The sequence below is a fragment of the Pedobacter sp. JY14-1 genome, assembly GCF_029269825.1.
Classification (GTDB): Bacteria; Bacteroidota; Bacteroidia; order Sphingobacteriales; family Sphingobacteriaceae; genus Pedobacter.
In genome coordinates, this window is sequence record NZ_JARJHU010000005.1 from 173,015 (window position 1) to 230,685 (window position 57,671).

42 protein-coding genes and 1 tRNA gene (2 of these 43 running past the window's edge) are annotated in these 57,671 nt (G+C 46.8%); 22 read left to right on the plus strand and 21 right to left on the minus strand.

Annotated elements, in window-relative coordinates; translation table 11 throughout:
- A protein-coding gene (locus tag P2W84_RS11220; protein WP_276090229.1) for a thioredoxin domain-containing protein crosses the window boundary here: on the minus strand, positions 1 to 1,838 show its 5' portion. It extends 175 nt beyond the left edge of the window; only the first 1,838 of its 2,013 coding nucleotides appear in the window; it begins with the start codon at positions 1,836 to 1,838; the stop codon falls past the left edge of the window.
- 40 nt (positions 1,839 to 1,878) lie between these two features.
- Here P2W84_RS11220 and P2W84_RS11225 point away from each other — a divergent pair, with 40 nt between their 5' ends.
- Positions 1,879 to 2,976, plus strand: coding sequence for a dipeptide epimerase (locus P2W84_RS11225; protein WP_276090230.1), 1,098 nt, complete (start codon positions 1,879 to 1,881; stop codon positions 2,974 to 2,976).
- Between the two features lie 105 nt (positions 2,977 to 3,081).
- Here P2W84_RS11225 and P2W84_RS11230 read toward each other — a convergent pair whose 3' ends face one another.
- From P2W84_RS11230 to P2W84_RS11245, 4 genes are all read right to left on the minus strand, one after another.
- The gene (locus P2W84_RS11230) at positions 3,082 to 5,505 is read right to left on the minus strand and encodes a TonB-dependent receptor (protein ID WP_276090231.1); all 2,424 of its coding nucleotides are present in this window, start codon (positions 5,503 to 5,505) and stop codon (positions 3,082 to 3,084) included.
- Entirely contained in the window at positions 5,495 to 6,871 is a 1,377-nt protein-coding gene (locus P2W84_RS11235; protein WP_276090232.1) for an HTTM domain-containing protein, read from the minus strand. The genes P2W84_RS11230 and P2W84_RS11235 overlap by 11 nt, the downstream gene beginning before the upstream one ends.
- The gene (locus tag P2W84_RS11240; protein WP_276090233.1) at positions 6,834 to 7,922 is read right to left on the minus strand and encodes an imelysin family protein; all 1,089 of its coding nucleotides are present in this window, start codon (positions 7,920 to 7,922) and stop codon (positions 6,834 to 6,836) included. Before P2W84_RS11240 ends, P2W84_RS11235 begins: the two co-directional genes overlap by 38 nt.
- 101 nt (positions 7,923 to 8,023) lie before the next feature.
- Positions 8,024 to 9,121, minus strand: coding sequence for a DUF4856 domain-containing protein (locus P2W84_RS11245; protein WP_276090234.1), 1,098 nt, complete (start codon positions 9,119 to 9,121; stop codon positions 8,024 to 8,026).
- A gap of 131 nt (positions 9,122 to 9,252) precedes the next feature.
- On the opposite strand from P2W84_RS11245, the gene P2W84_RS11250 reads away from it, so the two are divergent.
- From P2W84_RS11250 to P2W84_RS11270, 5 genes are all read left to right on the plus strand, one after another.
- Positions 9,253 to 9,927 (plus strand): response regulator transcription factor, encoded by a 675-nt coding sequence (locus tag P2W84_RS11250; RefSeq protein WP_276090235.1) that lies wholly within the window; start codon positions 9,253 to 9,255, stop codon positions 9,925 to 9,927.
- Positions 9,927 to 11,171: a HAMP domain-containing sensor histidine kinase gene (locus P2W84_RS11255; protein WP_276090236.1), complete on the plus strand. Its 1,245-nt coding sequence runs from the start codon at positions 9,927 to 9,929 to the stop codon at positions 11,169 to 11,171. The genes P2W84_RS11250 and P2W84_RS11255 overlap by 1 nt, the downstream gene beginning before the upstream one ends.
- Positions 11,172 to 11,338: 167 nt before the next feature.
- Positions 11,339 to 12,526 carry a metallophosphoesterase gene (locus P2W84_RS11260; RefSeq protein WP_276090237.1) on the plus strand — a complete coding sequence of 396 codons (1,188 nt, stop codon included), beginning with the start codon at positions 11,339 to 11,341 and terminating at the stop codon, positions 12,524 to 12,526.
- A gap of 55 nt (positions 12,527 to 12,581) precedes the next feature.
- Positions 12,582 to 13,286 carry a CDP-alcohol phosphatidyltransferase family protein gene (locus P2W84_RS11265; protein WP_276090238.1) on the plus strand — a complete coding sequence of 235 codons (705 nt, stop codon included), beginning with the start codon at positions 12,582 to 12,584 and terminating at the stop codon, positions 13,284 to 13,286.
- A 1-nt stretch (position 13,287) separates the two neighbouring features.
- Positions 13,288 to 13,716: a GtrA family protein gene (locus P2W84_RS11270; RefSeq protein WP_276090239.1), complete on the plus strand. Its 429-nt coding sequence runs from the start codon at positions 13,288 to 13,290 to the stop codon at positions 13,714 to 13,716.
- Between the two features lie 27 nt (positions 13,717 to 13,743).
- On the opposite strand, the gene P2W84_RS11275 is transcribed toward P2W84_RS11270, so the two are convergent.
- The 6 genes from P2W84_RS11275 to P2W84_RS11300 form a co-directional block, all read right to left on the minus strand.
- Complete coding sequence (locus P2W84_RS11275) at positions 13,744 to 14,490, minus strand: phosphatase PAP2 family protein (RefSeq protein ID WP_276090240.1); 747 nt, start codon at positions 14,488 to 14,490, stop codon at positions 13,744 to 13,746.
- A gap of 181 nt (positions 14,491 to 14,671) precedes the next feature.
- Complete coding sequence (locus P2W84_RS11280; RefSeq protein ID WP_276090241.1) at positions 14,672 to 16,144, minus strand: sialate O-acetylesterase; 1,473 nt, start codon at positions 16,142 to 16,144, stop codon at positions 14,672 to 14,674.
- Positions 16,145 to 16,170: 26 nt separating this feature from the next.
- Entirely contained in the window at positions 16,171 to 18,354 is a 2,184-nt protein-coding gene (locus tag P2W84_RS11285) for an alpha-galactosidase (protein ID WP_276090242.1), read from the minus strand.
- A gap of 53 nt (positions 18,355 to 18,407) precedes the next feature.
- Positions 18,408 to 21,743 carry a DUF5107 domain-containing protein gene (locus P2W84_RS11290; protein ID WP_276090243.1) on the minus strand — a complete coding sequence of 1,112 codons (3,336 nt, stop codon included), beginning with the start codon at positions 21,741 to 21,743 and terminating at the stop codon, positions 18,408 to 18,410.
- A gap of 35 nt (positions 21,744 to 21,778) precedes the next feature.
- Positions 21,779 to 23,125, minus strand: a complete 1,347-nt coding sequence (locus tag P2W84_RS11295; protein WP_276090244.1) for a sugar porter family MFS transporter — start codon at positions 23,123 to 23,125, stop codon at positions 21,779 to 21,781.
- Positions 23,126 to 23,221: 96 nt separating this feature from the next.
- Positions 23,222 to 24,217 (minus strand): aldose epimerase family protein, encoded by a 996-nt coding sequence (locus P2W84_RS11300; RefSeq protein ID WP_276090245.1) that lies wholly within the window; start codon positions 24,215 to 24,217, stop codon positions 23,222 to 23,224.
- 169 nt (positions 24,218 to 24,386) lie between these two features.
- Between P2W84_RS11300 and P2W84_RS11305 the strand changes: the two genes are divergently transcribed.
- Entirely contained in the window at positions 24,387 to 25,304 is a 918-nt protein-coding gene (locus P2W84_RS11305; RefSeq protein WP_276090246.1) for an AraC family transcriptional regulator, read from the plus strand.
- Between the two features lie 4 nt (positions 25,305 to 25,308).
- Here P2W84_RS11305 and P2W84_RS11310 read toward each other — a convergent pair whose 3' ends face one another.
- The 3 genes from P2W84_RS11310 to P2W84_RS11320 form a co-directional block, all read right to left on the minus strand.
- A complete protein-coding gene (locus P2W84_RS11310) occupies positions 25,309 to 26,343 on the minus strand; it encodes a glycoside hydrolase family 43 protein (RefSeq protein WP_276090247.1) in 1,035 nt (344 codons plus the stop codon).
- Positions 26,344 to 26,417: 74 nt separating this feature from the next.
- The gene (locus P2W84_RS11315; protein ID WP_276090248.1) at positions 26,418 to 27,962 is read right to left on the minus strand and encodes a CotH kinase family protein; all 1,545 of its coding nucleotides are present in this window, start codon (positions 27,960 to 27,962) and stop codon (positions 26,418 to 26,420) included.
- Between the two features lie 120 nt (positions 27,963 to 28,082).
- Complete coding sequence (locus P2W84_RS11320) at positions 28,083 to 29,921, minus strand: sugar-binding domain-containing protein (protein ID WP_276090249.1); 1,839 nt, start codon at positions 29,919 to 29,921, stop codon at positions 28,083 to 28,085.
- Between the two features lie 152 nt (positions 29,922 to 30,073).
- Here P2W84_RS11320 and P2W84_RS11325 point away from each other — a divergent pair, with 152 nt between their 5' ends.
- Both P2W84_RS11325 and P2W84_RS11330 read left to right on the plus strand, forming a co-directional pair.
- Entirely contained in the window at positions 30,074 to 33,265 is a 3,192-nt protein-coding gene (locus tag P2W84_RS11325) for a sensor histidine kinase (protein WP_276090250.1), read from the plus strand.
- Positions 33,250 to 34,023 (plus strand): response regulator, encoded by a 774-nt coding sequence (locus tag P2W84_RS11330; protein WP_276090251.1) that lies wholly within the window; start codon positions 33,250 to 33,252, stop codon positions 34,021 to 34,023. The genes P2W84_RS11325 and P2W84_RS11330 overlap by 16 nt, the downstream gene beginning before the upstream one ends.
- Before the next feature lie 7 nt (positions 34,024 to 34,030).
- Here P2W84_RS11330 and P2W84_RS11335 read toward each other — a convergent pair whose 3' ends face one another.
- Both P2W84_RS11335 and P2W84_RS11340 read right to left on the minus strand, forming a co-directional pair.
- Positions 34,031 to 36,112, minus strand: a complete 2,082-nt coding sequence (locus tag P2W84_RS11335) for a hypothetical protein (RefSeq protein WP_276090252.1) — start codon at positions 36,110 to 36,112, stop codon at positions 34,031 to 34,033.
- Between the two features lie 19 nt (positions 36,113 to 36,131).
- Positions 36,132 to 38,162, minus strand: a complete 2,031-nt coding sequence (locus P2W84_RS11340; RefSeq protein WP_276090253.1) for a beta-L-arabinofuranosidase domain-containing protein — start codon at positions 38,160 to 38,162, stop codon at positions 36,132 to 36,134.
- 235 nt (positions 38,163 to 38,397) lie between these two features.
- On the opposite strand from P2W84_RS11340, the gene P2W84_RS11345 reads away from it, so the two are divergent.
- Both P2W84_RS11345 and P2W84_RS11350 read left to right on the plus strand, forming a co-directional pair.
- On the plus strand, positions 38,398 to 40,521 hold the full coding sequence (locus P2W84_RS11345; RefSeq protein WP_276090254.1) for a PQQ-binding-like beta-propeller repeat protein: 2,124 nt from the start codon (positions 38,398 to 38,400) through the stop codon (positions 40,519 to 40,521).
- Positions 40,522 to 40,557: 36 nt separating this feature from the next.
- Positions 40,558 to 41,991 (plus strand): S41 family peptidase, encoded by a 1,434-nt coding sequence (locus P2W84_RS11350; protein ID WP_276090255.1) that lies wholly within the window; start codon positions 40,558 to 40,560, stop codon positions 41,989 to 41,991.
- Here the strand turns inward: P2W84_RS11350 and P2W84_RS11355 are convergent.
- Positions 41,958 to 42,851, minus strand: a complete 894-nt coding sequence (locus P2W84_RS11355) for a LysR family transcriptional regulator (protein WP_276090256.1) — start codon at positions 42,849 to 42,851, stop codon at positions 41,958 to 41,960. The genes P2W84_RS11350 and P2W84_RS11355 overlap by 34 nt on opposite strands.
- A 132-nt stretch (positions 42,852 to 42,983) precedes the next feature.
- Here P2W84_RS11355 and P2W84_RS11360 point away from each other — a divergent pair, with 132 nt between their 5' ends.
- On the plus strand, positions 42,984 to 43,709 hold the full coding sequence (locus P2W84_RS11360; RefSeq protein WP_276090257.1) for a class I SAM-dependent methyltransferase: 726 nt from the start codon (positions 42,984 to 42,986) through the stop codon (positions 43,707 to 43,709).
- Positions 43,710 to 43,724: 15 nt separating this feature from the next.
- Here the strand turns inward: P2W84_RS11360 and P2W84_RS11365 are convergent, their stop codons facing one another.
- The gene (locus tag P2W84_RS11365) at positions 43,725 to 44,066 is read right to left on the minus strand and encodes a hypothetical protein (protein WP_276090258.1); all 342 of its coding nucleotides are present in this window, start codon (positions 44,064 to 44,066) and stop codon (positions 43,725 to 43,727) included.
- A 126-nt stretch (positions 44,067 to 44,192) separates the two neighbouring features.
- Here P2W84_RS11365 and P2W84_RS11370 point away from each other — a divergent pair, with 126 nt between their 5' ends.
- From P2W84_RS11370 to P2W84_RS11415, 10 genes are all read left to right on the plus strand, one after another.
- Positions 44,193 to 44,879, plus strand: coding sequence for a response regulator transcription factor (locus P2W84_RS11370; protein ID WP_276090259.1), 687 nt, complete (start codon positions 44,193 to 44,195; stop codon positions 44,877 to 44,879).
- 4 nt (positions 44,880 to 44,883) lie between these two features.
- A complete protein-coding gene (locus tag P2W84_RS11375; protein WP_276090260.1) occupies positions 44,884 to 46,215 on the plus strand; it encodes a HAMP domain-containing sensor histidine kinase in 1,332 nt (443 codons plus the stop codon).
- 57 nt (positions 46,216 to 46,272) lie between these two features.
- The gene (locus P2W84_RS11380; protein WP_276090261.1) at positions 46,273 to 46,461 is read left to right on the plus strand and encodes a hypothetical protein; all 189 of its coding nucleotides are present in this window, start codon (positions 46,273 to 46,275) and stop codon (positions 46,459 to 46,461) included.
- Positions 46,462 to 46,726: 265 nt separating this feature from the next.
- On the plus strand, positions 46,727 to 48,733 hold the full coding sequence (locus P2W84_RS11385; protein WP_276090695.1) for an HDIG domain-containing metalloprotein: 2,007 nt from the start codon (positions 46,727 to 46,729) through the stop codon (positions 48,731 to 48,733).
- Between the two features lie 80 nt (positions 48,734 to 48,813).
- A tRNA-Ser gene (locus P2W84_RS11390) sits at positions 48,814 to 48,900 on the plus strand.
- A 195-nt stretch (positions 48,901 to 49,095) separates the two neighbouring features.
- Complete coding sequence (locus P2W84_RS11395) at positions 49,096 to 50,271, plus strand: acetyl-CoA C-acyltransferase (protein WP_276090262.1); 1,176 nt, start codon at positions 49,096 to 49,098, stop codon at positions 50,269 to 50,271.
- A 3-nt stretch (positions 50,272 to 50,274) separates the two neighbouring features.
- Complete coding sequence (locus P2W84_RS11400) at positions 50,275 to 51,201, plus strand: hypothetical protein (protein ID WP_276090263.1); 927 nt, start codon at positions 50,275 to 50,277, stop codon at positions 51,199 to 51,201.
- Between the two features lie 142 nt (positions 51,202 to 51,343).
- Entirely contained in the window at positions 51,344 to 53,113 is a 1,770-nt protein-coding gene (locus P2W84_RS11405) for a peptide MFS transporter (RefSeq protein WP_276090264.1), read from the plus strand.
- Between the two features lie 13 nt (positions 53,114 to 53,126).
- Entirely contained in the window at positions 53,127 to 54,623 is a 1,497-nt protein-coding gene (locus P2W84_RS11410) for a peptide MFS transporter (protein WP_276090265.1), read from the plus strand.
- Between the two features lie 41 nt (positions 54,624 to 54,664).
- Complete coding sequence (locus P2W84_RS11415) at positions 54,665 to 55,390, plus strand: polyprenol monophosphomannose synthase (RefSeq protein WP_276090266.1); 726 nt, start codon at positions 54,665 to 54,667, stop codon at positions 55,388 to 55,390.
- A gap of 29 nt (positions 55,391 to 55,419) precedes the next feature.
- On the opposite strand, the gene P2W84_RS11420 is transcribed toward P2W84_RS11415, so the two are convergent.
- The 3 genes from P2W84_RS11420 to P2W84_RS11430 all read right to left on the minus strand — a co-directional run.
- A complete protein-coding gene (locus tag P2W84_RS11420; protein ID WP_276090267.1) occupies positions 55,420 to 55,932 on the minus strand; it encodes a YdeI/OmpD-associated family protein in 513 nt (170 codons plus the stop codon).
- 73 nt (positions 55,933 to 56,005) lie between these two features.
- A complete protein-coding gene (locus P2W84_RS11425; protein ID WP_276090268.1) occupies positions 56,006 to 56,899 on the minus strand; it encodes a TIGR02757 family protein in 894 nt (297 codons plus the stop codon).
- 6 nt (positions 56,900 to 56,905) lie between these two features.
- Positions 56,906 to 57,671, minus strand: the 3' portion of a protein-coding gene (locus P2W84_RS11430; RefSeq protein WP_276090269.1) for a cystathionine gamma-synthase. 374 nt of this gene lie beyond the right edge of the window; 766 of the gene's 1,140 nt are visible here — the last part of the coding sequence; its start codon lies beyond the right edge, outside the window; it ends in the stop codon at positions 56,906 to 56,908.

Here is a 57,671-nt window from a genome sequence, read left to right on the forward strand (position 1 = left end):
TTAAGCCGCAATACATCCTCGCCCGTTATCGCTATTTCATTAATTCCAAATACTTCATCCAGCAATTGTACCGCCCAGTTGGAATAAGCAGAACCATAAGTCTTGATCTGCGGCTCAACCGCGGCCAGCATTGCCGAGGCCTTTTCTGTGTAATGGGGCTCATCAAATAACAACCCCAGCTTTTGCAGGTTCTGGGACATTACCGAATTCGAAGAAGGAATCACATTATCCATTACCTCATGCTTTCTGGCAATAAGTGCTTCACCATTTACAGCTGTATAAAACAACATGGGGCTGTCTGTATCTTCAAAATGATCAAGCACATAATCGGTTAGTCTTTTTGCCTCCTGCAACCATACTTCCTCAAAATCGGCCTGATAAAGTGCGATCAAAGCGTCAATAAAAAAGGCATAATCATCCAGAAAGCCAGGTATAGTCGCCTTTCCGTTTTTAAAGTTTCTGTAAAGACCACCATCAGGCATGCTCAGTCTTTCAAATATCGCTTTGGCGGCCCCGCGGGCAAGTTCATAATAAGAACGCTCATTAAACACCTGTGAGCTATCTGCCAGTCCCCTGATTGTCATTGCATTCCAGGCAGTAAGGCATTTATCGTCTAAAGCAGGCCTAATCCTTTTTGACCTGTGGGCCAACATTTTATACTTAGCTAACTTAACTTTTTCCTGAAATTCAAATGTGTCCAACCCCTTTACCTCAGCATATTCTATCGGATCAAACTTTCTGAGCAGAATATTCACCTGCTCTTCCTCCCAGTTACCTTCAGAGGTAATATGAAAATAATCACGCAGCAGATCAGCATCTGTTCCCAAAACTGCATCAAATTCATCTTTGTCCCAAACATAGAATTTGCCTTCTATACCTTCACTATCAGCATCTAATGCCGAATAAAACAAACCTTCGGGTGAGGTCATCTCCCTCTTTAGCCAATCCACAGTTTCCATTACAATTTCTCTGAAAAGAGGTAAATAACTATACTGATAAGCTTCTGCATAGAGACTGATCAGTTGTCCGTTGTCATAAAGCATCTTTTCGAAATGCGGTACATGCCATTGTCCATCTACAGAATACCGTGCAAAGCCCCCGCCCACATGGTCATAGATTCCTCCCATCGCCATTTTTTCAAGCGTAAACAAGGATGCAACGTGTGTAGCATCATCTTTCATTAAATAGCTATACCTCAACATAAACTGCCAGTTATTTGGCAGTGGAAACTTGGGTGCCCGGTTATATCCCCCTGCCGAAATATCAAAATATCTTTTCCAGGGTCCCACTATATCCTCAAGATGCCTGCGCGAATATTCCGTCCTCCCGGCGGCAGGTATGATCGTCTCTGCGGCACGTATACCCTCAGTAAGCCTGTCCGCATACTGCAAGGCTTTTTCAGGCTCTTCTTTCCACATCTTCGCAACGCTAAGCAGCAGGCTGATCCAATCTGTTTTTCGGAAATAAGTCCCGCCGTAGATTGGCCGCTCATCGGGAAGGCATATACAATTGAGCGGCCAGCCACCACTGCCGGTCATCAGCTGTATGGCCAGCATATAAATCTGATCGATATCTGGTCGTTCTTCCCTGTCTACTTTAATGCAGACATAATGCCGGTTCATCACTTCAGCCACCTCATTGTCCTCAAAACTCTCCCGCTCCATTACATGGCACCAATGACAAGCAGAATAGCCTATACTGACAAGGATAAGTTTTTGCTCTTCTCTGGCCTTTTTAAGTGCCTCCTCCCCCCATTCATACCATTGCACAGGGTTGTAAGCGTGCTGTAGGAGGTAAGGTGAAGACGCATTAATGAGTTGGTTGGGTATATCGTGCATAAGGGTAAAATTAGTAATTTTAGTACATAACTATCATGCCATGAAAATCAGCCACACGGAAATCTACCGCTTTAGTATACCCGTCGAACCCTTCGTCATTGCTACTGGTACTATGCATTTTGCACAGAACGTATTGATCAGGATACACACCTCTACCGGTATAACGGGCACAGGAGAATGCTCGGCCTTCCCAATGATCGTCGGTGAAAGTCAGGAGACTTGTCTCGTGATGGCCAGAGCTTTTGCAACCATACTTAAAGGAAAAGATCCACTGGAAATACCCGACCGTATGAACGAACTGCAAGACTATGCAGCACATAACAACACTATTAAAAGTGCTTTCGATATGGCTTTATTCGACATTGCCGCAAAAGCTGCCGGATTACCTCTTTATCAGTACCTTGGTGCAGTTCCCCGCAGCATTGAAACCGATATTACTATCGGTATTGATACACCGGAAGCTATGGCTGCAACTGCGTTACACTTAAAAGAACAAGGTTGCAGCATCATTAAAATCAAAGTTGGCAAGGATATACATACAGATATTGAAAGGGTGCGCCAGATCAGACACGCTACAGGCCCGGACATGAGACTAAGACTGGACGCAAATCAGGGATGGAGTTTCGATGATGCACTCTTTGCCCTTGGCAAACTGTCTGCATTCGACATCGAGTTCTGTGAGCAGCCAATGCGGACCTGGTACGATGACAAACTACCTGAACTCTGCGCCAATTCCGCTGTAAAGATCATGGCAGATGAAAGTTGTTACAATCATCATGATGCCAGGAGATTGATCAATGCCGGTGCCACAGACTATCTTAATATCAAATTCTCTAAATCCGGTGGTATACTTGAAGCGCAAAAAATCCATGAGATCGCCTTGCAAACCGGTACGAAATGTATGATGGGCGGCATGCTTGAAACCCGGATCGGCATGAGCGCCTGTCTTCATTTTGCATTATCCTGTCCAAACATCATCTTTTTCGACCTGGACACTTGTCTTTTGGGACACAAAAAAAACCCTGTTACCGGTGGAGTAACCTATAACAGCTTTGTGCTTACCTTACCGGACACACCTGGTATCGGTGCAGACGCAGATCCTGAATTCCTGAAAGACTGTGAAAGCTGGATCATATGACAAATCCCACAAGTAAATCAGGATAAAGAATTAGCTGCTAATATCCGGACCTAATAAGTCGCTGTTAGAAAACAAATTGCCGGGAAAAGTTCTATAAACAGGCAATTAAAGCTTAACCTGTAAGGTCAGGTAAAAAGTCCTTGGATCGGAAGGCAATATTCCCGGCCCCGGGTAGCCATCTGCTCTGCGGGTAAAATACCTTTCATCCAGTAGATTATTGACGTTCCCGTATAGAGTAAACCACTTCCATTTATAGCTTGCACTAAAATCCATTACCTGATAGGAAGGAACGGCACCGTCAATAGCCCTATCCGATCTTTCAGCATTTGTAGCATCAGAGTATTGTTTACCAACATAAGAAAACTGACAACCGATATCAAAGCGCTGATGTCCGAAGGAAATACCGGTACGTAATAATACAGGCGGTACAAATTCAACCAGGTTATCCTTACGGACCGAAGCATCCAGACTATTTATATATCTGGCATCAATCAACGCAAAATTAGTATATACGTTTAATTTGTATTTGCTTAGTCCCTTAGTAATAGCCTTCAGCAGATCGGCCTCTACTAAACTCTCGAACCCTATGTTTCGGCTATCGCCGATATTTTTACGTAAGCGGTAGTTTTCCAGATTGTCTGCACTTTTTGCATTTACCGATCCGATGCGCCTATTATATTTTAGATAAAATAAGCTCAGGTCATAACGCATCCATGAATTTAAAGTACCTCTTATACCACCATCAATGGTATATCCCTTTTCATCAGTCAACGCGGAATCAACCCGTGCATTCGGGTTTATGACACGTATATCGTTAAAATTCACACTGCGGTAATTCTGTGATGCGTTAGCATACAGTTCAACACCCTGTACCGGCTTATAAGATGTACCTATACCGAAAAACACAAAAGAGCGGTCGTTTGCCTTTTTTTCAAAATTCTGAATGTAATAGAAATCGTCATATGGACTTGATCTGGTTGCATAATATCCATCTGCATTAGTAGAAATAAATTCAAATCTCGCACCAGGAGTAATACTCCACTTTTCATTCAGTTGAAAAATATGCTCTGTGAATATGGCAATATTTGTACCTGGAAACCTATAACCAGAAACACTTGGGAAATTCCCCGTATAGCTGAAGTCCGGCCCCTTGCCATCACTGGCATTACCCTGATTACGCAAGGTCAGTCCTTTGTATACCCTTACCCCTGCCAGGAAAGTACTATGCTGTTGCCTGACAAGCTTATACTGGTGCAACAGACGCAGTTCAGATCCAAAGTTCTTATAAGTATCGTCCAATAAATCCCGGGGGCCACCCATATCAGGCCTGTTGATATAAGTCAATACTCCCAGCGCCTGCCTTCCTGCATAGAGGTGATAACTTCTCCAGTTTATCTTCGTATGATCGTCAAACTGGTAATCAAGCGTAACATTAGCCAGGTTCCAATTTACTTTAAACCAATTGCGTTCACGGTTAGATTGATGAGGATCACTTGCAAATTCATTGTCGGTCAGGCCGCCTGGCAAGTGCGACAGATAATCCATGAACGTATATTCACCACCTACTCTGAGCTTTGGAGTAAGCTGATAATCGGCATGGATATAAGCACCATGCTGTTCAAAATGACCATTAGGGCGCCATCCGTCGCCACGTTTATATTGATAATATGCATAATAATTCAGCTTCTTAATGGTACCGCCAACGCTGTTGAATGAGTTAAAAAATCCGAAAGAGCCTGTCGTCTGACGACTGGTTATCTCCATCGGCTTGTCTGACGGCCCTTTTTTTAGCTGAAAGTTAATCAATCCCCCAAACTGCGTACCGTACTGCAGACTGGCTGCGCCACGTATGATCTCTATTCTGTCCAGTGCCTCAGCAGGAGGTGTATAATAACTTTCCGGATAACCCAGGGCATCAGCACTGATGTCATAGCCATTCTGGCGTGTATTAAAATTAGATACGCGGCTTGGGTTCAACCCTCTTCCCCCTATACCCAGCTGCAGGCCCCCGCCATCGTATTCAATAATATTGATCCCGGCCACGCGGCTATACAACTGCCGGGAATTATTTGTCGCCAGATTAGCATTCAAACTTTCTACATTAACTACTTCGGTCTTTTTTCCCGCATAAATAGCCGTTCCTTCTACCTGTCTCAAGTTCCCAGACGCCATTCGTTGAATGCTGTCCCGGACATTTACCTCATCCAGACGTTTACCATCTGCGTCCTCCAAGGTAACATCAAGGACAACGTCCCGGTTTACTTCTATTTTCTTACTGTATTTCTCCGCACCCAGAAAATATACGATAAGCTCATATTTTCCAGCCGGTACTGTGTTAAACCCAAATTTCCCGGATTCGTCACAACTCGTTGTTAAACTGGTATGAACAATACTCACCGTAGCGCCGGCAGCAGGCGTGCTATTTATGCGTACACGTCCGCTGACAGAAAAAAGCTGAGCTGAAGCCCCCAGAGCATATACATTCAATAATAAAAAACATAATAATTTACTAAAGGTCTTATTTTTCATTTTTTGCAAAAGGTAATATCCACGTATAATGATGCCAGCCGAATCGTTGCCGGGCAAGGTTGACACCAGGATCAGTAAAAGAACGGGAACGCCCTCCATTCAGGGTCACATAAGATTCCACATAAACAGCCGGATCTTTCAATCCCCGCTGACGGTATACAGATGCCAGGTAATGCGCATAGCGTAAGATCAGATCGGGCTGGGTGCTCATCATTTTGTCCTGCAATGGAGTCAGGAACTCACTGTTATCCACCTCGTATGCCCGTCCTGTCGAAGGTTCTTTAACATAGAAAAAAGTATTGCCGGATTTTTCCATCAGCATGACACGCCATGAAAAACGATATCCCTCTTCATACCAGAACAAATCTCCCGGATAAGCCAGAAACCGCAGCGGGATAATCAGCTGAATACAGAAATAAGTTCCGGATACGATCGTGGCAACTCTATTTTTGCATCCAAATAGCACGTAATTACTTTTTCCGGAAATCTGTCTGGATTTTGATAAAAGATGGCTAAGCAGCTTATATTGAAACGCGGAGCTGAAGAAAATAAAGCTACAGATAATCATCACATAGGGAAACATGCCAATACCCGGAAAAAAAAGCGCTGTCGCCAGATGAAAGCCAATCACAAAAAGATAAGCAACGGGACGGGTCCTCCTGTTGATCAGGAAAAAAGCAATCAGGAGGTCATATACCGCGCCGAACCAGCTGAACACATAAGCTACCCAACCTTTGTACATTAAGGCGCCTATTAACGGCAAATGGCTTTTAGGCGGCAACCAGATCTTCATCGGCATCGCATGCAGCAGCCAGTCTGGCGTCAGCTTAGCCAAACCGGCAAAAAAATAGACAATGCCTACCTGCATCCGTAGAACACCAATCGTCCATAATGGCACCTTATCATACTTCAGACTTGGCCAGATAAAAGTATCCACGGCAAAAAATCGATTAGCAGGCAGCCATATCATCAGGAAGCTGACAAGGCTGATAAAGTAATAATGGTTGAGATAATTGGTGGCATCTATCAGCTCAATATAGGTAAAAGCGAGAAAGAAAAGTGGTGCTGTGATGCGATACAGGAAGCCAAGCGCAATGCCTGCAGCCGAAATAGCAGCCAGAAAAAAAAGCAGGTGCATACCCGTATATCCCAAAGGTTTCACCCATTCGAAGCCCCAGTAACTAAAATAGAACCGCGGGTTAACATACAAATCCACTATCCACCCCTTCAGCCAGAAACGCAGGATACCAACGAACATCATCAGTCCGAACAATATCCTGAATATAACCAGCGGCGCAATATCTACCGGCTTTAGGAAGTAACGGATACTAGTCACCGTCGGTATCCTGATAAGTAATCCGTACACCGGTTGACGAAGCCACATCCGTTTTTAACAGTGTCAAAAGTACCTGCACCTCCCTGTAAGCTGCATCAATTTCAGCTTTGTTACTTACCAAAGCTGAAGATAACGGATCGGGTATTGCATTCAACTTGCCTATAGTCACATCAAACTGACTTATAACATCGTCACTTAATGCTTTTTTACCTAACGCCGCTAAATAACCAGATATTCCTTTTCCGCTGTTATTACCTGTAAACATTTTTTTAAGATTACCCAGATTGGCGACTGCAAGGGCAACCGAAATACCGGAATAGTAACCCTCCACTTTATCCGGATATTGTATACCACTAGACTGCTTGCCATAAGGCCATCCAATGCGTGGCCCCTTCATCTGGTCCATTTCGTATGCAAACTGGTTGATCAGAAAAGCAATAGGGCTGCCTGCATCTGAACGCGTATTACTTACAAATTCAGTCCTGTAACCGGTGTTCCATGCAGTAATTACATTTCCGGTAAGCGTTTTCATACGGGCAATCAGGTCCAGCACATATTTCCTGCGGTTAGCTGCACCGTTATCGTTGAATTTGGATAACGCATCGGGAGCAAACAATACATAATCAAGTGCAGGGAAACCTTGTTGGTCAACGGTAAAATTCTGGGTAAGGTCATAGGTGCCCCTCAGTATATTTCCATCTATCACAGCTTTGTCCGCAGGAAAAGTATTCAGAAAATTGTTCAGTAAAACCCGTTCAGACGGGCCAAATTGATTTACCGAAATCTGCTCATATTGAATATAAGCAGCCTTAAACACAGTTTTCAAGGCCTGCTGATTCCCTGCATCAGGGGTAGTTAAAAATGTACTCACAGCAGCTTCAAATTGAGTAATCTGCTGCTGCAGACCAGTATAGGCAGGTATGATAAGGTGATCTGCGTAATCGGCCAGCATAGTTCCCTTATCAAAACCTTCAGCCTGCGGACTATTGTCTTTGCTGGTCTTTTTAGAACAGGCGACGATAAAAATGGTAAATGCGGTTATAAGTATGACGATACCGGGTTTTATTTGATTAATTTTCATCAGTAATTGATTATTTTTTATTTTCTAAGACGAATCCCTGTTAATAATGAAAGCTCCTGGCGCAAAAATGTGCCAGGAGCCGGATTAACACAATAATCAGTTTAATTCAGACCATAAGTAGTCTTCAGGATATTTTGCGCTTCAACCAACTTCGTGAAATTTGCCTCATTGACCAGTACATAGAAATTGGTGCCCATAGTTGCCGTTAGCTTCTGAAAGTTAGCTTCAGTCAGCTTGCTTCCAGCCGGACGGTATTTGAAACACGAAACGAAGCCATATCCCTCAGACAACGCATGAAACTGAGTAGGCAGATCATTTATACTTGTCGAATTAGTAGGTATCGTCACATAAGCCAAAGCAGCAGCAGCAACCAGCTGTTCCCATTTAGCCAGGATAATGTCGATCTGCTCCTTTACTACAGCATAGTCTCTGGCACCGATCGCAGCACGACCTTTAAGGAAAGCATTAAAAATAATCTTGCCTGCTTCAATACCTTTGCCGCGTTCTGCAAGGTAACCGCCCCATAATAAAGGACGGTTTGAATCTGTGTTCGCATAGGTTTTCCCCGGGTCATAATCTACCGGAACGCTCAGATACCCGAAGGCTTCGTCCCAGTTACGCTGCATAGCAGTTGTCCCGTTGGTCACAGTATTATTATCGGCGTTCGGGACATTCGTGAGGATATTTACAGCTTCCTTAAAAAACAACGCGCCCATCATTCCTTTAGCCACAGCCTGGTTATACTCAAGTCCTGTAGCACTTACCAGCCTTTTGGTAGTTCCCTTGATCACATATCCGGCTTTTCCATTAGAAGCCTCTTTCCCATTTTCGAGACTATTCGCAGCCTGCTGAGCAAAGTACCCGATAAAAGTAGCGGCATCAGCAGTCTTCTCAGCGAGCTTCACCCCTGAAGTATTTAATGTGGCATCTGCAAAAGGACTATTGGTATTATTGAAATAGTCATTTGCTTTTTCCGCCGTAATGGTAGCATTTAAAGCTGTCCCAAGATAGGAATTCAGTTCCACAGCCATTTTCACCCTCTGTGTCGAAGTCGTATAGTTTGCACCCGTAAAATTATAAGTCGCAGGGATGTCGTAAGGAGGGATTACTTCTTCCTTAACCTTGTCTTTCTTACAGGAGGTAAGTCCTGCTACGGCCAGAACAACAAAAACTGAACTTTTAAGGTAATTAACTTTCATGTTTATGGGATTAGAATTTAATTGTTGTGATTGTTTGTATTAAGTCTAAATAACTAGTATTCTTGCTGCAAATATTATAGCTAATTCTAAAGAATTTCTAAAGATTTAGAAATATTCTAAATAAAGACATCATGAAATTACTGTTTGTAGAAGACGAGCCTATACTGGTTGAAGAAATGAATAGCTATTTCAGTTCCCAGGGATTTGTATGTGAGCAGGCCATCAGTTTCAGCCAGGCAGCACAGAAGATTCACAATTACCGTTATGATATTGTCATCCTTGACATTACACTTCCCGACGGTACCGGTATGGAACTCATTTCTGGTATCAGGGAAAAAGACATTGAGACCGGAATCCTGATCCTTTCCGCTAAAAATTCTCTGAATGATAAAATAGATAGTCTTAACCTCGGCGCAGATGACTACCTTACCAAACCTTTCTATATCGAGGAACTCAGTGCAAGAGTCAATGCCCTATACCGCAGAAAAATTCTAAAAGGTTCCCAAAACATCCATTTCGATGCCTTTACTATAGAGCCCTTTTCCAAAAAGCTCTCCTATAAAAAACAAGAAATCGGACTTACCCGTAAAGAATTCGAAATGCTGATGTATTTTTTAGTTAATAAAGAACGTGTGGTCAGCAAATCGGCTATAGCGGAGCACCTCTGGGGCGATCACTTCGACCAGCAGGACAACTTCGATACCGTATATGTACACATGAAAAACCTTCGGAAGAAACTCAGTTCGGCATCCGGAAAAGATTACATCAGAACAGTCTACGGCATGGGTTATAAATTTTCCTGCTGATGCGGTTGCTCACCAGGATCAGCATCTATTATCTGTGTCTGAGCACGATCGTACTTGGGATTGCGGGGATATTGCTTTACATCTTTCTCCGCAACGAGATTTCCAGGGAAATGGAAGAGCAGTTGGAAATGCAGCTTGATATGGTGGCTTCCGAATTGCAGGGAGGCCGGAAAATCTCATATCCCTTGGTTGATATCCGTTCGGGCGAAGAAATTCTGATGCGGCTTCCCAAAGTGTTCAAAGACACCCTTTTGTATGATCATTTGCAGAAAGAGACAGAAGGCTATTATTATTTTGAGGAAAGCAAGAAGATCAATCATAAACCTTACCGTATCCGCGTTATGACCACTTATATTGGTTGGGAAAACTATGCGCGAACCATCACGTATATGTTCCTGCTGATTGCCACGCTATTGGTCGCACTTGGCACACTTATCAATTACTTCATGAACCGCAGTATCTGGAAACCCTTTCTCATAAACTTGCGGCGAATGCAGGGCTATTCTGTAAGTTCCCGGGAAGAATTACAGCTTGCGCGCACCAGGACAACAGAATTTCAGGAAATGAATACCGTACTCAGTGATCTGGCGGCCAGGGGTAAGCGGGAATATACAGCGCTGAAAGAGTTTACCGAAAATGCATCTCATGAAATTCAGACGCCCCTGAGTATTTTGAAGACCCGCCTGGAAACCATCAGCCAGGTTCCGCTGGACAGTGCCGTAATCAGACCTTTAGCGGATGCGAAGCAAGCCGTAAACCGGCTCAGTAAAGTAAATAAAGGCCTGCTCCTCCTCGCTAAGCTTGAAAACGATGCATTCCAGGACAAACGGCAAATTAATCTCAGAGCAACAATCATCCATAATTATTCCCTTATGGAAGACGTTTTTGAACATAAGGGGATCAAGGTAAATCAACAGCTGTCAGACTATTCGGTATTTGCCAGCCAGACACTTATGGACATATTGGTCTCTAATCTTATGACCAATATGATCAGCCATGCTCCGGCAGACGCTGCCGCATCTATCTGTCTGAATGCGATTCAACTGGTCTTCAGCAATGAAGGACCTCCGTTGACCTTCGATGCTGCCAGGCTATTCAGCCGCTTTGGCAAAGGCATACCTGGTTATAAGGGCAACGGACTAGGCTTGTCTATTGTAAAACAAATATGTCAGGTAAACGGCTGGATAGTGGAATATACCTACAAAGAGCATCGGCATACCTTTGATATCAGATTTAAAGAATAGCGCTCAAAATGAATACGCGAACGTACCGGCAAATTACTTATTGAAGTTAAGCACCAGATAACCGCAGACTACATTTGTAATATACGGGATCATCTGCAAAATGTCATAAACAGTAACACAACAATCCTGTCTTCATCCAAGAATCGTTTAATTTGTTGTCACCATTCATGAGAAGAAAAATAAACCCGTTGCCGCTCCTCATCATTGTCTTCGCCGTGCTCGCACTGAACTGGCTTGTACTTTCGGGCATCTATGTATTAAGCGCTGCTTTCTGGGTAGCACCCGTATTCTGGGCGATATCCGGCGGGATCACAGCAGCCCTGATCATTGCAATAATCAGAACACGGAGCGCAACTGATCTGTATTTCAAGGTTGCCAGCCACGCATTCCTGATATTGTTCGTTGCTGAACTGGTATTTGCGGCCATACTCCTTACTGGCGATACATACCGCCTTATAGCAGGGGGGCCGAGAAGTATCTACTGGACAGGATTTGCAGCTGCCTTGTCTGGGCTTACCATCCTGGTATTTCTTTATGGAATCACCAGGGGAAAATATGCTTACAGGGTGATCAGACATACGCTCTATTTTGAAGATCTGCCTGCCGCTTTTGATGGCTTTACCATTACTCAGATATCCGACATACACGCGGGGAGCTTTGCCAACCAGGCGGCGGTTCAGAAAGGCATAGACCTGGTGAACAAACAGCGTTCCGACCTGTTCGTTTTTACAGGTGACCTGGTAAACAACAAAGCGGATGAGATCAGGCCCTGGCTGGCACACTTCAGGCAGATCAAAGCACCTTATGGACAGTTTTCCGTATTGGGCAACCATGATTACGGCGACTATATTAAGTGGCCGGACGAACAATCCAAAAAAAACAACCTGCAGCAACTCAAGCAATATCATGCCGAACTAGGTTTCAGGTTGTTGTTGGATGAACACATTGTATTGCATAAGGACGGACAGCATATTGTCCTGGCCGGGGTAGAGAACTGGGGTATAGGCTTTGGAAAGCGAGGTGATCTCAAACAAGCCCTGAATGGTGCAGGTCCCCGTGATTTCAAAATATTGCTTTCCCATGATCCTACACACTGGCAGGAAGAAGTGCTCCGTTTTCCGGATAAGATAAACCTTACACTTTCCGGCCATACACACGGCATGCAATTTGGTATCGAAGCCCTTGGCATCAAATGGAGCCCTGTAAAATACCGTTATCCGCATTGGGCAGGTATTACCGGTAATGACGGAACCTACCTGAATATCAACCGTGGGTTTGGCTTCCTGGGGTTTTCCGGAAGGGTCGGCATTTGGCCTGAGATCACCGTAATCGAACTCAGAAAGAAAGCATATTGAGTTAAATTACCTACTTTTGTGCCGCATAGCTATCAACTGCATTAGCAAACACTGAATGGAAGAAAGCAACACGCTGAAAAGAATTTTTCAAGACCGCAAGAGGACTAACGTTCTGAGAACCGCCGAACAGGCCACCATATCTTTCCTGGTCAAAAAAGTACCTTCGTTTGTCACCTCGAATATGCTCACTTCCATCGGCACCGTCGGTTCGCTGATCGTCATGGCAGGATTTATCCTGGCTGCTTATATCGATCGTCATTACCTGCTCCTGGGGATTGCAGGGCTTGCCATTAACTGGCTGGGCGATTCGCTGGACGGACGTGTAGCCTACTACCGCAATATTCCCCGCAAATGGTATGGCTTTTCTCTGGACATCATTATGGATTGGATCAGCACGGTACTGATCGGACTTGGTTATATGGTCTATGCGCGGAATGCCTATGAACTGATCGCATTTGTCTTTGTGGTGCTATATGGCTGGGCGATGATCATCTCCCAGCTTCGCTATAAGATTACTGACATCTACAGTATCGACTCGGGCTTTGTGGGGCCTACCGAGGTACGCATTATCCTCGCCTGCATAATGATACTTGAGGCCATATTCGGTAATCTTATTGAATATTTTGCTGCAGCAATGTGTCTCATCCTCTTCGTGATCAATATTGCAGAAACAAGAAAATTACTGCAATATGGTGATATGCGCGATGCAGCCGAACGCGAGAAAGGCAATAAGGACGCGCAACTCAAGGAAACAGCCTGATATGGGGAAGGCACAGGCGATATATACCTTTGCCAAAGCACAGTTTTCTGCTTTTGCAGGAGGCATTATCGACTACCTCGTTATGCTCGGTTGTACTGAGTTGTTACACATTCACTACACCATCTCCATAGGCATTGGCGGTGTCATCGGTGCTGTCTTTAATTTTACCGTCAACCGCTACTGGACTTTCAGTAATACAAATGCAAGCAAGAATCCTGTAGGTGGCCAGCTGATACGCTTTGTATTTGTAGTTTGTGGCAGTATCATACTTAAGTCTTCCGGTACCTGGCTTTTTACAACCTATCTGCACATTGATTACAAGATCAGCCGGATCATTGTAGACCTGATCGTATCCCTTGGTTTCAATTATGTACTGCAAAATTATTGGGTATTTAAAAGAAAACCGCCGACAGACCTGCCTGCCGTATAAGGGTATGCAGGATTAGAACGAGCTGGACTAAAACTGTCCTGAAAAGGAAAAGCCTGCAGCACCCTGCTGGTAAACAGGCACAAAGTTCATATGAGCGGCATGCCTGCCAGCTATCAGACGTTTTAATTTCGGATAAAAAAAATAACCTAGTTTAGCGGAAGCAATACCAAAACCTGCCCCCGCAACGACATCACTTACCCAATGTCTGTTGTTGTATAAACGAAAAACCCCGGTAGTTATAGCTACTGCATACCCACCGTATCCTATCCAGGGAGAAACATCTTTATACTCCTGCATCAGAAATTCAGCTGATGTAAAAGAGGTAGCTGTATGTCCCGAAGGAAAAGAATTACGGGTACTGCCATCAGGTCTCAGTCGTTGCGTGGCTGACTTCATACACTCTGTCGAAGCTTTCATGATCGCAAAGGAAACCAGGTAGGCACCTGTAGCATCCAGTGTACCATGTCTTCCTTTCACTCCTGCAAGATGGAGTGCATATACCGCCGCCGCAGGCGCATACTGCATAAAGTTATCCATCTTGCTGGAAAACAAAGGATGATCTTCCTGAAGTTCGGCTCTCGTGGTACGATCCAGATCGTTAATAAAATTATTCCCCCCCGCAAAAGCACCGTAACCGACCAAAACAGCCGGGGCAATGAAAGCCACAGGTCTGAGCTGAAATGATTGTATCCGGGACTCGGATTTTTCCTGCCCTTTATGGTCTGTGCTATCCTGTTGCGCGCAGCAGAACAACGGGGTTGGGGCTAAAAGCAAAAACGACAGTCTAAGGAAAATTACCCGCACATTCATCATCATTCAAAATACTCAATTTCTTAACATTTTGCTAACGCAAAAAACTGAGTGTCATTATCCCGTTTAAAAAAAATGGTACCTGAAAACCTTATTTTGCTTTCAGGCACCATTCTGATATTACAGTGGTGAATTCACCAAGGAACTATTTCTGGCCTGTCGTTACATCTGTCCAGTTATCCGTCTTAAAAGGTGAAGCCGGAAGATCTGCGTCATTGTACAATGTACTTGGCGGATTATTTGCCCAGGCATACCTTACAGCGACAGGATTGGTTACTTCATCACTGCTGACAACAACTTGATTACCTTGTATCGTTGCCTTAGCCCAATAGAATTTCCGGTCAGCACCAGCTATTGCAAAACCTTTCAGCTCTGCACCGTCTCTGGCCTTCAGGCCACCATACGTATCCGTAAAGTTCAGCCTTATGGTATTACCACTGACTTGCTGCGATTTAAAAGCCGGGCCGGAATAAGGTATTTTCACACCATAATTCTTTGCCAGGGCAATATAAGCGAGGCGTTTGCCGACATCCTGCTTGTTTTTCGGATGAATATCTGCAGCATCGCCTACATCAATGATCACTGCCATGCCCGTATTTTTCAGGGAAAGGGTTTGCTTTTGTGCATCTCTCAGCTCTGCCCATTTAGAATCGACAGGCTGGTCGTCCGTTTTCATAAAATTGGCGAGCTGTACAAAGTAGAACGGGAAATCCCCTACTCCCCATTTCGTGCGCCAGTCTTTGATCATGGCCGGAAACAGCGTGCGGTATTGATTGGCCCGGTCCGCATTGCTTTCACCCTGATACCAGATGGCACCCTTCACCGGAAACTGGATGTAAGGATGGATCATTGCATTGTAAAGTACGGAAACACGATTGGGATTATTCTTTTCACTGGTATCATCCGGATTGCCCTGTATTTTTGCAAGCCTTTCGCTAAAGTCCGGCAACGTCCTTAGGGTTTCCGCGCTAGTCCAGGCTTCAGCAATCGTACCACCCCATGAAGTATGGATAAGACCGATCGGAATACCAGTCTTCCGGGTAATTTCCCTTGCAAAGAAATAAGCTACTGAAGAAAATTCCCCTATATACTGCGGTGTGCATTCCGTCCAGCCGCCATTAGTTACCTTTGCATCGTCCAGTGGCTTGTTACTAGTCACATGCACTCCTTGCAGCAACCTGATCTTAGGATAGTTCGCATCTTTGATCTCCTGCTCGTAATTATTGATCTTGCCCCACCCCGCCAGCGGCATTTCCATATTTGACTGGCCTGAGCACACCCATACATCGCCTACCAGTATATTCTTCAGCGTTAGTTCTTCACCATCAGAAATGCTCACGGTATAAGGCCCGCCATAAGAAGGAGTATTTACAAAAATTTTAAAGTTTCCGGCAGCATCAGCCTGTCCTTTTACCGGTTTATTATTCCACGAAGTAGTTATGGATACGGTTTTTCCTGCATCCGTCCTGCCCCATACGGGCACCTTGGTCTTTTGCTGAAAGACCATATTGTCACTGAAGAGTGAAGGCAGTGTCACCTTAGCCTGCAGGGTACCTGAGGCCAAAAAAAGGCCCAGACCAGTGGCAACGCTAAAGAGTCTTGTGTGTTTAAGGTTCATACGATTTGGTTTAATTCTTAAACTTACTATTTTATTTCCTCTATTTGCAACACCACACTTGTTCTTCCAGAATTTACGACAGGATTGAAACCTACCTTCATGAGAAAGTCCCCGGTATATATTTTACTGGCATCTATTGCCGATTTTGTATCCGGATAAAGGTTGATCTCTTTGATGCTGTACTTTTTTCCCGAATCGAGCCCTTTCAACCTTACCGGTAATTTGCTGCCTTCATCATAACGGTTATTCACAAGGTAGCTGAACATAACAGCACTGCTTTTTTCAGGGTTCACATAGAGCATAGAAGCTACACTTCCTTCCCTTGGGTTAGCCAGCCTGTACTGGTCTCCATGCCATATCACGGGCTTCAGCGTATTGTAATTTTTAATAGCTTCCTGGCAATATTTCAGATCATTTTCTTTTAGATGGCTTACTACAATATCAAAGCCCAGTTTGCCCATCATGGCTACATCTGTGCGGAATTTGATCGGTTGCTTTCCCCAGTCTGTCACATGGTTGGAAGAAGTAATTGCGGGATAGAAATACGAATATTCCCACTGGATGAAGATCCGCTCGATCGGATCGGTATTATCGCTTGGCCAGAATTCGGTAAAGTATTTCAACGCGGCATAATCTACACGTCCGCCACCACCCGAACAAAGCATCATTGGTACTGAAGGATATTTTGCGCGGATGCGTTCCAGTACCTTATAAAGTCCCCGCATGTACTCAATGTAGAAATGGTTCTGATTACCGAGGTACGAGGAGTACGCATTATAGATCACTGCGTTACAATCCCATTTAATATAAGCCAGCTCAGGGTTTTTCGTAAACAGGTCGTCCACTACACCGAACACAAAGTCCTGTACCTTCGGATTGGCCAGATCCAGCACCAGCTGGTTCCTGAAATAATGTTCCTCCCGCTTAGGCTGTTTAATTACCCAGTCCGGATGCTTCTCATACAGATTACTTTTCGGGTTCACCATTTCCGGTTCTATCCAGATACCGAACTTTACACCGTTATTGCCAGCTTCCTTTACCAGCGATGCCACCCCGTTAGGAAGTTTGGTCTTGTTCTCTTCCCAGTCACCGAGTCCCGCAACATCGCCATTACGCGGGTATTTGTTCGCAAACCAGCCATCATCCAGGAGAAACAGGTCTACTCCCAGCTTTTTGGTATCCTTCAGCAACTCGAACAACTTGCCCTCATTGAAATCAAAATAAGTTGCCTCCCAGTTGTTGAGCAGAGTCAGACGGTTGCCCTTTCCGTCAAGTATCTTATAATTACGGGCCCAGTTATGCAGATTTCTGCTGGCGTCACCCTTCCCTGTATTGGACAAGGTATACAAAAAGGCGGGTGTGGTAAATTCTTCATTAGGCTTCAGGGAATAAGGCGATGCAAAATTGTTGATGCCTGAAATCACCTTAAGATTGTTCTGATAATCAAGTTCCAGATCCGTACGGAAATTCCCGCTGTATTCCAGGGCACCATACAGTACTGTACCTTCATCTTCCGTAGCCGGCTTGTTCAGGGAAACCATGAACACCGAAGGCTGGAACAGGTTTGCCCTCGTACCCAGCTTGGTATCCAGCGTCTTAATGCCGTGGGTTATCTTGCTTTCTTCCGGCTGCATCTCCTTTGCCCAGTCGCCATGATACTGGTTCAGCCAAAAGCCATCGGCTTTGAGGTAGATACTTCCCGATGCAAACTTCTGGAGTACAACATTCCCTTTTTCTCTATGCCTGATCACACTCCATTGCTCCACCACATCATCCTTAAAATACGACTTATAATAAAGTGTTACCTGGAAGTCATATACCGGATCTTTCAGCACGATACTGAGCAAACTTACATCATCACTGATCTTTTCAACCTTATGGCTTTCATAACGCAGGTCCAGCGAATTGTTACCATCTGCATGGGTGACCGCAATGGCAGGTTCCAGCAGGCTTTTTGAACCCGCTGGTGTATAGGGAGACGACAAGACGCCTGTATATTCTGATGTCTGTTTATACTGTGCTGCCACCTGGTCATATTCTGATGCATTGGCGAGTTTCTTACCAAAATAAATGGTATTCAGGTTCTTTTTTGCATCAGCCTGCAAGACCAGTGCATTACTTCTGGTCTCCACAGGAATATTAATATGCTGCGCATAAATGGCTACGGACGAGAATAACAGTCCGAAAGATAGTACAGTTCTTAAATTCATTTGTTTATGTTAATGGTTTGTATTAGGCCAAGTCCCAAATTTAGCGTATTGGATCAAACTTTTTTATATCCATTTGGCATATTACTATGGATTTTTGCACCCATATGGACTGCATCCAGGCTCAAAACCTCATCAAATGCAGTTGAAGCACCTGAGTAGTCTTCCAGCCCTAAAAGGCCAAGTCCTTTCATGAAAAAGCAATGTGTACGGTTCTTTACATCCAGGTCAGCCTCAAATACCAGCAAGTCCGGCAATGAAACGGCAAAGTAATCGATTTTTATCTTATCATTCAGATGTTCCTCCGCATAGTTTATCAGCTTCCGGAAAATCGACCTGGCCTTATCTTCCTCGCCAAGCGCACGCCAGGCAAGCCCCTGGTAAAAGATCTTGTCAGGTTGCTGATCATTATAAAATACAGCTGCGGAAGGCTCATCAAGTCCTGCGGTAGCTTTTCTAAACCATTCCTCAGCAGTTTTTTCTGCCCCCAGGCCCGTATAAGCGCACCCCAGCCAGTAGAAGATGTCATTTTCCTGCGCGCCAAAAAGCTTTCCTTCACCCAGGTTCCAGGGATAAGTCTGGGCAGCTGTCAGTAAGCCTATCGCCTCTGTGAAATGCCCCTTATCTAGGTGAACTTTGGCAAGTTCAGTCAGGCTGTATACATACTGACCGGAAACCCTTCCCTCACCACCTTCCCATGGATGGAACTGCCGCTTGCTGATTAACTCCAGCGCCTGGTCATAGCTACCCAGAAAGTTCAGCAGACTTAATCTTTCCAGATATAGATCGTCCCGTTCCTGCATGGTATCCAGGTGCGCTTCCAGATGGCGAAGACGTATGTCCGCCTTACGGTTCAGCCGCTTGTACAGCTGGTCAAGTTCCATCAGCACACGTGCATCGGTCCTGTCAAGCTCAAAAGCTTTTTCAAAACAGCTCACTGCACTTTCGGTGTCATTACGTTTATTGAAATAGGCAATCCCCAGATTTCGCAGTACTGTCGGAAAACGGGGATCTTTTTCTGCAGCCATTTCCCAATAGGAAATGGCCTCATCATACTGGCGTTTATCATAAAAAAGATTACCCAGATAATAAGGGGCCTTCGCATCTGAAGGGTTCAGTCTGATGGCTAATTCCAATGCGGCAATATCTTCCAGGCGGTTTGGGAAACACAGATAAGGGTTTGCTGCTGCTGCCTTCTTCAGCCATACCAGTGCTTTTTCGCACTCAGACTGCGCATGAGCAAAAACAGCCAGATGATAATAAACCATCGGGACACCATCCTTCGATATGCCCAGATACCGCTCAAGTAGTCCGGCAGCTTCTGTATATAGTCCGGCAGCCGCGTAATCCAGCGCATAAGCAAGGAAATTCTGAGCATTTCCTCTTGACAAGTGGAGCAGGTCAGTAATGGTATTTTCAGCCTGTTTCCCATCAGCATTTTCCTGCGCAAGCGCAAGCTCATATAATGCGCCCAGGTTAAACGGATCCCTTTGTAATGCTTCTTCCGCAACTATAACTGCCTGTCCGGTATTACCCAGTTTACGCATTGCGGCAGCCTTCAGGACATATGATTTGCTGTTGGCTGCGTTATGGTCAAGAGAAGACCCGATATGCTCCAAAGCCAAGCTCCAGTCACCGCGCGCCATATCTATTTGTGCAACAGAGAAAAAGCCCGTATCCTTCCAGGTCTTGCCCCAGGTAGACTTATAAAACGCCGAATAAGCCTTATCCTGTTTACCTTGAAATTTCAATGCCAGGCCCAGATTGTAGTAAGGCTCAGTGTCATAAGGATTGGGATTGCGTTGCGTAACTGTTTCAATTGCCTTTCTGAAATAAAGGACGCTTTTTGCAAATTGCCCGCGACGCAGGTACCACAGTCCCATTGCATTGTTACAGCGAAAATCCTTCGGATCGCGTTTAAGGGCTTCTTCATAGTAAGGCACAGGGCTGTAAGTGGCATGTCTGTACTGTTCCAGGTGCTGGCCGGTCAGGAATAATTGTTCATTGTTTTCAGTGTCTTCCGGCATGTATGCTGCCCTGGCCGGTTGGGGAAATTCATTCACTTTGCCGGAAGCCGGATCATAAGCAACCAGTATTTTTCCCGAAGGCGCCGATACGGAAAGTAAAAGTTCGCTTTCCCCAGCCTCTGGCGGAAGGACAGCAGTTTTATAATAGACAGCTTTGGGATCAATATTTACGCTTTCTGCAAACAGCTCAGTCCCCTTATAAGTTAATCTCACTACTACGTCCTTTTGCGGTGACGTTACATAAATCTTAACTGTCGCCTCACCTTTGTTCAGATCAAGAGCCAGTAAAATATCCTTCGTCGCATTCTTTACCATGCCCAGTTCGCGGTAGGGCATAAAGTACTGAGTAAAGGTCTTTTCTTCATTAGGCATCAGCCAGGTAAAATCCGGTTGGTTATCTGTGAACATACCCGTCATCAGTTCAATATACGGACCGTCCTCATCAGTCAGGTTCCTGTCCCAGGCCTGTCCAAAATCGCTGTGTCCCCACGTCCACTGCTTCTTGCCCGGGCTTACATGATGATTGGCCACGTGTAGCAGCCCCCCCTGTACATCATGTTCATAACCACCTACAAAATCATATTCGGAATTAATGGCCATATAAGAGGTTGGTACAGGAATGTTCCGGTACATGGAAATATCCGTTCCTGGAGAATAATCTACCTTGTAATAAGTTCCCGTTGCAATAGGAAAAGAAGATACATCGCGTTTACCATGGTCAAATACTGCATTGACATCGGGTGGAAATACAGACTGGTAATGGTCATTGACCCTTACCGCCGGATTGGCCCACCAGAGGAAAGTTTGCGGAAGGGCTGAACGGTTGAGCAGCTTCGCCTTAATCTCTATATAAGCCTTACCTGGATGCAAGGTAAAACCCGCCATTCCCTTTGTATGGAACATTTGCTCTATCTCATTTACCCAAATTGTTTTACTGCCGTCTGTATTTTCTTCAACCTTATAATCTATCGGTTCAAAGGTACTGGGCCTGTGGTGCTGGGGCCAGTTGAATTCTATACCACCAGATATCCAGGGCCCGGTAAGTCCGACCAGGGCCGGTTTGACAACCTGATTATAATAGATGAAATGTCTTTCCTTTATTTTATCATATGCCATCTGTATACGTCCGCCCAACTCAGGCAACACCATAATCTTCAGGTATTCATTTTCCAGAAAAAGCCCCCGGTACTGCTTATCCGCCCTTTCGTCCAATATCTTTTCGATCACAGGATTGGGATATACCACTCCACTGCTTCCCTGATAGACACGCTTTTCAAAAAACATCGGGTTCTTATCCGGCTTACCTGTTCCATACGTTGGAATGGTAACCATCTCTTCCCAAACCTTTACATCAGCTGTATTCATTTTTTTTAATATGTTGTAATTGTATGTGTCAATCGTCAGTGACCAGCAAAACCTTCCTCCAGTTCCTCTAAAGTCCTGCCCTTTGTTTCCTTTACTTTTTTCAATACGAACAGGAAACCCAGCAGACAAATACCCGCGTACAGGTAAAATGGCCCGAAGGCACCGAGATGCTTTGCCAATACCGGAAAGGTAAAAACCAGTACGAAATACGCGGCCCATAACGAAACGATGGCCACTGAAGACGCTACGCCCCGGATTTTATTCGGGAATATTTCGGCGATGAGTACCCAGGTAACGGGAGCCAGCGAGATGGCATACATACTAATTGCCAGCAGCACGAATACTGAAACCATCCCCGCGGGATATTGGTGCTGGAGCAGGAATGCCAGAATGATGTATACCACCGAAAGACCAAGCGAACCGACCAGCATCAGTGGCCTCCTGCCCAGCTTGTCCACCTGCCACATGGCCAGTATCGTGAAAATAAGGTTGACAACACCTATAGCTACAGTTTCAAACAGTTGCCTGTCAAGGTTTGCACCTACCGATTCAAAAATGGTAGAAGTATAGTTAAAGACAACGTTGATACCACAGAATTGCTGGAATACGGCCAATGCAATACCAATCGCTACAGCGGGACGCACAGCTTTATCGAATACAGCACGGTAGGATTGTGTGGTGTTTCCCGCAAGTGATCTGCGAATGGCGATAGCAGTATTTTCGGCAAACCCACCCGAACCGATCTTTTCCAGTACCTGAAGGGCCTTTACCTCCTGTCCATCCTTCAGCAGCCATCTTGGGCTCTCGGGCAGCCACAGTACACCCACAAAAAAAATTACTGAAGGAACAGCCCCCAGCCCAAACATCCAGCGCCAGGCATCTGTACCCAAGTCTGCCAGAAAATAGTTAACAAGATTGGTCACCAGAATACCGATCACTACAGTCAACTGGTTAATCGCCACGTTACGTCCTCTTACGGAAGCTGGTGAGATCTCAGCGATATACATCGGGCAGAGCATGGAAGCCATACCCACACCTATTCCAGCAGCAAAACGCATGGTTACAAAAAAAACAAGATCAGTCGCCAGGGCGATACCCACTGAAGAAACTGCAAAAATTACCGCAGCAAGCATAAGGCCAGGCCTGCGGCCATATTTATCTGCCATTTTACCTGCGATCAGACAACCAACGATGCAGCCAAGTGCAAGCGAACCTGTAAGAAATCCTTCCCACCAGGCATCCAGTGCAAAAGCCGTTCTTAAAAAAGGGAGTGCACCTGAGATTACCGCAAAATCGAATCCGAAGAGATAGCCACCCAATGCAGAGATAAAAGAGATACCGATAATATAGGTATTGTTGAAGGTTTCCTGTTGCTTGTTCATCTGAATATATTGGTAAGCTAAAATTGCCGTATTGGCCGCGCAATATCAATGGACTGATCTTTTTAAAACATGGATTATCTAACCTTTGCAGGTAGTTTATATTGTTTTGAAGTGGTAAATGATTTCTTGCCGGTAATGTTCATCCGAACGCAGCAATACAGAAGGAAAGCCAGGCTGGTTCGGACTGTCGGGGTAGTACTGACATTCCAGGCACAGTCCGTCCAGCGCTGAATAACAGTAACCAAGGTGACCTTCATATGGGTTTCCTCCCAGGAAGTCACCAGTGTAGAGCATCATTCCCGGATAAGTAGTACTGACTTCCAGAGTACGGCCTGAGCCCTCATGCCACAATGCGGCAGCCGGAAGTATTTTACCCCCGGTATCGCTAAGTAGATAACAAACATTCAATTCAGGCCTGAGGAACCCCCCGTTAAAGCTCAGTTCCGCGGCTGGCAAGACCCTCCCGGTGGGAATGTAATCTGTATCTGCTTCCAGCACCCTGTCTCCCGAAATCCTAAGTCGATGCCCCATGATCTTCTCCCTCATCCCGGAGAGATTAAAATAGGCATGGTTGGTAAAACCTGCAATGGTATCGCAATCAGAGAAAGCAGTATAAACGATCATCAAACGATTGTCATCTGTCCATTCATAAGCTACTTCCACTTCAAGGTTACCAGGATATCCGCCTTCACCATCAGGACTGTGTAACCTGAACAACAGCCGTTCACCAGATACCTCATCATCGAAAACTTTTTTATGAAAGCCGCTGAACCCTCCATGATTCGAATTCCCGTTATCATTATTTTCAAGCAGATAGATCTTGCCATTAAGCTGAAACCGGCCACCGGCAATACGGTTTGCAAAGCGCCCTACCGTTACGCCCATATAAGCATTGTCGTATAAATATCCCTGAAATTCCGGATAGCCGAGTACCACATTGGCCAGCTTCCCCGCTCTGTCAGGTACGAGCACGCTGACCAGTGCTGCCCCGAAATTGGTCAGTTGTACCTTCGCTCCATTTTTATTTTCAAGGGTAAACAGGTAAATGGGATACCCGTCATGTGTACCCCAGTGCAGCCGTGTAATCTCCATAACGCTATTGTCTATCAAGGTAAACTTAGGTCTAAAGCCAAGGCAGGCCAATGGATAAATTCCAAAAAGAAATGGACAATCCGGTCACTGTTCAGAATTTTATGATTTTACTTTTATATTTAAGCCCGGCACCGGGATAGCCTTTGCGTCAGGATGCAATACTAACCAGATGAGCAGTACAGAACAGCAAAAAAATGAACAGGGGAAACGTGTCCGTGAAGGATTCCTTGGACAGCGGATGATTGTATTACCCCAAGCCGTAAAACGCAGGATTGCAGGCAATCCGCTGACGCGCGGAATCTATCTTACTGCCATCGGACATTACCCAAAGGCTGTAAACCACTATATAGAGCGCAAATCGGGTGCTGCCCAGTATATTCTTATCTATTGTACCGAAGGCATGGGGACCATTGAAGCAGAAGGCAACAACTACGTCTTACTTCCCAACAATTACTTTATCATTCCCAGAAATACAGCACACCGCTACCAGAGCAGTGACACCAACCCATGGAGCATTTACTGGCTACATTTTACCGGGGAACAGGCTGACGGCCTATATGCCAGATTCAAAGCAGAATCAGCCATTCCGCAGGTCCGTAATTTACCTTATGAAGAAAAGCGCATTCTTCAGTTCGAACAGGTTTATGCCATTACCGAGCATAGTTTTCAGGACAGGGAAATGGAAGTGATGAGTGCAGCCCTCCATTATTTTATCGCATCGATGATCTACAATAAGGAAGCAAATCCGGAGATGTACAGCACCGGGACAGTAAGCAATTCCATACAGTTCATGAAGCAGCACATCGGGGGCAGGTTTGGCATTGAGGATCTGGCGGCTCAGCAGAGGATTTCTGTATCCCATTACTCTCGCTCCTTCAAGAAACAGACGGGTACATCGCCCATCAATTATTTCAACCAGCTCAAAGTGTATCAATCCTGTCAGTACCTGTATTTCACCGACCGCAGCATCAAGGAGATCTCCGTCACACTTGGCTTTGACGACCAGTACTATTTTTCACGGCTGTTCAGTAACATCATGGGCATCTCGCCATCTGCCTACCGGAAACAGCATAAGGCAAGAACATAACCGGTTATCTCCTTTTTCCCGAGGGAGCGGCAAGCACCTCCCCACTCTTTACCGGCGTACCGAAGTTTGGGGTACCGTCGTCATTCCAGCTGAAGCGCTGGGCACGGGGCGAACGAAAACCTCCGCAACCCTGACCGGGTTTGTCATTAGCATGATACAAGATCCAGTCTTCCTTCCCATCCGGCGACTTAAAAAATGAATTGTGTCCGGGCGCGTAAACCGCGTTTTCCAGAGAACGTTTAAATACTGGTTCTGCCGATTTTGTCCACGAAGCAGGGTTCAGCAAATCCGCATCGGCCGAAGCAGTAAGCATCCCCAGCGCATAGAAGTCCGTCCAGCAGCCACTCGCCGAATATACCACAAATATTTTCTTCTTATGTACCAGGAACTGAGGTCCTTCATTTACATCTACATGCTTTAGACCAGGGTCGTTCAGATCACCGATCTTTTCCCAATCATAGCGCGGGCTGGATATCTTTACCCGTTCTCCTTCTACTGTCCATGGATTTTTGAGACGTGCAATATAAATCTCCTGCGTCCCGTTGGCATCTCCCTCCCAACCCGACCAAACCATGTACAATTTGCCCCTGTGCGCTATAACATCGCCATCAATCGCCCACTTATTCGTCGGATCAGTGATCTGGCCCTTAAATGTCCATTCCCCCTGCATCGGATCCCTGGAAGGATTTTCCAGCACATACATTCTGTGGTTGACATTATCACTACCGTCAGCCGCAAAATAAGCATACCATTTTCCCTGCAGGAACATGATCTCGGGTGCCCATATATTTTTGGAATAAGGTCCGGCAGCAGGTGGTCTCCAGATCACTTTACGTTCTGCATTTTTAAGCCCTTCAATTGTCTTGCTCTTCCAGAGCGTAATGTTCCTTGCGGTAGTATGCGTATAGTAATAATATCCGTCCTTATAAAAACTGTAAGGGTCGGCCCCGGAAGGCAACAAGGGATTGGTAAAGGTCTGTGAGCTGGCATAAAAATGTGCCCCCGCTATCAGCAGAAAACAAATAAGTCTGGATTTCATGTTTCTTAATCGGTTTCGTTTGTATGTATTTTGTGTGTTTTACGTTGTATGTGTAGTCCTGCCAATAAGATCTGCTACTGATAAGTTGCGCTGTTGAACTTGGTATCAAGCCAGGTAATATGCGTATCCAGGAACTTCTTCAGATAAGCCACCTCCGCTTCATATGTTGGCCAGACATACACCTCAATGTATGACTGCCTGCCGATAATATCCCAGCGCTTGAAATTCGCCGCCTGGGAAACTGCCAGTTTCTTCGCCAGCGGATCAATATTGGCACTCAACGCCTTAATCTTTGGCTTCAACTCATTCCATCGGCTGCGTATGCGCTGCCGAAAAGTCTGGTCTTCCATCATTCTCCTTACCCATAACTTTGGTTCAAACGCGGCATCCAGCATCAGGCCACTGGTCTGATCACCCGGCCTGTTGTCATTATTGGCCGCCTTGTCAAAATCCCATACCGGCCCGGTATAGATCTTATCATCATCATTTTTCTTAAACATATAGGTACTCCTGAACACGTCAGGATTCCCGATCACCTCGTTAATGATATAGTAGTCTACATAAGTATCCACATCGATGTATTTCCGGTAACCGTTGACAGGATCTGCAAAGGTTACGGAAAACAGGGCATCCTCGGCCTTTTGAAAATGAGCACTGATATAATCCTTCTGTGCCTTGGTCACCTTGTCATCATCCGGATACTTAATGACAAAGGGCATGCCCTTGCCGGTATAGAAGTAGGTGGGTTCTCCGTTTGCAAATAAGTCCTGCTCAATCAAATATCCCCCGTCTTCTACATCCACCAGTCCCTTACCTTCCTTTACCTGTTGGGTCAGCTGATAATTTCCTTCATAATTTCCATTTATAAATACCTCAACATACCTTGACTGCGTGGTAAATTCTCTGCCGATACTTCTGCTCAGAATAAAGGCCATTTCATTGCGCAGCAAAGTCTTATCGGCATAATTGGCCAACAGCACCCAGCTTTTGTTTTCAGGCATTCCCAAAAGCGGCGCCTTCTTGTCCAGCTTGATCTTATATGGCTTTTTGGGCATATCGTACCATGTTGAATTGCCCCGGCCTTTGACCTCCATCTTTCCGTCAAACACGACCTCAGTAAAATTGCTCACCAACCTGATCGTACCGTTTACATATATCTCTTTGCTCGTAATCGGCTTGCCATCTGTAGAAATGTACAGGGCAGCAATACCACTGTCGGAAAACTTCACCACATATTTCTTTTCGCTTTTGTCTTCTGCGACCACCCGGTAAGTAACCGGTTTTGTAAAGTTGTTATCTGTAGCACTGCTCTTCTGTTCCTTATCATCAACCATTACCTTAGCCCCTTCAAAGGTAAATTCCGGCACCAGGTAACTAAGGTTGCTCGCTGAAAAAGCCCTGGTATAAATGGTATCGCCAATGATTTCACCGACTACATCTTTTAGAAATACAGGATTCTTCGCAGACCGGAATACAAACGTCTTCATGACCTCCTCCGAACTCAGTGCGGGTTCAGGAGTAACCACCTTGTCCGGATCTTTTTTGCAGGCTGACAACAGGGAAATCGCAAACAGCGTCGACACAAAGGTCTTACCGGTAAGCCTTAGTCTGAAAATCATAAGTTCAAATATTTGGTTCCCTAATATACACATTCGCAGGCAGTCAGCATCATAAAAATGCCCGGCAGACATTACGTCCGCCAGGCATCGTTTCACACACTAAATAAAGGCTGTTCTAAACTATGGCATTACCGAGGAATGCGTATACAATTTATCGGTCGCTTGTTTCAGTTTCTCTACCGGAACTTTGATCACTTTGCGGTCATAGGTCATGAGCCCGTTAGTTTCATTCTCCACATCAGTAGTCTGGGTATAAACCGCAGCAGATAGTCCTTTCCGCACCAGCTCGTCCATTCTGTCCAGGAAAGAAGCATATTTTGCAAAAAGCTCATCCGCGTTTTTAAAGCTCTGGTAACCCCAGTTATCGGTTTCCTTCCAGCTATGACCAGTTACAGGAAGTCCAAGCCCGCCATACTCGCCCAGCACCACCGCATGGTCCTTACCGAAAAGATCCGGCCTTGGCATCCTTGGATCAGGATAATGATGCAGGTCCACGATATCACCAGTGATCACATGGTTACCACCGCTCGCGCTGTTCACCAGGCGCGACGAATCCATTTGCTTGGTCCATTCTGCAATCTCTTTGGTCTTAAACTGTCCCCAGGCCTCATTGAACGGTGTCCATACCACAATGCTCGGGAAGTTGTGCAGGTCTTTCATGATTTTCTCCCATTCCTTACGGTAATAACCCTCAGACTCGGGTGTACGTTTCTGGTCAGTACCTCCCATCAATCCCAGGTTAGGCTCCCACTGGTTGCCCAGGTCACCGCTTGGCATGTCCTGCCATACCAGCACTCCGCGCTTGTCGCATTCATAATACCAGCGGGCAGGTTCCACCTTGATGTGCTTACGGATCATGTTAAAGCCCATTTCCTTGGTCTTGATGATATCAAAGGCCATGGCCTCATAAGTCGGCGGCGTATATAATCCGTCAGGCCACCAGCCCTGGTCAAGCGGACCATACTGGAACACAAACTTATCGTTCAGCAGCATGCGCTGCACACCTTCCTTATCCGGTCCGATAGACGACTTGCGCATCGCAAAATAACTACCCACTTCGTCTACTACCTTTCCGTTACGCAAGACGGCCACTTTCAGATCATATAAAAACGGCGCATCAGGCGTCCACAATTTGGGGTTTGCCACAGGCAGTGAAGCCTCTTCACCAGCTTCAACTTCCTGCTCAGCCACCTTGGCTTTTCCGTCAAACGCAGTAATTCGCAATTTGTCACCTGCAACCGTTCCTTCTACCTGAGCAGATACCGCCAGTGTTTTGGTGTCAAGGTCCGGGGTCTGTCGTGTAGAAGCAATATAGGTCTTAGGCACACCTTCCAGCCATACCGTCTGCCAGATGCCGCTCACCGGTGTATACCAGATCCCTTCAGGTTTCATCACCTGTTTGCCTCTTGGCTGAGGCCCCTGATCGGTCGGGTCCCACACACTGATGACGAGTTCCTGCTTACCACCCTTTTTTACAAAGGCAGTTATATCAAAGGAAAACGGATCAAAACCACCTTCATGGCTACCCACTTTCTGTCCGTTCAGCCAGATTTCAGTTTTCCAGTCCACGGCACCAAAATGCAGCAAAATGGTATTCTTTATATTCGAAGGGATATTAAAGCTGGTATGGTACCAAAGCAGGTTATCCTTCGTCAGTGTCTTTCCTACGCCGGAAAGTGCAGATTCTACAGCAAAAGGAACTAGTATCTTGCCTTCATAACTTTGGGGTGCAGACGCGTCCTTACCTGTGATAGCATAGTCCCACAGACCGTTCAGGTTCTTCCAGTTGCCGGTGCGCGAAAGCTGTGGTCTCGGATATTCAGGAAGTACATTAGCAGGGTCTATTTTCTCCGCCCATGGGCTCATGATCTTGTTCCCTGCAGGTTTCCAGCCAGTCTGTGCGTTTCCAAACAGGAACATACAGGACAATGCAGCTGTAATTAGATGGCTTTTCTTCATCTTTTTTTGTTGGGTTAAATTGAATATATATGGTCAGTCCAAAGATTATACTTTTGTCAGGCTGTACTAAACCGAATTGTATCAAAATTTCGGCAATTTGTCTCAAATCGCAAAACCACAGGATATCAGCACAATTTTCTATATGTTTGGATGTGCACCGCCTGAACCTGAAGACACTATACCTGCCGATATTACTGCTGCTGACCTACTCGGGCCTGCAGGCACAGCCTTATTATTTCCGCAGATATCAGGTAGAGAATGGCCTTTCCAACAATGCGGTACTTTGTAGCCTGCAGGACAAGAAGGATTTTATGTGGTTCGGCACCAAGGACGGGCTCAACCGCTTCGATGGTTACGCTTTCAAGGTCTATCGCCACGATGCAGATGATCCAAAAACCATAGGCGGGAGCACTATCCAATGCCTGGCAGAAGACAGCAACGGCCTGCTTTGGGTCGGCACGGAAAATGGCATTTATACTTATAATGCCGCAACAGAAACCTTCAGTGCGCTGGAAAAACATCCGCACAAACTCATTCGCTCCATCCTTTTCGATGAAAGAGGAAGGCTGTGGTTTATCTCCAGGCTCAGCCTTTTCAGGTACGATCCGGAAACAAAAACTACCGTCGCATATCCACCGGAAAAGAACTTTTATGTAAGCGCTTTTTGTAAAACTCCTTCCGGTGAGCTTTGGCTGGCCACTGCCGATGGCTATATGGCCCATTACGACAGTGCCAGAGACAGATTCAAAAAATACCCGATATTTGACCAATCCCCACCCGTGACCGCTAAATGGGTGGAAAACATTTACCCAACCAGTGACGGCCACATCCTCATCGGCACTTCCGATCAGGGCGCGAAGGACTTTGACATCGTCAAAAAGACCTATAAAGACCTGCTCTCTCATGCCGGAGACGGATCTGGCATCTATGCACGTGATTTCATTGCCATAGACAGTAACACGCTATGGGTGGCAAGTGAATCTGGTATTTACATCTGTGATAGATCCGGGGGCAAAGTATTAAACCTCAGAAAGCAATACAATGATCCCTATTCTCTGTCTGATAATGCCATTTATGGTTTTTGTAAAGACCGCGAAGGTGGCATCTGGGTATACACTTATTTCGGGGGGCTCAATTACTATCCCCGTCAGTACGCTACCTTTGAAAAGTTTTTTCATAAGGTAGGTGAAAACTCCATCAGCGGTAACGCGGTACGCGAAATTGTCCCTGACAACAATGGCAACCTCTGGATCGGCACTGAAGATGCCGGCATTAACAAACTCAACCTGGCCACTGGCAAGATCACCAATTTTAAGCCCAATGGTCTCCGTACAGGCATAGCCTATTCAAACGTACATGGATTGCTGGCCGACGGGAAAGAGCTCTGGGTCGGCACCTTTGAGCACGGAGTCGACGTAATGGACCTGCGCACTGAAAAAGTGATCCGCCACTACAACATCAGCAGCAGACCCAATAAGCTCAGGAGCAACTTTATTTACGCTGTTTACAAGACCCGGTCGGGCATGCTCCTGCTTTCGACAACCAAAGGGCTATACCGCTATAACCGGCAGACCGATGACTTCAGCCATTTTCCGGGTATTCCGGACCAGTTGTTTTACACACATGTTATAGAAGATACTTCTGGCACGATATGGATAGGGACCGTACGCGATGGAATTTTTTATTACAATCAGGCCACCGGGAAAAGTGGTACATTCGTTAATCATCGGGGCAATGCCAACAGTCTCGTTGACAACAGGATCAACCGGTTATTTGAAGATCACGCCCGCAACATCTGGATCGCTACCGAAGCGGGACTCTCCCGGCTGGAACCAGCTACGGGGCGTTTTACCAACTATACCATCAAAAACGGTCTTCCCGCAAACGTGATTTACGGGCTGCTGGAAGACCGGCAGCACCAGCTGTGGATCAGTTCCTCGAAAGGTCTCATCAAATTCAACCCAAAAAACGGGCACATCAAGAACTATACCACGGCCGATGGTCTCCTCAGCGATCAGTTTAACTATAATTCATGCTACCAGGACAGCAACGGGAACATGTATTTTGGCAGTGTGAAAGGCATGATCCGCTTCAATCCATCAGACTTTACGACTGATACCTTCCGCCCGCCGGTATACATTACAGGATTGCAGGTCAACAACAGGGAACTGATGATCAACAGCGGCGACCCAACGCTCGACCGGTCGATTTTAATGACAGAAAAGATTGTCCTCAACCATACACAGTCTTCCTTCAGCATAGATTTTGCGGCACTGAGCTATACCTCCCCGGCCATGACAGAATATGCCTATCGTATGGATGGTATCGACAAAGAATGGACCTACCTGAAACAAAACCGCAAAGCTTACTTTACCGACCTTTCGCCCGGAAAGTATACCTTCAGGGTAAAGGCATCTAATAGCTCAGGGGTATGGAACACCAAAGAGACCACCATGCAAATCGATATCCTTTCGCCCTGGTGGGCCAGCGGACCGGCCTACGCACTTTACACCTTCCTCGCTGGCCTGATCTTGTTCCTGCTGGTCAAAAGAGACCATAAGCGTATCGAGCGCCGGAACGCCCGCCGGATGGAAGTCTTTGAGAATGAAAAGGAAAAGGAGATTTACCATGCCAAGATAGAGTTCTTCACCAATATCGCTCACGAGATCCGGACCCCGCTTACCCTGATCAGGGCCCCTATGGAAAAACTCATGAAACGTGCTGCCGAAGTGCCGGATATGGAGAAGAACCTGAATGTCATGAACAAGCACACGGGACGTTTGTTGGAGCTGACCAACCAGTTGCTTGATTTCCGGAAAACAGAAACCAAGGGATTTTCCCTCAACTTTGTAAAGACCAATATCACAGAGGTACTGAAGGATATTGCCTCCAGCTTCCAGCTGATCGCCGAACAAAAAGGGCACCGTTACCAGGTACATGTACCTGATGCTCCTGTACAGGCTTACATCGATCTGGAAGCCTTTTACAAGATCATGGGCAACCTGATCGACAACGCCATTAAGTATGGAAGATCAACCGTAACCGTAACGCTGAAAAAACCTGCACGCGATGCAGATCAGCTCAGTATCACCGTAGCCAGTGACGGCAGACCCATTTCGGAAGACCTTCGGGAAAAGATCTTCCAGCCTTTTTTCAGGGCGAGAGAAACTGAAGTACAACGTGGTACCGGCATCGGTTTGTCCCTGGCCAGGTCTCTTGCAGAGCTGCACAATGGCTCGCTGATCGCCGAAAAAAACAATACGGGATTTAATATATTTGTATTGACACTACCGGTACATCAGCTGATTGAATTTAACCTGAACAGTAAATGGAAAAAAACCTGAGTCACACCCTGCTGTTGGTCGATGATAACGAAGATATCCTCGAGTTCCTGTCGGATGACCTGGGGGACAGGTATCATATACTGACCGCTTTGAATGGCAAAAAGGCGCTGAACATACTCGATTCAGAATCCGTAGACCTCGTGGTCAGCGACATTATGATGCCGGAGATGGATGGGTTTGAACTCTGCGCGGCGATCAAATCCGGTCTTGAGTACAGTCATGTCCCTGTTATCCTGCTAACCGCAAAAAACACACTGCAATCCAAGATAGAAGGCTTAGAGCTCGGTGCAGACGCCTATGTTGAAAAGCCTTTTTCTCCTGAGTTCCTTGCTGTCCAGATTTTGAACCTGCTAAAAAACAGAGATAAGGTCAAGGCTTATTTTTCCAGTGCAGCACCACCTCAGTCCAGGGGTCTGGCACCTACACGCTCAGATGACCTGTTCCTGGAAAAACTCAGACAGGTCATCAATGCCAACATCAGCAACCCTGACCTGGATGTAGACCATCTGGCGGATAGTCTGCACATGAGCCGGCCTACCTTTTACCGTAAGGTAAAGGCAATCTCTGACCTCAGTCCGAACGAACTGATCAACCTTGCCCGGTTAAGAAAGGCTGTAGAATTGCTAAATGGCGGTGTGCTGAAAATCTATGAGATCGCAGAAATGGTAGGTTACAGTTCCCAGACACAGTTCGGCCGGAATTTTCAGAAACAGTTTGGCATGTCACCTACTGATTACCTGAAAAACCCAGCCGGTTAAATTTATACTACCGAATATAAAAAGTCTGGCTGAAGGCACCATTCGCTGCGACATCCCAGGCCTCTACCCGAAGCCACTTTCTTCCTTTCAGCACAGGCTTCAGCTGAAACACCTGTTCTCCAAATGCTTTTGTCTTACTCATATCGACCTTCTCGCGATATACCTTTTCCCCGTCACCTGAAATGATCTCCACGAAATTCATCGGAAAGGTCCAGCCTAGTTTAAGCCTTACATTGGCGGTTCCATCTGCATTCAAAACCAGCTCCTCTCCTGAACGCTTGCCATTCACAGTCAACTCCGGCATCAATACCTCACCTGTTGTAGAAAAGAACCTCCCGTGCTGCATCGCATCCAGCACAGGTTGCCAACCCTTGTCAAATTCAGGCAGCTCATCAAGCATCAGATAGTTGACATTCAGGTGCGCGTACATTTCATTTTCCGGAGTGATCGTAAAGAGATCGGCTTCGGCGATCACCGTTTTCCTGTCGCCCCAATTGTTCATGTCGTCCATCAGGTCGAGGACTCTCTTGCCCAGCCTTGGCGAGGAAAGATCAGCCGGCATAGCTTTCCAGGCCGCTCCCATAAAACGGTCAGATTTGAAAAAATCCTCATGGTTGTAGATATCCGGCGCGTTGACAGAGCCTTTTGTGCGGGGATGCGCAGTCCAGGCCAGTCCCTTTTCCTCCTTCAGCAACCTTAGCATATCCTCCTTATCGCCAACATGATATACCTTACCATATCCAGGTACCTCCTCAGAGAAAGGAGTTCCCTGTTTCCTGGACATGATCCAGTAAACCGGCTTCGGAAAAATCTGCAGCCAGTGCCCTCCAAAAAACTCATTCGGTTCTTCTCCCGGCATCAGCAGAAACTGTTTGTCTGAAAGCCTGCGGCATTGCTCAAACAAAGCCTTAAGTTCCAACAGCCTTTGCGGGTCCGGACCACGGGGGTGCGCTGTATAATGGAACTCACCTAAATGCACCATGTCAATTCCCGTACGCTTGAAAACCTTTACAAAGTCAGGTGAATCCGGCACCGGCTTATTGGCAAGAACTACACTCATAATGAATTCGTTATGAAAGTGACTGGACATCGTCTTAAAGCCAGGAATACTGGCATAACGGTCTTTCCTGGTAAACTGCTTAACTGCCGCAAGTGCCGGTTCGGCTCCCTGGTCGCCGATGAGGCAAAAGAAATTCAGGCGCTGAGAGGTTCCGGGAGGTGTATTGAACCAGGGTACGAAACGGTTATCACCTTTCAGCTCCTGCCTGATACCGATACCATACCCATCCGTCATTTTCCTGTAGCCGGCCCCGTGCCATACGAATTTCAGGTTAAAAGCCTCATCCAAAGGATAAAAATACTGGTGAGGAGCCGGAAATACCGCTAGTGTGCCACCACTTGTGCTTGCAGCGATCGTCCTGTACTTTACCGCAAGGTTACGCGCGGTGTCAGCAGCCAAAAAAGGCACGTGTTTCAGTTGTTCATCCGTGTCTGTCCAGGAGATCTCTTTCCATTCTCCTGCCCTGCTTACCAGGCCAGCGTCATACACCATCGCAGTCGCATCCGTATCTGTGCGCATCACTGCAGCGATATTGAACAGGGGGCTTCCGTTATAAAAGGTAACTTCGAGTTTTCCACTGAACCGGTCAGCGCTGATATTTCCGATAGTTACCACCGTCCGGCTGCCCGTACTGCTCACCGCAGCGGAAGATTTCTTCAACACTGCCGTGAAGCTTTTATATGGCTTTTGGGGCACTTTATCGAAGAAAATATTCCAGCCATTTTGCGACAGCAGATCGCGCTTGCCGATACTGAGCAGAAATACCGGGTCCAAACCGGAAGCTACCTGCCTTTTAGCGTTTTTCCCGCTAAGGCTTACCGACTGAAAAAGCGGTTTACCGGCATTCAGGTCAAAGACAACAGTACCACGCTGACCGGTACCGGCAGGCCAGCTCAACTCCAGCAGATTTCCCTTCTGCTGAAAGACAGCTTCATTACCTGAATTAAAATTCCTGGAATCTACCCTGATCTGGGCGAAACCTGTAGCGGTCAGCAACAGTACCGCAAAAAAAGACAAAAACAACCTCATCAGCTCAATCTGTTAGTTTCTATTTTACTACCGGGAAAGCTACTATACGCACCTTTGTAAAGCCAAACGGCACAAGTGTAAGTGTCTCTTCCCGCTGTTCTACTTCTCCCTTGTACAATCCTTCTCTGTCGGTAACCGGCTGCCGTGCAACTCCTTCCAGTACTTTCCATGAAGGAATCTTTTTACCTTTCGCAGTGATCTCAACAGGTGCGTTCTGCAGGTTCCATACAAACTTAGACTGCAGGGGTTTTGTTTTCACCAGCAAGTTCTGCTCAGGGTTCTTCACAATATTCTCAAGCAGACCATAATTCCAGTCCGATTTTGGGAACACACTGAAATAATCACCTTCTTCCTTCTGGTTCCCCTTTTCCCAGCGTTCTTCCAGCTTAAGTGCATATACCAGCGGCCCGCGTTCTACTGTCCTCGAATTGCGGCCCCAGTTGGAAGTGCTCAGGTGCATCGGTATCTTCAGTGTCACTTTGTCTTTATTTTTCCAACTCTGGGAGAGTGTAATCAGGCTACCGCCTTTCGCCGCCTGTACCTCCACCCCGTTGATCAATACCTTGGCTTCTTTGCACCATGAAGGTATGCGCAGTTCCAGCGGAAAACTTACCGCCTTATTCGTTGAGAATTCAAAATTGATCTCATCCTGGAAAGGATAACTGGTATTCTCGCGAATGCTCACTTCCTGTCCGTTTACCTTTGTTTTCAGCGTATTAGGCCCATACACAAGTGCGGCAAGCCCGCCAGAAGCCGTATGGTACCACAAGCTCTGCACATACTTTGTCCAGCCCTGGTGCATATTGGCGAGACAGCAGGTATAACCGCTGCGCATTCCCAGTACATTGTTCATCTCGCGCCCGAAAGGTAGCGAGAAATCAAATACTCCCCTGCTGATCTGCACCTGGTTGGCAATCTGAAAATACTGTTTATTGTTGAAATCATCTGTAGTTTGTGGCGGCAGGGCATTGAAGGTCATCCGTTCCAATGCATCCATATATTCGTGGTCACCTGTAATCTCAATAATCTTCTCCAGCGAATACATTGTTTCTACCGTAGCGCAAAGTTCAACCCCTTGTGTTGGATGATTACCATGTAAGTCTTCGTCTGCAGAAAAGATGCCCATTGGAAGGCCATGCAGTGTCATCAGATCCCTGAAGCCCGTCTTCAGACCTTTCAGATAGGCAGCATCGCCGGTACGCTGATAGTCGACCGCCGGCGCCTTAAGTGCCATACCTACATTCACGCCGTGCCGGTTCAGCCAGTGGTCAAAATTCTGCTGGGCAGCTGCACCGATCACCCAGTCACGGTTGCTCAGCAGATCACTCCACTGATAACCCTGTTTCTGGATCATATCTGCCAGTTCAAGCAATGACGAATCTCCATTGATACCATAAAGCCATAATGCCATCATTGCGTTATCATGCCCCCTGGACACTGCCCACTCTGTCCATTTCCCCAGGTTAACTTTTTGCAAAGTCGCCCTCTGATAGTCAAAATACCGCTCCATCAAGGTAATTACCCGCTGATCGCCCGTTGCAGAATAATATTGCTGCAATACCTTCAGCATCACCATTTTCGGCCACCAGTCATCTCCGTTTTCAGGATGCTGTACGTCTACCTTTTTACCTTCCCGTTCTGCACCGGTAATCCCGCCGAAGTAACCAGATGGGCGTTGGTTGTCAAGTACCCAGTTGATATATTTCATTACCTTCTGTTTCAGGGCAGCGTTGTTCAACTGCCAGGCCAGTGGTACTGCACCGTCAAGCCAATAGGGGGTTTCCTCCCAGGCGTCACCTTTTCCGCCAAGCCAGCCATTGTCATTTTTCACCTTCCAGTAAACTTCATCAAGATGGCCGGTCGTACCCGCCAGCATGGTCTCCAGTTGGTCCTTCAACCATCCCTGCGGCTGGATAGCACCAAGGGCCACCGGAGTGTACCTGGGTTTTACATAAGGATGATCCTGTCCCGTCTTTTCAGAACGCGGTGCATCAGGTTTAAATGCAAGTAAAGTAAATGCAAGAGCAGCAAAGACAGTTCTTCGGTTCATTTGGTTTCTATCTGGTCAATTAAAATTAAACAAAGAAAACAAACCTCAGTTCAATTAGCGATACATTCTGTCTCAAAGTTTCGCCCCCTTGTATCATTGTATATTCATATGTTGTCCCTGATATCCTTTGGAACCCAGATTAAAAAATATAATCACGTTAGCGGAAGTACTTGAAAATACTGGTGTATTATGCTAATTTGGCAAACCGCCATACTCCCGTATCCGGCCAAACCAAATGAACCTGAAAACAATCATCATTTGCGGCATCTCTGCCATTTCTTCTCTGTCTCTGGGTTACACCCTTACGTTTCAGCAGGAAAACTCCTCTGTTGAATGGCCCGAATATCTGGGCGGAAGTGATCGCAATCATTATTCTCCGCTGAAGCAGATCAATGCCCGCAATGTTAAAAACCTGGAAAAGGCCTGGGAATATCATTCTGCGGATTCAGGCCAGGTACAATGCAATCCGATCGTTATCGCAGGCACACTTTATGGTGTAACCGCTTCCAACCATGCTTTTGCCTTAGATGCAGCAACTGGAGCAGAAAAATGGAGGTTTCGCCCTTCGGGACAACCTACGTCAAATACCAACCGAGGCCTTACTTACTGGAGTAACGGCAATGAAAAGCGCATTCTGTACGCTTATGATTCCTTTCTGTATGCGCTGAATGCACAGACCGGAAAACCAGTAGACAGTTTCGGCGAACTTGGCCGGGTAAGCCTGCGTACTGGTCTGGAAGCCAATGCAAAAGACCGATTTGTCATTTCTAATACACCTGGCGCTTTGTTTGAAGATCTCATCGTCATGCCACTCCGGGTAGGCGAAGAAGAAGGGGCCGCCATCGGTTACCTGCAGGCCTTCAACGTAAAAACGGGAAAACTCGCCTGGGTTTTCAAGACCATACCAGATTGCGGACAACCCGGAGCAGAAACCTGGCCGGCCGACATCAAGAGCAGAGCCGAGGTCGGTGCCACCAACAATTGGTCGGGTATCGCGGTAGATAAAAAGAGGGGGATGTTATTTGTACCTACCGGTTCTGCCGCATTCGATTTTTACGGCGGAAACCGCAAAGGCAAAAACCTCTATGCCAATTGCCTGCTTGCCATCAACGCCCGAACCGGAAACCTCATCTGGTACTACCAACTGGTGCACCATGACGTGTGGGACAGAGACCTTCCTGCACCACCTAATCTGGTGCAGGTTACCCGCAACGGCAGAAAAACCGATGCCGTTGCCCAGGTCACAAAGCATGGTTACGTATTTGTGTTCGACAGGCTGACCGGTAAACCAATTTTCCCGATCGATGAAAAACCCTTCCCCGCATCTGATGTCCCAGGTGAGCAAACCTGGCCCACACAGCCTATCCCAAGAATGCCTCTCCCTTTTTCGCGGCAAAACATTACAGAAAAAGAAATCAGCAATATCGCAGATAACCGGCAGGAACTTTTAGAGACCTTCCGTAAAGCCCGGAAGGGAACCTACCGGCCCCTGGCGATCAATACCGAAACACTGATCTTTCCGGGTGCAGACGGTGGTGCCGAATGGGGAGGTGCCGCAGCAGATCCCGAGGGTGTGCTTTATGTAAATTCCAACGAAATGCCCTGGCTGTTCAGCCTGAGCCACAGGGAAGATAATGCAGCACAGACGGGCTTGTCGCCAGGACACTTGCTGTACAACAATACCTGTGCATCATGCCATGGCCAGGAACGCAGGGGCAATCCTAAAAGCGGCTATCCTGCACTCACCGATATCAGATCCAGGAAGCAAAGGAGGGAAATCGATAACCTCATCCGCAGCGGTAAAGGCATGATGCCAGGCTTCACCGGTATTACGCCGGCAGAACGCCAGACCATTATCGATTTCCTTTTCGGAGAAGAAAAAACTGAGGCGCCATCTTCATTGAATACCGGAAACCGGAAAACCTCTGGAAACCCTTATAAATTCAATGGTTATAACAAATTCCTGGACAACAATGGCTATCCTGCCATCACTCCACCCTGGGGAACACTCACTGCAATAGACCTGAACACCGGGAAGCACCTCTGGCAGAAAACCTTGGGCGAACTTCCGGAACTGACCGCAAAAGGCATTGCCCCGACAGGCACTGAAAATTACGGTGGCCCCGTAGTCACCGCCAGCGGCCTCCTGTTCATTGCTGCAACCAAAGACGGCATGTTCCGCGCCTTCGATAAAAAGACCGGAATGCAGCTTTGGCAAACTCAGCTGCCAGCAGCGGGTTATGCCACTCCCAGCACCTACGAAGTAAATGGCCGCCAGTACGTCGTCATTGCCTGCGGAGGTTCCAAACTCGGCACCCGCAAAGGCGACAGTTATGTAGCTTACACTTTGAAGGACTAATTATTTTGAAAGAAAGAAAAAAAAAACAAAAATCAAATGAAACTCAACATCTCTCTGCTCATCTTCACTTCAATTCTGTCAATTCGTGCTTATGCCCAGGAAAAAAGCTGCGATTGCCCGGCCAACATAAATGAAACCATTGCTAAGACAGAAGCGAACTATGCGGGTTTCCCGGTAAAGGTCACAGCGAAGAACCGGCCCGAATACAATCGGCTGGTCAGCTCCTTAAAGAATAAGGCGAGAACATCAGCAGACAATAAAAACTGCTTCGAACTTTGCCGCGAATATGTAAGGTTCTTTAACGACAAACATTTCAGCCTGAGTTTCATGAGCAGCAAGCTCCCTGCAGGTGAAATCATTCCTGCCAACGAAGCCATGTTCAGCAACCTGAAGCCTGCAAGAAACAGTCCTGAAGGTATATGGATCAACCCCGATAGTACGCTGAAACTTGGGATCCGCAAATACGCCGGAAATATCTATAAGGCAATTGTACTGGAGTCCAGGGACACTACCTTAAAAAAGGGGCTGGTCTACTTCACCCTCCAGCCACATGAAAAAGGTTTTCTGCTGAAACAATACAACGTCTTCAGTACACTCGACTTTTATGCCCGGCAGCGAGGTGCTCTTCTGCAGCTATGGAACTTTGCGCTTTATGGCCGGATCAGTTCCACACCAATGAGCACCGCAGAAAAATCCGAGCTGGCCACCTGGCGAAACCACAACAACGGACTAGACTTCAAACAGCTCGATACCCAGACCGCATACATCAGGATACCTACCTTTTATAATAACGACAGTAAGATAGAGAAACTCGTGGCAACTAGCGATAAAGCGATCCGGAACAGCAAGTACCTCATTATTGACCTCAGGGGAAATGGCGGTGGTAACTCTGGGTGGAGCAATCTGCTTCCTTATGTCATGACCAATCCGATCAGTCAGGACTCAGTTATGCTCCGGGTCTCCCCTGACAATGTCAGGCTAAGGCGTTCAGAACTCGAGTATTTTGTAACGCAGCCATTACCGGGGGAAATGAAAAAATACTATACGGACGAACTGGTAGCCCGGTTAAAAAAGGCATATGACGAACTACCCAGCTCAAAGGCAACATTTTATCCTATACCATCACTGACCATTCCTGTTGATGCTGTGTTACAGAAACCTGAAAAGGTAGCGCTGATCACCGACGGACTTTGTGGCAGTTCCGCAGAATACTTCTTCTATCTGATGAAACAGAGCCGTAAAACCACGCGGTATGGCAGCAACACTGTAGGCATGATGGACTATGAAGGTCCTACTTCCCGGACACCCCTGCCCTGTAATGAAATGGTTTTGATGATTCCTATTGCAAAATCGGCATGGACGGATCAGGCTCCTATTGACCTAACCGGCTTCAAACCAGATGTGATGATCAACAAACCAGAAAATGAATGGTTAGACTATATCGTAGAAGACTTAAAGAAATCGCGGTAATTTTCTACAAACCAGGTCACCGCCTCATTCTTATCTTTTCTGCAAACCATCACGATCTCCGTATCAACAGGCAAATGCGCCAATGCCCAGCAGCTCAGGCCCAGTGCCTGCACCTGGGAGGAAAGTGAGGCCGGGAGTATGGAAATCCCGGCGCCATGCGCCACAAGCTGCAATATAGAATGTACCGTATTTGCTTCATGTGTTATCGCAGGGACAAAACCCAACCGATGACAGATCTCTACCAGCTTCTGATGGTAGACCGGCGCATAATCGCTGTTGAAAAAGATGAAAGGACCTTGTTTTAATAAAGGGCCAATTGTTTCAGGGCCTTCCGGTTGCGGCCAACCGGGAGGCGTAACCGCAATAAAACCGTCCCTGAACAGGCTGGTCACCTCCAGTTTTTCAGAGCCAACCGGTGCCCTCATGATCCCGATGTCTAGTTTCCCTTCCTCAAGAGCAGCCACTTGTTTTACGGTCGGAACTTCATACAGCTTCACCTTCAGGAAAGGGAAAACCTCATGCATCCGGTGCAGGACTGTCATTAGCTGCGACTGGCCCGTCGAACTGATGTATCCGATCTTCAGCTCGCCGCTCAGGTTTTCATGGAGCTGTCTGACCACCTGCTTTCCCTCATTCAGTCTTGACAATATTTCGTCCGTCAGCACCTTGAAATATGCGCCGGCAGGAGTCAGTGCCACCCGCTTATTGTTCCTCTCAAAAAGCACCGCACCAAGCTCTTCTTCCAGCTCGCGTATCTGGCGGCTCAGCGGAGGTTGGGAGATAAACAGTTTTGCCGCTGCATTCCTGAAATGCAGTTCTTCAGCAACCATCTTAAAATAAACCAGGTGACGTAATTCCATGTATACAAGCATCAATCAATACCATAAAGATATCAATAATTGATAAAATTGATATTTTTAAGCTATCACAAATGCCATTACTTTTGGTTCAACAATACCAATAAAGGCACTTTAAAGTAAAACCAGATCACCATGAAAGCAAACAAGCACCACAACAAGTCGACCATAGCACAGATCAGAGAACGGTTCGACAACGATGTTGAACGATTTTCTAACCTGGAAACCGGGCAAGTAACCATCATTGACGCCGCCCTCTGCCTGGACCTGATCACCAGTGCCGCTTATCATGTAAATCCCCTTGCAAAGGAACTGCTGGACATAGGTTGCGGGGCAGGGAACTATACCTTGAAAATGCTGGAGAGGATACCTGATATTAACTGTACGCTGATCGATCTCAGCTGTCCCATGCTCAGAAAGGCAAAAGAGCGCATCGCCCCGGCTACAAAAGGTAATATCGAAGCCATCCAGACCGATATCCTGCACCAGGAACTCCCCGAAAACAGCTATGACATTGTACTTGCTGGTGCCGTCATGCACCATCTGCGCAATGATGCAGACTGGGAAACTGTTTTCAGCAACATTTACCGCGCCTTAAAACCGGGCGGCAGCTTCTGGATTTCCGACCTCATCAGCCAGGACCATCCTGCTCTCGAGGCGGTCTTTGAAGAACAATATGGCAAATACCTGGAAAGCCTTGGCGGGCCGGAATACCGCAAAAAGGTACTTGATTATATTGAAGCAGAAGACACTCCGAGATCAGTCAGTTTCCAGCTGGCCCTCATGCGCAAAGTCGGCTTTAGCTATACCGAAGTACTGCACAAGAACAGCCGTTTCGCAGCCTTCGGCGGCATCAGGTAAACAAGCCTGTCCTGGTCACTGCAGCCTCAGCACAGACCCGCCCTCGCCATGCAGTTCTGTAGCGGATACGATGGTAAAGCGAAATTTAGTTTCCAGCTCCTTCACCGTTACCGTCAGCCGCTTCCCGCTGATCTTATAAGTACCCCTCCAGACAATGTCCCCGCCCGGCATAATATCCGCTATACCGCCAGGTCTCAGCATCAAAGTAGTCGCCGTGATGATCAGCGGGTCGGTCTGTGGCCCTGCATTGACCTGGATATAGTAACTATCCTTAGTCACCTCCAGGGCATCCATTTTGCAAGCAACAAAGGTCGCAACAGCAAACAAACAAAAGAAGTAAACGATGTATTTTTTCATAGTTGCTAATTTGGAATAGGGGATATGCTTGTTGAGTTCAGACGAATTATTCCGTCAAAATGCTACAATTTAAACTATACAGCTGAAGAAAATTAACTAGCTTCAATCCCGCTAATCATTTTCTTTATGAACATCCTGATCGTTGAAGACGAAAAGACACTGGCTCTGGAAATGGCAGTTTTTCTGGGCAAAGAAGGTTATACGATAGAACACGCCTGGAAGAAAGCAACCGCAGAAGAGAAGATCTTCGTCAATAATTACGACTTTATCCTGCTTGACCTCGGCCTGCCAGACGGCGACGGTCTGACACTTCTGAATGGTCTCAAACAATTGCCCGGCCGGGAAGATGCCGTTATTGTCCTCACCGCACGCGGTGAAGTGAATGACCGCATCAATGGATTGGAAGCCGGTGCGGACGACTACCTGACGAAACCCTTTTCGCTCACCGAGCTTCTTGCGCGGATCCATGCGATCACCAGGCGCAAGCATAAGCTCGAAAAGAACGAGGTCAGTATTCACAACTTTCTCCTGGACATCGGCAACCATAAAGTCAGCTTTAACGATCAGCGCATCAACCTCACCAATAAAGAGTTTGAGATTTTCAATTACCTGGTCCTTAACAAAAACCGCATCATCTCCCGGGTCAATCTCACAGAACATGTATGGGGAGATATCCTCGAAGTAAACTCAGATTCCAACTTTGTCGATGTACACGTGAAAAACCTGAGAAAGAAACTCTCAGCCCATAGTCCCATCGAATGGTTTGAGACCGTCCGGAGCATCGGCTATCGTATCAATGTACCGGAAAAATAAACAGATGAAACTTCAGTTCAAACTGGCCCTATATAATACGCTGACCAAGATGGCGGTCATCGCCATACTGGGTGTCCTCGTACTGGTATCCATTAACCGGATCTCCGTAAACCATATCCGTCAGCGGCTGCTGCAGAAAAAAACAAGGCTCATTACTAATCTTTCAGGAGTAGAACTGGAAAACCTGCTTACCAACAAAACCTTTACCGACTACAATCTGTTGCGGGAAGAATACATTGTCGTAAGGGAACTCAAAATCGACGAGCAACCTGTTAAACGAAAATTCAGCCAGGAGCAACGCAGCATTGAAGACAATAATGAAGCATTCCAGATCCTGGTAACCAGCTTTAGTTATAAGGGTAAGAAATACCGCCTGGAACTGGGCGAAGCCATGACCACTGTAGACCAGTTGGAGCGGACTATTTCCATTTTTACGCTTGCCGTTATGGTAGCCGCAGTCATTCTTTCGCTGATGGCCGATCTTGCCTTCACCCGCCTCCTGCTATCCCCTTTTTACCAGATCATTGACAGGAAACTCAATAAGGTAAACGATCCGGTTAACTTCAACTACGGCCTCATTAAGACATCCACTACAGATTTCAAGGTATTAGACCAAAGCATCAGCACCCTGATGCAAAGGATCACTACGCTCTTTCTTACTGAAAAGGAATTTATCGCCAATATCTCCCATGAATTACTCACGCCTATTTCCATACTGAACACCCGCCTGGAAAACCTGTTAAACGATGAGCAGCTGAGTACAGAAGGCGAAAACAAGATCTTTGCAAGCCTGAAGACCCTTGCCCGACTGAAAGGGCTCATCAACAGTCTGCTGCTGATATCCAGGGTAGAGAACAGGCAATATGATAAACCCGATGTCATATCGGTCCGTCAGACTGTGGCGGATGTACATGAAGAACTGGAACACAGGCTTCCCATGATGAACCTGCATTTTGGCACCGCAATCCATGAAGATCATCATTTCCAGGGGAACAGATCCCTTTTTCATACATTGCTGGCCAACCTGGTAAGCAACGCCATCAAATACAACAAGCCAGGCGGCACGGTCAGCATTACCAGCCACAGCAGCAGCGGGCAATATATGCTCATTGTCAGTGATACCGGTATGGGCATGGATAAGGAGGCAATTGAAAACGCCTTTGTACGTTTTGAGAAACTTGGTTCAGAAAAAGAAGACAGTCATGGTCTTGGGCTGGCCATCGTACGCAGCATAGCAGCCTTTCATGGTATCGAAATCAACATGCAGTCTGAAAAAGGGACCGGTACCACTGTCACCATTAATTTCAAGCTTTCTACCCCCGTGCCTTCTTCATGAAATCTTCATTTTAGATGTACAACTTTGGTCTAACAAAAAACACTAAAATACAACAACATGAAAAAAACAATTTTGGCGTTAGCATTAGTTGCAACAACTTTCGGCGCATTTGCACAAAACACAACTCCAGCTGCAAAACCTGCTACCAAAACTGAAGTTGCGAAGCCTAAACATCATAAAAAAGTAGCGAAAAAAGCAGAAAAGACCGAAGTAAAGTCAACTGAAACTAAAAAAGCCGGTAAGTAGCCCCAGGTTGGTATATTTCTAAGTAAGGCCGTCTGCTTCCTAGCAGGCGGTTTTTTTTATCTAAGCCCAGCTAATCCATCAGCACAGAGACAGAAACACCCACGCAATTACATTAACTGGCAGAACAGCAATAATGAATGGAATTTTTTCTAAGTTTGAAATAAAATTCTGAAACCGCAACGAAGAGCAAGCTTTGGCAAAGATCAAGAAAAATTCTCACAAGGTACTCTACCGCAAGTATTCTTCTAACATCAAATACGTAATGATGGTGTTTTCGGTGTTCATCATTACGCTGTTCCTGCCCAAACAACCTCGATTTCGATACGAGTTTGAAAAAGGAGAGATATGGAAGAACAAAGACCTCATATCGCCATTCACCTTTGCCATCCTGAAGACCAATCCCCAGATCAGTACCGATAAAAAAGACGCACTGGAGAATGTGCTGCCCATTTATACCCTGAACAGAGCGATGAGGAGCAATATTGAAGAGGCTTATCTGACCGAGTTTGACGTAAAGTGGCGTAGCAACAACCTTCCGGAAACAGAAAAAGAAAGTTATAAACAGGCATCCGTAAAGCTGTTGCGCAGTATTTATGATAAAGGGATCATTGCGCTCAACAGCAGGCACCAGAACGAAGGACAATATTATGATTTTTCGTTACTGGACAACAATGTAAGCAAGACCTACAGTACACAGGATGTATTTACGACAGCCAGCGCGCTCGAGTATTTTAAAGATAAGTTTGCCTCTACTGATCTTAGGATAAAGGATATGGTAGTAAACCTCATTGAAGACCACCTTAAGCCAAATATTGTTTTCGATGAAAAAATGACCTCCTTGCTGCAGGAAACTACAGTAAACAGCATTTCTATTACACGCGGCATGGTGCAGAAGGGGGAGCTGATCATTGCAAAAAACAATGTAGTCGATGAAGAGACTTTCCAGAAACTGCAGTCTTTCAAGGAAAGCTATGAGGCACAGACCAAGACGATAGGCGACAGCACACTTGTATACCTCGGACAAGTGCTGCTGGTTGGTTTCATTACCAGCCTGCTGATGGTATTCCTGAAGCTGTTCCGAAAGGATATCTTCGCGGATAACCGGCAGCTTTCGCTGCTGCTGCTGGTCACAACCTCAATGTTGCTGGCCCTGACCTGGGCCATTAAGCTCAACTTGCCGAGCCTGTATTATATCCCTTTTGCGATCGTCCCGATCATCATCCGGATCTTGTTCGATACACGCCTCGCCTTATACCTGCATTTACTGGTGATCCTGATCGCAGGCTTCTTCGTGCCGAACAGTTTTGAGTTTGTGTTTTATCAGACGACGGCGGGTATGGTAGCGATCTACAGCATCCGGAACCTGGTGAAGAGAGAACAACTGCTGCTGTCTGCATTGTATATACTATCTGCGTATTTCATTTCATTTCTTGGCATTGCCCTGCTGCGTGAAGGCGCTGTAAAACAGATTGAATGGTCGAATTTCATGCCCTTTGTCGTCAGCGTACTGCTTTCATTGCTTGCCTATCCCCTGATTTACGGTTTTGAGCGGTTGTTTGGCATCACTTCAGATGTAGCCCTGATCGAGCTGACCAATACAAACAATAAGCTATTGCGGGAACTGGCCTTCAAGGCCCCGGGTACGTTCCAGCACTCCCTCCAGGTGGCGAACCTGGCCGAGGCCGCCATCTTCAAGATCGGCGGCAATTCGTTACTGGTACGGGCCGGAGCACTATACCACGATATCGGTAAAATTGAAAACCCCCAGTATTTCATTGAAAACCAGAATACGGGAGTAAGCCCGCACGATAAACTGCCTTATGAGCAGAGTGCGCAGATCATCATCAAGCATGTGCATAAAGGCATAGAGATCACTCGCAGACATCAGCTGCCGGAGAGCGTGATCGATTTTATCCGGACGCACCATGGCAATACCCGAGTAGACTATTTCTATCAATCCTTCCTGAAGAATTCTCCGGAAAAATTCGTAGACGAAAACATTTTCAGATATCCCGGGCCGATACCTTTTTCCAAGGAAACAGGCGTATTGATGCTGGCAGATTCAGTGGAAGCAGCGTCGCGAAGCCTGAAGAACCCGGATGCGCAGAACATTAATGACCTCGTAGAACGCATTATCGACTATAAGCTGGAACAGAACCAACTGGACAATTGCGACCTCACTTTAAAGGACATTGAAACTATAAAGCTGATATTCAAGACGATGTTGATGAGCATCTACCATGTGCGTATTGACTATCCGCAAAACCTGTAATTTTTATGGTTAAAGATTTGACTTTTTTTTTGCAGTAGTCTTTGAATTACTATATTTGCAGACCCCAAACGGAGGTTAAAGGAGAGGTGCCTGAGAGGCCGAAAGGAACAGTTTGCTAAACTGTCGTACTGGAAACGGTACCGCGGGTTCGAATCCCGCTCTCTCCGCAAAAACTTTTAAAAGCGCGTGTTCCTGGAACACGCGCTTTTTATTTATAGTATAATCCTATCCGGACTTAATAGCTAACCATAAGATCAGATAACTTCAAGTTCGGGTAACTCGCTTAAACCCAAAATGACTGCAGATGTAGTAGTCCAAGGTTAAAATTCCCTAACTTTGGCTTTAACTAACTTAATATAAGCATGAGAGAAGTAGTCATTGTTTCAGCGGTACGTACACCAATAGGCAGTTTTGGGGGTTCACTGGCCGGTTTTTCGGCAACCCAGCTGGGTGGTTTTGCCATTAAGGCAGCCGTTGAAAGGGCCGGCATCAGTCCCGGTGCAGTTCAGGAAGTATATATGGGCAATGTGTTGCCGGCCGGGCTGGGCCAGGCTCCCGCAACGCAATCTGCTAAATTTGCGGGATTACCGGACGTACCTTCGACCACTGTCAATAAAGTATGTGCATCAGGTACCAAGGCCATTATGCTGGCCGCACAGAGTATTGCGCTTGGCGAAAACGATATTGTCGTTGCAGGCGGCATGGAAAGCATGAGTAATGTACCTTATTACCTGGATAAAGCGCGTATGGGCTATAGGCTCGGCCATGGGCAACTGACCGATGGCCTGCTGAAAGACGGACTTTGGGATGTTTACAACGATTACCACATGGGTTCAGCGGCTGAACTGTGCGCCAGTGCATGCCATATCAGCCGTGAAGAACAGGATGCTTTTGCAGTAAGTTCATACCAGCGGGCCCAGGCTGCGCAGCAGTCGGGCAGGTTCAGCAATGAACTGGTGGCTATTGAAATAAAGGACCGCAAAGGTGAAATCAGCCTGATAGACAAGGACGAGGAACCCTTCACAGTAAAATTTGACAAGATCAGCGGACTGAAACCGGTCTTTAAAAAAGACGGTACGGTGACCGCCGCCAATGCATCAACATTAAATGACGGAGCAGCTGCCCTGGTACTGATGAATGCGGATAAGGCCAAGGAACTGGGCCTGAAACCAATGGCAAGGGTGCTGGCTTATGCAGATGCACAGCAGGCACCGGAGTGGTTTACTACTGCTCCGTCGAAAGCAATCCCACTGGCCTTAAACAGGGCGGGAAAACAGCTTTCCGATGTAGATTTTTTTGAAATTAATGAAGCTTTTTCTGTAGTTTCACTGGCAAACAACAAGGAGCTCGGACTGGACGGGGCTAAAGTGAATGTCAACGGCGGTGCAGTTGCACTGGGGCATCCACTGGGTGCCTCTGGTGCAAGGATCGTAGTCACATTGCTTTCTGTGCTGGCGCAAAATGAGGGAAAGATCGGTGTAGCGGGTATTTGTAACGGCGGCGGCGGGGCCAGTGCAATCGTTGTTGAACGGCTTTAAAAGATGCATAGAACCCTGAAGACTTTTTTGTTCCGGAGCTTTTTATTATGCTGTACCAGCCTTACGGCACATGGTCAGCACAGCTTCAGTTTTAATAACGGGCCACTGATGGCGCGGTTTCAGGACTCCTTGCTGATGATCAGCAGGCAAACCTTTGATGCACCTTCCAATACAGAGCGCTTTGCTTCCAATGCGGCCTTTATCCGAACGCTGGTCAACGCGCTGAAGACACCCTATTCCTATCAATATGGCTTCGACTCGCTGAAAAACATTTCCATTCTGAAGTCTCCTGACCAGAAATTCAGGGTATTTACCTGGTATGTGCCGCTTGACGACGGCACATACCGTTTTTTTGGCAGCATACAAATGGCTACCACCGATGGTAAGCTAAAGCTGTTCCCCCTTATCGACCAGACAGAACAACTGAAGGATGCGCATGCGGTAACAGGTAATAAGGAGTGGTTCGGGGCACGCTATTATGAGGTCCTGCCACTGGTACAGGCTGGTAAGCCGGCCAGCTATATCCTGATCGGCTGGAAAGGCAACAACAGCAAGACCTCAAAAAAGGTGATCGATATCCTATCCTTTGAGAAGGACGGTCCCCTATTTGGAAAAGCGGTCTTCGACGGACCCAAAGGCACAAAGCCGGGAAACAGGATCATCTTTGAATACAACCGGGGCAACTCGATGACGCTGACCACAGACAAAACAGTGAATATGATCGTTTTTGACCATCTGGCGCCAATGGCACCAGAAATGGAAGGAAATTTTGAATATTATGCATCCGATCTGAGTTTTGACGCGTATAAAATAGTAAACGGAAGGCTCAGGCTGATAGAAAATGTAGAACTGAAGAACGAACCTAACGTAATGGATGAATTTTATGCCGATCCAAAGGATAAATCGGTGAAACCTGTAAAAAAGCTGTAGGGAAAGCTGTTAAAAATTGTAAACACGTTGGTGAGTTTCGGGACATTAAGTATATTGCGCATCGACTGGACTCATCATACAGGCAGCTTTGGCTGAAAAAGAGGTCAACTAAACAAACTAAATTATACATACAAAAACTAACATGAGTACTCAAACTTTGGATACCCCAAACGATTTTTTTGAAAATAAGGTACTTGGGCATCCGGCTGGACTGTTCGTGCTGTTCTTTACCGAAATGTGGGAACGCTTCTCTTATTACGGTATGCGGGCATTGCTCGTGCTGTTCCTGACTTCGGCGATTACCGATGCCAACCCGGGCTGGGGATGGCCAAGGGAACATGCGCTGGCCATTTATGGCTCCTATACCGGCCTGGCCTACCTGACCCCGATCCTGGGCGGTTATATCGCAGACAGGATCATCGGTTATCGCTGGGCGGTAGTTGTCGGGGCCTTCTTAATGACGCTGGGGCATTTGTCAATGGCGATTGAGATCAACCATGCTTTCATGTACATAGGCCTATGCCTGCTGGTGATCGGCAATGGTTTCTTCAAACCGAACATGACTTCGATCGTGGCGCAGATGTACAAAAAACATCCCGAGAAAAAAGATGGTGCTTATACAATATTTTACATGGGTGTGAACTCGGGTGCTTTCCTGGGCATGCTGCTTTGCGGCTACATCGGCGAGCATCCGGACTGGGGCTGGAGCTACGGCTTCGGACTGGCCGGTATCTTTATGTTCATCGGTATGCTGCAGTTTTACTTTACCCAGGGCATTTTCGGAACCATCGGACTGAAGCCTCTGAAAGGCGATGTGGTGGATGAAACGGAAGATCCTTCGGAAGCCAGAAGAAACCCTTTCTCGGGGTTTGACCTGGTACTGATCGGACTGGTTTCGGTGATCGGGCTGGCCTGGATCATCAACGACCCGATGTCAAAGATCACTTCTGCGAATCTTTTTGACTTCACGGTATTCGGAATTGACGGCAGCACCTTTATGATTTCGGTAGCACTGGTATTGTTCGTGTTCACGCTGATCAAGAGGATATCTCAATATACACCGGTACTGCGCGACAAAATGATCGCAGTGGTCATCCTCGCCTTCATCACCATATTCTTCTGGGCCGCCTTTGAACAGGCGGGCGGATCCATGACGATCTTTGCTAAGGATTATACGCAAAGGATACTGGAGGGCAATGCGAAAGTGGTGTTCAATGTGGTCAACACACTGATCACTGTGGTTCCGCTGGTGATCATTACCTATGTACTGTTCAGGCTGTTTTCAAGAACTTTCTCGAAATATGCACTCGGCAATATTATCCTTACGCTGAGTTTTGTCATCATCTGGGGTCTGGTCATCTATATGCTTAAAAATCAGTATGCCGATGTGAAGTCTGAAGTGCCTGCCAGCTGGTTCGGTATCCTTAACTCTTTATTCATTATCAGTCTTGCCCCCATCATTTCGAAGCTTTGGGAAAGCAGGTATAACCCTTCTGCTACCTTTAAAAATGGTTATGGCATGATCCTGCTGGGCATCGGCTTCGCGGCCCTGGCTTACGGTGCCAGCACAATACCACAAGGTGCCAAGGTGGCCCAGGTAAGCATGATCTGGTTGGTCCTGGCCTATTTGTTCCACACATTAGGCGAGCTGTTCATTTCCCCTGTGGGCTTGTCTTACGTGAGTAAACTGGTACCTGGCAGAATGATCGCGATCATGTTCGGTATCTGGTACCTGGCGATTGCGATCGGCAATAAGATTGCCGGTACAATGGGCGGCAAAATTGACGAGATCACCTCACAATATTCCATGACGACCTTCTTCCTGATCTTCACCTTCATCCCGGTAGGTCTGGGTGTGTTTATCATTCTGCTCACACCTGTAATGAAGCGGCTTATGCATGGGGTGAAGTAAAACAAACGGAATTATGACCGGACAACCAACACTGGAAGACATCCAGGATTTTAAGGGCAAATATCCCAAACAGCTTTGGGCGCTGTTCTTCTCGGAAATGTGGGAGCGTTTCTGCTTCTATGGGATGCGGGGCATGCTGACTTATTTCATGGTGACACAACTCTTCATGAATGACAGAGATGCCAACCTGCAGTATGGTGCCACACAGGCCTTTGTTTACGCATTTACTTTCGTAGGCGGTCTATTTGCCGACAAGATACTCGGCTTCAGACGTTCGCTTTTCTGGGGCGGCATACTGATGATCACCGGCAGCCTTATACTCGCCACCGATCCGCATAAGTTTTTTTTCCTCGGCATTTCGTTCACCGTTATCGGCACCGGCTTTTTCAAACCGAACATTTCTACCATGGTAGGGACACTGTATCGCGATGGTGACCATAGACGGGACGCGGGTTTCTCACTGTTCTACGCCGGGATCAATATCGGTGCGCTCATCGGCGGCTATCTTTGCATCGCCATTGGCAAGGGCGAATTGCTGAACTCGATCGTACCTGCCGGAAGCACCTGGAACGTGGCGTTTGGCCTGGCCTCCATAGTTATGGCCATCAGCCTGATCACCTTTATATTCACGCAAAAGACCCTTGGACCGATTGGTCTGCCGCCAATGGTACGCAAAGGATATACCTACATTGTTTACCTCGGTTCGCTCCTGGCGATCCCGGTGATCATGACAATGGTATCCAAAACACAATACACCGATTATTTCATGTATACCATTGGTCCGGCTACGCTCCTTTACCTGCTGTATGAAATGTTCAGGCACAGTCCTGAAGAACGCAAAAAACTGGTAGCCGCACTGGTATTTATCCTGTTTTCCATTGTCTTCTGGGGTATATACGAACAGAGCGGGGGCTCGCTCAGCCTTTTTGCGGCACGTAACCTGGACAATCAGGTACTTGGCTTCATCAAGTTAGATCCCAATGGGGTAAATAATTCTGCGAATTCTCTTTTCATTATCATTTTCGCGTTCGTATTCGGATTCATCTGGCTCGGACTGGCCAAAAGAAAGCTAGAACCGAATACACTGATCAAATTCGGGCTGGGCTTTCTGTTTCTGAGCGGCGGTTACTTTGTTTTCTATGCTACGCGGTTCTTTTCAAACGGTGTAGGTATCGCATCACTTGATGTTTTTACTACCGCCTACCTGCTGGTTACCTTCGGAGAGCTTTGCCTCTCTCCCATTGGATTGTCCATCATGACGAAGCTATCGCCGAAACGGCTACAGGGTGTGATGATGGGCATGTGGTTCCTCGCCAGCGCCTACGGCCAGTACGTCGCCGGTATCCTTGGGGCGGGGCTTTCAACCGCAGATGAAAACGACAGCCTGCAACAGAAACTGATCACCTTCACCGATGGTTACCGTCAGCTGGCCATTTATGCCCTGGTTGCCGGAGTGCTGCTGATCGTCATCTCTCCCTATGTGAAGAAACTGATGCAGGAAGTGAATTAACTTCAGAAGAATACCTATTTTCGCAGACCAAAATATTCAACGTGTCGGATAGCTTAGTCATTATTCCCACCTATAACGAGAAGGAGAACATCGAAAAGATCATCAGGAAGATTTTCTCTCTGAACCACTTTTTTGAGATCCTGATTATTGACGATGGTTCTCCAGATGGCACTGCGGACATTGTAAAACAGTTGCAAACAGAATATCCGGCACTGCACCTGGAACAGCGCAGTGGAAAGCTGGGCCTGGGCACAGCCTATATACATGGGTTCAAATGGGCACTTGAAAGGCCGGAATATGCCTTTATCTTTGAGATGGATGCGGATTTCTCGCACAATCCGGAAGATTTAATCAAGTTGAGGCAGGCTTGCCTTGACGGAGCGGACGTAGCCATTGGTTCTCGTTACGTAAAAGGAGTAAATGTAGTGAACTGGCCAATGAGCAGGGTACTGATGTCTTACTTTGCCTCTATGTATGTACGTCTCATCACAGGTATCAATATACAGGACGCAACGGCGGGCTTTAAGTGCTACCGGCGGAGGGTCCTGGAAAAGATCCCGATAGAGAAGATCAGATTTGTAGGCTATGCCTTCCAGATCGAAATGAAGTTTACGGCAGTCAAGTATGGTTTTAAAGTGGTCGAAGTGCCGATTATTTTTACCGACCGGACTGAAGGGGTTTCCAAAATGAGTACACGCATTTTCAGAGAAGCGTTCTTTGGGGTCATCCAGATGAAGATCTGGAGCTGGTTCCGGAAATACAACTAGCGGGCCTCCTGTACCAGCCTCCTTACCTTCTAGTTTCTCTGTTCTTTCCCTTCCCGCATCATTTCCCCAAAACTGAGGTTTCTGTCCATAGCAGAGACGATCCTGACCAATCGTTTAGTACGTGTAGATTCCGTTTTGGCTGAGTTGAGCCAGTTGACGTACCAATTGCGGTGCGATTTCGGCAGGTCCATAAATCTCTCGAGCAATTGCGGCTCATCTGAAAGGCAAAGCTCAAGGTCTTCCGGAATCTCAATCTGAAATCCCTTATGTTCCTCAACTGCAACCTCTACGCTGGCACCGGCCTCTTTTCTAAGCTGCTTGCGCAGACTTGCCTTCAACGCGAGGATGAAGTCCCCGGCTCCCATTGGCGTTGTGGCCATACCGGAAATTTCTACCTGGTCTATGCGGCCCCTGATACGGAAACTCTGCCGGCAACCGGGTTTGATCTGGTCGGCAAGCGCCTGGGGAATAAAAATATAGCTCCAGCCGCTTTTCTCTCCCATATCGCCAAACTTTTCTATTTCAGCTTTAAAAGTGATCATTGCACTAATTTAGAAAATCAGTATCAGAAATTCAGTCTTCATCGCAATCTGGCTTATATCCCCATCAGCCTGCTCAAAATTTCTCTTCAATACCCAGGCCGAAAAGCGCAAAGTCATATTTGACCGGATCATGAGGATCAAAACGCTGCAGTTCCGCCGTAAGCTCAACGGCCGTGCGCCAGTCAGTCTGCCTGCGGGAAATCAGGCCCAGTTTACGCGCCACACGGTCTACATGGACATCGCAGGGGCAGATGAGGTCAGCAGGCCTGAGCGAACGCCAGATACCGAAGTCTACACCTTTATCGTCCTTCCTGACCATCCACCTCAGGAACATATTCAGCCGCTTGCAGGTAGATTTCTGTAAAGGAGAGGAGATGTGCTTGATCGTTCTTCGCGGAAAATCAGGCAGGGAAAAAAAATATGCCCGGAAATAATTGAGCGCTTTCTCTATGCGTGGTATCTGTAATTCCCTGTCTGAAAGTAAACAGGCGGCAGAAGCATATTCACCGTTATTTTCTATCGGAGCAGAAAGGTACGCTGCTTCCCGACGGAATTGATCAAGGCCGTTATATCCGGGAAGCAGGTCATCGCCAGGGGGTAAAAAGGCAGTTTCCAGGCTGGCTGACTGCTGGTAATGCTGCTGGAGGAAAGCCATGAAATACAGCAAATCCGTATCGTTGAAGGTGCGGTGCTTGAAACCAAGCAGGGATTTCAGGTCTTGTTCGCTGTGGTGCAGTACAAACTGATAAGGGTCATTGTCCATACGGCTGAACAGTTCCCGGCACTTATTGATGATGGTCCTGCGTTGTCCCCAGGCAAGTATGGCAGCAAAAAAGCCAGTGATCTCAATATCCTGCTTAAGGCTGTAGGCATGGGGAATACAAACAGGATCATTGGGAATGAAGTCCGGGCAGTTGTATTGCCCGGACTTCATGTCCAGAAAATCCTTTAATGCTAAAAATTCCAATTTCCTTTATTTCAATGCCTGTTCAAGATCGGCAAGCAGGTCTTCAATATCCTCGACACCCACACTTAACCTCAGCAGGTTATCCGTTACCCCCACTTTCTCACGTTCTTCCCTGGGAATAGAGCCGTGAGTCATCGTAGTGGGGTGATTGATCAGGGATTCTACCCCGCCCAGTGATTCCGCCAGGGTAAACACCTTAAATGATGAAGCGATACGGAAGGTTTCCTGAAGGTCGGCACCCTTTAAAGTAATGGAGACCATACCTCCGAATCCACGCATCTGGTTTTTTGCGATCTCATGATTGGGGTGATCGGTAAAACCCGGCCAGTAAACCTTATCGATCCGGGGATGGTCCTTCAGATAACGGGCCACTCTTTCTCCATTCTCACAATGTGCCTTCATCCGCAAATGCAGGGTCTTAAGGCCCCTGAGGACCAGAAAGGCGTCCTGAGGACCAGGAGTAGCCCCGCAGGCATTATATACGAACCAGAGATTCTTATACAGCTGATCGTCATTGACCAGTAATGCACCCATCACCACATCAGAGTGCCCGCCAAGATACTTGGTAACGGAATGCATCACGATATCGGCACCCAGGTCGATCGGGTTTTGCAGGTACGGCGACGCAAAAGTATTGTCCACCGCCAGCAGCAGGCCATGTTCCTTGGTAATGGCCGCCATACCCCGGATATCGATAATGCGCATTGTCGGATTGGTCGGCGTCTCTATCCATATCATCCGAGTATGCGCGTTGATATAAGGCAGGATGTTT

Coding starts and splice junctions, on each gene's coding strand:
- P2W84_RS11225 (WP_276090230.1), top strand. CDS start 1,879: ATGAAAATCAGCCACACGGAAATCTACCGCTTTAGTATACCCGTCGAA.
- P2W84_RS11230 (WP_276090231.1), bottom strand. CDS start 5,505: ATGAAAAATAAGACCTTTAGTAAATTATTATGTTTTTTATTATTGAAT.
- P2W84_RS11240 (WP_276090233.1), bottom strand. CDS start 7,922: ATGAAAATTAATCAAATAAAACCCGGTATCGTCATACTTATAACCGCA.
- P2W84_RS11245 (WP_276090234.1), bottom strand. CDS start 9,121: ATGAAAGTTAATTACCTTAAAAGTTCAGTTTTTGTTGTTCTGGCCGTA.
- P2W84_RS11250 (WP_276090235.1), top strand. CDS start 9,253: ATGAAATTACTGTTTGTAGAAGACGAGCCTATACTGGTTGAAGAAATG.
- P2W84_RS11255 (WP_276090236.1), top strand. CDS start 9,927: ATGCGGTTGCTCACCAGGATCAGCATCTATTATCTGTGTCTGAGCACG.
- P2W84_RS11260 (WP_276090237.1), top strand. CDS start 11,339: ATGAGAAGAAAAATAAACCCGTTGCCGCTCCTCATCATTGTCTTCGCC.
- P2W84_RS11265 (WP_276090238.1), top strand. CDS start 12,582: ATGGAAGAAAGCAACACGCTGAAAAGAATTTTTCAAGACCGCAAGAGG.
- P2W84_RS11270 (WP_276090239.1), top strand. CDS start 13,288: ATGGGGAAGGCACAGGCGATATATACCTTTGCCAAAGCACAGTTTTCT.
- P2W84_RS11280 (WP_276090241.1), bottom strand. CDS start 16,144: ATGAACCTTAAACACACAAGACTCTTTAGCGTTGCCACTGGTCTGGGC.
- P2W84_RS11285 (WP_276090242.1), bottom strand. CDS start 18,354: ATGAATTTAAGAACTGTACTATCTTTCGGACTGTTATTCTCGTCCGTA.
- P2W84_RS11290 (WP_276090243.1), bottom strand. CDS start 21,743: ATGAATACAGCTGATGTAAAGGTTTGGGAAGAGATGGTTACCATTCCA.
- P2W84_RS11295 (WP_276090244.1), bottom strand. CDS start 23,125: ATGAACAAGCAACAGGAAACCTTCAACAATACCTATATTATCGGTATC.
- P2W84_RS11300 (WP_276090245.1), bottom strand. CDS start 24,217: ATGGAGATTACACGGCTGCACTGGGGTACACATGACGGGTATCCCATT.
- P2W84_RS11305 (WP_276090246.1), top strand. CDS start 24,387: ATGAGCAGTACAGAACAGCAAAAAAATGAACAGGGGAAACGTGTCCGT.
- P2W84_RS11310 (WP_276090247.1), bottom strand. CDS start 26,343: ATGAAATCCAGACTTATTTGTTTTCTGCTGATAGCGGGGGCACATTTT.
- P2W84_RS11315 (WP_276090248.1), bottom strand. CDS start 27,962: ATGATTTTCAGACTAAGGCTTACCGGTAAGACCTTTGTGTCGACGCTG.
- P2W84_RS11320 (WP_276090249.1), bottom strand. CDS start 29,921: ATGAAGAAAAGCCATCTAATTACAGCTGCATTGTCCTGTATGTTCCTG.
- P2W84_RS11330 (WP_276090251.1), top strand. CDS start 33,250: ATGGAAAAAAACCTGAGTCACACCCTGCTGTTGGTCGATGATAACGAA.
- P2W84_RS11335 (WP_276090252.1), bottom strand. CDS start 36,112: ATGAGGTTGTTTTTGTCTTTTTTTGCGGTACTGTTGCTGACCGCTACA.
- P2W84_RS11340 (WP_276090253.1), bottom strand. CDS start 38,162: ATGAACCGAAGAACTGTCTTTGCTGCTCTTGCATTTACTTTACTTGCA.
- P2W84_RS11345 (WP_276090254.1), top strand. CDS start 38,398: ATGAACCTGAAAACAATCATCATTTGCGGCATCTCTGCCATTTCTTCT.
- P2W84_RS11350 (WP_276090255.1), top strand. CDS start 40,558: ATGAAACTCAACATCTCTCTGCTCATCTTCACTTCAATTCTGTCAATT.
- P2W84_RS11355 (WP_276090256.1), bottom strand. CDS start 42,851: ATGGAATTACGTCACCTGGTTTATTTTAAGATGGTTGCTGAAGAACTG.
- P2W84_RS11360 (WP_276090257.1), top strand. CDS start 42,984: ATGAAAGCAAACAAGCACCACAACAAGTCGACCATAGCACAGATCAGA.
- P2W84_RS11365 (WP_276090258.1), bottom strand. CDS start 44,066: ATGAAAAAATACATCGTTTACTTCTTTTGTTTGTTTGCTGTTGCGACC.
- P2W84_RS11370 (WP_276090259.1), top strand. CDS start 44,193: ATGAACATCCTGATCGTTGAAGACGAAAAGACACTGGCTCTGGAAATG.
- P2W84_RS11375 (WP_276090260.1), top strand. CDS start 44,884: ATGAAACTTCAGTTCAAACTGGCCCTATATAATACGCTGACCAAGATG.
- P2W84_RS11380 (WP_276090261.1), top strand. CDS start 46,273: ATGAAAAAAACAATTTTGGCGTTAGCATTAGTTGCAACAACTTTCGGC.
- P2W84_RS11385 (WP_276090695.1), top strand. CDS start 46,727: ATGGTGTTTTCGGTGTTCATCATTACGCTGTTCCTGCCCAAACAACCT.
- P2W84_RS11395 (WP_276090262.1), top strand. CDS start 49,096: ATGAGAGAAGTAGTCATTGTTTCAGCGGTACGTACACCAATAGGCAGT.
- P2W84_RS11400 (WP_276090263.1), top strand. CDS start 50,275: ATGCATAGAACCCTGAAGACTTTTTTGTTCCGGAGCTTTTTATTATGC.
- P2W84_RS11405 (WP_276090264.1), top strand. CDS start 51,344: ATGAGTACTCAAACTTTGGATACCCCAAACGATTTTTTTGAAAATAAG.
- P2W84_RS11410 (WP_276090265.1), top strand. CDS start 53,127: ATGACCGGACAACCAACACTGGAAGACATCCAGGATTTTAAGGGCAAA.
- P2W84_RS11420 (WP_276090267.1), bottom strand. CDS start 55,932: ATGATCACTTTTAAAGCTGAAATAGAAAAGTTTGGCGATATGGGAGAG.